The organism is Pseudomonas sp. NPDC088890 (assembly GCF_044900155.1).
Taxonomy (GTDB): Bacteria; Pseudomonadota; Gammaproteobacteria; order Pseudomonadales; family Pseudomonadaceae; genus Aquipseudomonas; species Aquipseudomonas urmiensis.
Genome location: NZ_JBJDNG010000001.1, coordinates 324,659 through 382,329 on the forward strand (window position 1 = coordinate 324,659; position 57,671 = coordinate 382,329).

At 63.1% G+C, this 57,671-nt stretch carries 47 protein-coding genes and 6 tRNA genes (1 of these 53 cut by a window edge); 42 read left to right on the plus strand and 11 right to left on the minus strand.

Features of this window, described 5'->3' with window-relative positions:
- Nucleotides 1-139: 139 nt before the first annotated feature.
- From ACI2JX_RS01495 to ACI2JX_RS01525, 7 genes are all read left to right on the plus strand, one after another.
- Nucleotides 140-215: transfer RNA gene (locus ACI2JX_RS01495), tRNA-Ala, on the plus strand.
- Between the two features lie 43 nt (nt 216-258).
- Nucleotides 259-334: transfer RNA gene (locus ACI2JX_RS01500), tRNA-Glu, on the plus strand.
- 168 nt (nt 335-502) lie between these two features.
- Complete coding sequence (locus tag ACI2JX_RS01505; RefSeq protein WP_264236968.1) at nt 503-1,042, plus strand: TetR/AcrR family transcriptional regulator; 540 nt, start codon at nt 503-505, stop codon at nt 1,040-1,042.
- Nucleotides 1,043-1,067: 25 nt separating this feature from the next.
- Nucleotides 1,068-1,901: an alpha/beta fold hydrolase gene (locus tag ACI2JX_RS01510; RefSeq protein ID WP_404689197.1), complete on the plus strand. Its 834-nt coding sequence runs from the start codon at nt 1,068-1,070 to the stop codon at nt 1,899-1,901.
- A gap of 43 nt (nt 1,902-1,944) precedes the next feature.
- Complete coding sequence (locus ACI2JX_RS01515; protein ID WP_186557673.1) at nt 1,945-2,379, plus strand: thioesterase family protein; 435 nt, start codon at nt 1,945-1,947, stop codon at nt 2,377-2,379.
- Between the two features lie 50 nt (nt 2,380-2,429).
- On the plus strand, nt 2,430-3,404 hold the full coding sequence (locus ACI2JX_RS01520; protein WP_264236970.1) for a tRNA-dihydrouridine synthase: 975 nt from the start codon (nt 2,430-2,432) through the stop codon (nt 3,402-3,404).
- A 179-nt stretch (nt 3,405-3,583) separates the two neighbouring features.
- Complete coding sequence (locus ACI2JX_RS01525) at nt 3,584-4,030, plus strand: Hsp20 family protein (RefSeq protein ID WP_264236972.1); 447 nt, start codon at nt 3,584-3,586, stop codon at nt 4,028-4,030.
- A gap of 172 nt (nt 4,031-4,202) precedes the next feature.
- Here the strand turns inward: ACI2JX_RS01525 and ACI2JX_RS01530 are convergent, their stop codons facing one another.
- A complete protein-coding gene (locus ACI2JX_RS01530) occupies nt 4,203-7,499 on the minus strand; it encodes a PAS domain S-box protein (RefSeq protein ID WP_368973052.1) in 3,297 nt (1,098 codons plus the stop codon).
- A gap of 61 nt (nt 7,500-7,560) precedes the next feature.
- Nucleotides 7,561-8,439 carry a LysR family transcriptional regulator gene (locus tag ACI2JX_RS01535; protein ID WP_264236974.1) on the minus strand — a complete coding sequence of 293 codons (879 nt, stop codon included), beginning with the start codon at nt 8,437-8,439 and terminating at the stop codon, nt 7,561-7,563.
- 130 nt (nt 8,440-8,569) lie between these two features.
- On the opposite strand from ACI2JX_RS01535, the gene leuC reads away from it, so the two are divergent.
- From leuC to ACI2JX_RS01640, 21 genes are all read left to right on the plus strand, one after another.
- Entirely contained in the window at nt 8,570-10,003 is a 1,434-nt protein-coding gene (gene leuC / locus ACI2JX_RS01540) for a 3-isopropylmalate dehydratase large subunit (RefSeq protein ID WP_264236975.1), read from the plus strand.
- A complete protein-coding gene (gene leuD / locus ACI2JX_RS01545) occupies nt 10,000-10,644 on the plus strand; it encodes a 3-isopropylmalate dehydratase small subunit (RefSeq protein WP_264236976.1) in 645 nt (214 codons plus the stop codon). The genes leuC and leuD overlap by 4 nt, the downstream gene beginning before the upstream one ends.
- 130 nt (nt 10,645-10,774) lie before the next feature.
- Nucleotides 10,775-11,539, plus strand: a complete 765-nt coding sequence (locus tag ACI2JX_RS01550) for a class I SAM-dependent methyltransferase (RefSeq protein WP_404689198.1) — start codon at nt 10,775-10,777, stop codon at nt 11,537-11,539.
- Nucleotides 11,540-11,592: 53 nt separating this feature from the next.
- Nucleotides 11,593-12,675 carry a 3-isopropylmalate dehydrogenase gene (gene leuB, locus ACI2JX_RS01555; protein ID WP_404689199.1) on the plus strand — a complete coding sequence of 361 codons (1,083 nt, stop codon included), beginning with the start codon at nt 11,593-11,595 and terminating at the stop codon, nt 12,673-12,675.
- A gap of 63 nt (nt 12,676-12,738) precedes the next feature.
- Nucleotides 12,739-13,851 (plus strand): aspartate-semialdehyde dehydrogenase, encoded by a 1,113-nt coding sequence (asd, locus tag ACI2JX_RS01560; protein ID WP_186557682.1) that lies wholly within the window; start codon nt 12,739-12,741, stop codon nt 13,849-13,851.
- Nucleotides 13,852-14,103: 252 nt separating this feature from the next.
- Entirely contained in the window at nt 14,104-15,108 is a 1,005-nt protein-coding gene (locus ACI2JX_RS01565; RefSeq protein ID WP_404689200.1) for an aspartate-semialdehyde dehydrogenase, read from the plus strand.
- Nucleotides 15,109-15,179: 71 nt separating this feature from the next.
- The gene (locus tag ACI2JX_RS01570) at nt 15,180-17,858 is read left to right on the plus strand and encodes a FimV/HubP family polar landmark protein (RefSeq protein WP_404689201.1); all 2,679 of its coding nucleotides are present in this window, start codon (nt 15,180-15,182) and stop codon (nt 17,856-17,858) included.
- 171 nt (nt 17,859-18,029) lie between these two features.
- The gene (truA, locus tag ACI2JX_RS01575; protein ID WP_372353341.1) at nt 18,030-18,920 is read left to right on the plus strand and encodes a tRNA pseudouridine(38-40) synthase TruA; all 891 of its coding nucleotides are present in this window, start codon (nt 18,030-18,032) and stop codon (nt 18,918-18,920) included.
- A 60-nt stretch (nt 18,921-18,980) separates the two neighbouring features.
- Nucleotides 18,981-19,601 (plus strand): phosphoribosylanthranilate isomerase, encoded by a 621-nt coding sequence (locus ACI2JX_RS01580; RefSeq protein ID WP_264236983.1) that lies wholly within the window; start codon nt 18,981-18,983, stop codon nt 19,599-19,601.
- 274 nt (nt 19,602-19,875) lie between these two features.
- The gene (gene accD, locus ACI2JX_RS01585; protein ID WP_264236984.1) at nt 19,876-20,769 is read left to right on the plus strand and encodes an acetyl-CoA carboxylase, carboxyltransferase subunit beta; all 894 of its coding nucleotides are present in this window, start codon (nt 19,876-19,878) and stop codon (nt 20,767-20,769) included.
- Entirely contained in the window at nt 20,769-22,076 is a 1,308-nt protein-coding gene (folC, locus tag ACI2JX_RS01590) for a bifunctional tetrahydrofolate synthase/dihydrofolate synthase (RefSeq protein ID WP_404689202.1), read from the plus strand. The genes accD and folC overlap by 1 nt, the downstream gene beginning before the upstream one ends.
- Entirely contained in the window at nt 22,060-22,743 is a 684-nt protein-coding gene (locus tag ACI2JX_RS01595) for an SPOR domain-containing protein (RefSeq protein ID WP_264236986.1), read from the plus strand. Before folC ends, ACI2JX_RS01595 begins: the two co-directional genes overlap by 17 nt.
- A 269-nt stretch (nt 22,744-23,012) precedes the next feature.
- The gene (locus ACI2JX_RS01600) at nt 23,013-23,567 is read left to right on the plus strand and encodes a CvpA family protein (protein ID WP_186557690.1); all 555 of its coding nucleotides are present in this window, start codon (nt 23,013-23,015) and stop codon (nt 23,565-23,567) included.
- A gap of 42 nt (nt 23,568-23,609) precedes the next feature.
- Entirely contained in the window at nt 23,610-25,115 is a 1,506-nt protein-coding gene (purF, locus tag ACI2JX_RS01605) for an amidophosphoribosyltransferase (RefSeq protein ID WP_186557691.1), read from the plus strand.
- A gap of 15 nt (nt 25,116-25,130) precedes the next feature.
- Nucleotides 25,131-26,342, plus strand: coding sequence for an O-succinylhomoserine sulfhydrylase (locus tag ACI2JX_RS01610; RefSeq protein WP_264236987.1), 1,212 nt, complete (start codon nt 25,131-25,133; stop codon nt 26,340-26,342).
- Nucleotides 26,339-27,112, plus strand: a complete 774-nt coding sequence (locus tag ACI2JX_RS01615) for an SDR family oxidoreductase (protein ID WP_264236988.1) — start codon at nt 26,339-26,341, stop codon at nt 27,110-27,112. The genes ACI2JX_RS01610 and ACI2JX_RS01615 overlap by 4 nt, the downstream gene beginning before the upstream one ends.
- 232 nt (nt 27,113-27,344) lie before the next feature.
- Nucleotides 27,345-27,420 (plus strand) — tRNA-Val (locus ACI2JX_RS01620).
- Nucleotides 27,421-27,499: 79 nt separating this feature from the next.
- Nucleotides 27,500-27,576, plus strand: a tRNA-Asp gene (locus tag ACI2JX_RS01625).
- Between the two features lie 97 nt (nt 27,577-27,673).
- A tRNA-Asp gene (locus ACI2JX_RS01630) sits at nt 27,674-27,750 on the plus strand.
- Between the two features lie 139 nt (nt 27,751-27,889).
- Nucleotides 27,890-27,966, plus strand: a tRNA-Asp gene (locus ACI2JX_RS01635).
- A 200-nt stretch (nt 27,967-28,166) separates the two neighbouring features.
- Entirely contained in the window at nt 28,167-29,057 is an 891-nt protein-coding gene (locus ACI2JX_RS01640) for a DUF2242 domain-containing protein (RefSeq protein WP_404689203.1), read from the plus strand.
- A gap of 356 nt (nt 29,058-29,413) precedes the next feature.
- On the opposite strand, the gene ACI2JX_RS01645 is transcribed toward ACI2JX_RS01640, so the two are convergent.
- The gene (locus ACI2JX_RS01645) at nt 29,414-30,454 is read right to left on the minus strand and encodes an AraC family transcriptional regulator (protein WP_404689204.1); all 1,041 of its coding nucleotides are present in this window, start codon (nt 30,452-30,454) and stop codon (nt 29,414-29,416) included.
- A gap of 3 nt (nt 30,455-30,457) precedes the next feature.
- Nucleotides 30,458-31,576, minus strand: a complete 1,119-nt coding sequence (locus ACI2JX_RS01650) for a carbon-nitrogen hydrolase family protein (RefSeq protein ID WP_404689205.1) — start codon at nt 31,574-31,576, stop codon at nt 30,458-30,460.
- A gap of 193 nt (nt 31,577-31,769) precedes the next feature.
- Here ACI2JX_RS01650 and ACI2JX_RS01655 point away from each other — a divergent pair, with 193 nt between their 5' ends.
- Nucleotides 31,770-33,806, plus strand: coding sequence for an FAD-dependent oxidoreductase (locus tag ACI2JX_RS01655; RefSeq protein WP_404689206.1), 2,037 nt, complete (start codon nt 31,770-31,772; stop codon nt 33,804-33,806).
- A 114-nt stretch (nt 33,807-33,920) separates the two neighbouring features.
- A complete protein-coding gene (locus tag ACI2JX_RS01660) occupies nt 33,921-34,820 on the plus strand; it encodes a 1-aminocyclopropane-1-carboxylate deaminase/D-cysteine desulfhydrase (RefSeq protein ID WP_404689207.1) in 900 nt (299 codons plus the stop codon).
- Here ACI2JX_RS01660 and ACI2JX_RS01665 read toward each other — a convergent pair.
- Nucleotides 34,811-35,356: a cytochrome b gene (locus tag ACI2JX_RS01665; protein ID WP_264236993.1), complete on the minus strand. Its 546-nt coding sequence runs from the start codon at nt 35,354-35,356 to the stop codon at nt 34,811-34,813. The two genes, ACI2JX_RS01660 and ACI2JX_RS01665, sit on opposite strands and share 10 nt — an antisense overlap.
- A 194-nt stretch (nt 35,357-35,550) precedes the next feature.
- Here ACI2JX_RS01665 and ACI2JX_RS01670 point away from each other — a divergent pair, with 194 nt between their 5' ends.
- Complete coding sequence (locus tag ACI2JX_RS01670; RefSeq protein WP_404689208.1) at nt 35,551-37,167, plus strand: WG repeat-containing protein; 1,617 nt, start codon at nt 35,551-35,553, stop codon at nt 37,165-37,167.
- An 89-nt stretch (nt 37,168-37,256) separates the two neighbouring features.
- Here the strand turns inward: ACI2JX_RS01670 and ACI2JX_RS01675 are convergent, their stop codons facing one another.
- Complete coding sequence (locus tag ACI2JX_RS01675) at nt 37,257-38,246, minus strand: DUF1853 family protein (RefSeq protein WP_404689209.1); 990 nt, start codon at nt 38,244-38,246, stop codon at nt 37,257-37,259.
- A gap of 44 nt (nt 38,247-38,290) precedes the next feature.
- Here ACI2JX_RS01675 and ACI2JX_RS01680 point away from each other — a divergent pair, with 44 nt between their 5' ends.
- The 11 genes from ACI2JX_RS01680 (at nt 38,291) to ACI2JX_RS01730 (ending at nt 50,240) form a co-directional block, all read left to right on the plus strand.
- The gene (locus tag ACI2JX_RS01680) at nt 38,291-39,181 is read left to right on the plus strand and encodes an NAD(+) kinase (RefSeq protein ID WP_119139528.1); all 891 of its coding nucleotides are present in this window, start codon (nt 38,291-38,293) and stop codon (nt 39,179-39,181) included.
- The gene (locus ACI2JX_RS01685) at nt 39,181-40,152 is read left to right on the plus strand and encodes a metallophosphoesterase (protein WP_264236996.1); all 972 of its coding nucleotides are present in this window, start codon (nt 39,181-39,183) and stop codon (nt 40,150-40,152) included. The genes ACI2JX_RS01680 and ACI2JX_RS01685 overlap by 1 nt, the downstream gene beginning before the upstream one ends.
- Complete coding sequence (locus ACI2JX_RS01690) at nt 40,149-41,021, plus strand: rhomboid family intramembrane serine protease (protein ID WP_264236997.1); 873 nt, start codon at nt 40,149-40,151, stop codon at nt 41,019-41,021. The genes ACI2JX_RS01685 and ACI2JX_RS01690 overlap by 4 nt, the downstream gene beginning before the upstream one ends.
- A 13-nt stretch (nt 41,022-41,034) precedes the next feature.
- The gene (locus ACI2JX_RS01695; RefSeq protein ID WP_186557290.1) at nt 41,035-41,295 is read left to right on the plus strand and encodes a YeaC family protein; all 261 of its coding nucleotides are present in this window, start codon (nt 41,035-41,037) and stop codon (nt 41,293-41,295) included.
- A complete protein-coding gene (locus tag ACI2JX_RS01700; RefSeq protein WP_368973705.1) occupies nt 41,292-42,122 on the plus strand; it encodes a DUF2797 domain-containing protein in 831 nt (276 codons plus the stop codon). The genes ACI2JX_RS01695 and ACI2JX_RS01700 overlap by 4 nt, the downstream gene beginning before the upstream one ends.
- 13 nt (nt 42,123-42,135) lie before the next feature.
- The gene (gene pepN / locus ACI2JX_RS01705; protein WP_404689210.1) at nt 42,136-44,793 is read left to right on the plus strand and encodes an aminopeptidase N; all 2,658 of its coding nucleotides are present in this window, start codon (nt 42,136-42,138) and stop codon (nt 44,791-44,793) included.
- A 222-nt stretch (nt 44,794-45,015) separates the two neighbouring features.
- On the plus strand, nt 45,016-46,047 hold the full coding sequence (locus ACI2JX_RS01710; protein ID WP_368971766.1) for a WD40/YVTN/BNR-like repeat-containing protein: 1,032 nt from the start codon (nt 45,016-45,018) through the stop codon (nt 46,045-46,047).
- Between the two features lie 20 nt (nt 46,048-46,067).
- Nucleotides 46,068-48,443, plus strand: coding sequence for an RND family transporter (locus ACI2JX_RS01715; protein ID WP_264233798.1), 2,376 nt, complete (start codon nt 46,068-46,070; stop codon nt 48,441-48,443).
- A 69-nt stretch (nt 48,444-48,512) separates the two neighbouring features.
- The gene (locus ACI2JX_RS01720; protein WP_404689211.1) at nt 48,513-48,815 is read left to right on the plus strand and encodes a DUF5629 family protein; all 303 of its coding nucleotides are present in this window, start codon (nt 48,513-48,515) and stop codon (nt 48,813-48,815) included.
- Entirely contained in the window at nt 48,781-49,911 is a 1,131-nt protein-coding gene (locus ACI2JX_RS01725) for a lactonase family protein (RefSeq protein ID WP_404689516.1), read from the plus strand. The genes ACI2JX_RS01720 and ACI2JX_RS01725 overlap by 35 nt, the downstream gene beginning before the upstream one ends.
- Before the next feature lie 149 nt (nt 49,912-50,060).
- A complete protein-coding gene (locus ACI2JX_RS01730; RefSeq protein WP_368971764.1) occupies nt 50,061-50,240 on the plus strand; it encodes a hypothetical protein in 180 nt (59 codons plus the stop codon).
- 117 nt (nt 50,241-50,357) lie between these two features.
- Here the strand turns inward: ACI2JX_RS01730 and ACI2JX_RS01735 are convergent, their stop codons facing one another.
- From ACI2JX_RS01735 to ACI2JX_RS01755, 5 genes are all read right to left on the minus strand, one after another.
- Nucleotides 50,358-50,951 carry a glutathione S-transferase gene (locus ACI2JX_RS01735; RefSeq protein WP_404689212.1) on the minus strand — a complete coding sequence of 198 codons (594 nt, stop codon included), beginning with the start codon at nt 50,949-50,951 and terminating at the stop codon, nt 50,358-50,360.
- The gene (locus tag ACI2JX_RS01740) at nt 50,948-54,592 is read right to left on the minus strand and encodes an AAA family ATPase (RefSeq protein ID WP_404689213.1); all 3,645 of its coding nucleotides are present in this window, start codon (nt 54,590-54,592) and stop codon (nt 50,948-50,950) included. The genes ACI2JX_RS01735 and ACI2JX_RS01740 overlap by 4 nt, the downstream gene beginning before the upstream one ends.
- Entirely contained in the window at nt 54,589-55,827 is a 1,239-nt protein-coding gene (locus tag ACI2JX_RS01745) for an exonuclease SbcCD subunit D C-terminal domain-containing protein (protein ID WP_264233789.1), read from the minus strand. The genes ACI2JX_RS01740 and ACI2JX_RS01745 overlap by 4 nt, the downstream gene beginning before the upstream one ends.
- A gap of 143 nt (nt 55,828-55,970) precedes the next feature.
- On the minus strand, nt 55,971-57,581 hold the full coding sequence (locus ACI2JX_RS01750; RefSeq protein WP_404689214.1) for a BatD family protein: 1,611 nt from the start codon (nt 57,579-57,581) through the stop codon (nt 55,971-55,973).
- Nucleotides 57,578-57,671, minus strand: partial view of a tetratricopeptide repeat protein gene (locus tag ACI2JX_RS01755; RefSeq protein WP_404689215.1) — the 3' end only. Its footprint extends 1,622 nt past the window's final position; the window shows 94 of its 1,716 coding nt (coding positions 1,623-1,716); its start codon lies off the right edge, out of view; its stop codon occupies nt 57,578-57,580. The genes ACI2JX_RS01750 and ACI2JX_RS01755 overlap by 4 nt, the downstream gene beginning before the upstream one ends.

Genomic DNA, 57,671 nt, shown 5'->3' on the forward strand with positions numbered 1-57,671 from the left:
GCCCCTTCGTCTAGTGGCCTAGGACACCGCCCTTTCACGGCGGTAACAGGGGTTCGAGTCCCCTAGGGGACGCCATTTTTACCCGCGTTTTGCGGGGCTTTAAAGGCTCATTCGCATATTGGATGGGCCTTTTGTTTTCGGGGCTATAGCTCAGCTGGGAGAGCGCCTGCATGGCATGCAGGAGGTCAGCGGTTCGATCCCGCTTAGCTCCACCATTTTGCCAGGATTCGTGAAAGCGGATCTCTACGAAGCTTACATGTCCCCTTCGTCTAGTGGCCTAGGACACCGCCCTTTCACGGCGGTAACAGGGGTTCGAGTCCCCTAGGGGACGCCATTTTTACCCGCGTTTTGCGGGACTTTAGAGGCTCATTCGATTATTGAATGGGCCTTTTGTTTGTCTGTAATTCCACTTTTCTTGAGCGCCGACCAGAGGTCGAAGATTTCGCTTGCCTAAAAATATTATAGGGATAATATTTCAACCATAATATTTGCGAGGCAGGCCATGAGCGACAAGAAGAGCAAGACCCGCGAGCGCATTCTCGACGCAGCCTGCAGTGCGCTGATCCAGCAAGGCCCGGCGGACCCCAGTGTGAGCCAGGTGATGAGTGCGGCTGGGTTGACGGTGGGTGGTTTCTACGCGCATTTCGACAGCAAGGACGAGCTTATGCTGGAGGCTTTTCGCCAATTGCTCGGCGAGCGCCGAGGCTTGCTCGCCCAGGTCGATCCAGCGCTGGATGGTGCCGGGCGTCGCGCCTTGGCCGCGGCTTTCTACCTTTCGCGCAAGCACCGTGACGCTCACCAGCACGCCTGCCCGCTACCTAACTCCCTGAGCGAAATGCAGCGCCTGCCTGAAGCGTTTCGCGAGGTGCTGGCCGAGCATGTCGAGTTGATGACGGCGCAGATGGTCGATTGCCCGGAAGACATCGATAAAGCTTTTGCCGACCTGGCCCTGATGGTCGGTGGTTTGGCCCTGGCTCGCGCCTTGAGCGGCACCGAGTTATCCGACCGTATCCTGCGCGCCGCCAAGTCGGCGGTGATCTGAGCAACCTCAACCCTGGAGCAAGACGATGACTACCCTGAGCTGGATTCGCGGCGTCAACGGAACTCTCGGTCGGCTGGCTCCCGAGCATGTTGCCGGCAAGATGCGACGGGCCTTCATGACGCCCCGCAACCTGCCACCCAGACCGTGGGAACTGCCGCTGCTGGCGCGTGCTGAGCGGATCACCTTGCGCTTCGGACTGTCGGCCCTGCGCTGGGGGAATGGCCCTACCGTGTTGATGATACATGGCTGGGAAGGGCGTCCGACGCAATTTGCGGCGCTGATCGAGGCATTGGTCGATGCGGGTCACACGGTGGTCTCCCTCGAGGGTCCAGCCCATGGCCGGTCGCCTGGTCAGCAAGCCAACGTGGTGCTGTTCGCCCGCGCGCTGCTCGAAGCCGCTGCAGAGTTACCACCATTGCGGGCGGTGATTGGCCATTCCATGGGCGGCGCCAGTGTCATGTTGGCCTTGCAATGGGGGTTGCGCACCGAGGCCGCAGTGAGTATCGCCGCGCCTGCGCAGTTAATCGGCGTGTTGCGCGGCTTTGCTCAGCGTTTAGGGCTACCTGCGCGGGCCAGGGCAGCGTTCATTCGCCAGATCGAACACGATGTCGGCATGCAGATCGCCCGCCTGGACGTCAGTGGCTACCAGCTGGAGCTACCGGGCCTGGTGGTGCACGCGGCTGACGATCAGTTAGTCCCGGTCGGCGAGGCGCAGCTTATCCACAAGGCCTGGTTCGACAGCCGCCTGATGCTGCTGGAAGAGGGCGGCCACCAGCGAGTGCTGGCCGATCCGCGCCTGAGCGAAGCGGTGCTGGATTTGCTCGCGCGCACTCAGGAACCTACCCGGCAAAGCGCTTGAGCTTGGGTTACACTCCGCCCGTTCACTGACTTTGGGAGCGGGCATGAGCTGGGATTTGGCATCGCCATTTATCATCGACCTTCGCGTCGGTGCCGACGACATCGATGGCCTCGGCCACGCCAACAACGCGGTCTACGTCACTTGGCTGGAACGCTGCGCATGGCGCCACTCGCAGCGCCTGGGGCTGGACCTGGCCGAATACCGCCGTCTGGACCGGGCCATGGCCGTGGTTCGCCACGAAATCGACTACCTGGCCGCCGCCTACGAAGACGACGAGCTGCAGCTGGCTACCTGGATCATCGACTGGGACCAGCGCCTGCGCATGACCCGGCGCTTTCAGCTTAAGCGCCCACGCGATGGTGCAATCTTGCTGCGGGCGCAGACCACCTTTGTCTGCATCGAACTGTCCACTGGCAAGCCTAAGCGCATGCCGACGGAATTTATCGAGGGTTACGGTCAGGCGCTGATCGGTGCCTGAACTGCTGTGATTGTTTGCTAGACTGCCGCCTTTTTCGCCGAGACCCCTTCATGCAAATTGCCCTGGCCCCGATGGAGGGGCTGGTCGACAACATTCTGCGCGACGTGCTTACCCGCGTCGGCGGCATCGACTGGTGCGTTACCGAGTTCATCCGCGTCTGCGACCGCCTGCTGCCGCCTTCGCAATTCGACAAGCTCGCCCCGGAGCTGCGCCTGGGCGCACGCACGGCGGCGGGCGTGCCGATGCGCCTGCAGCTGCTCGGCTCGGATCCGGTGTGCCTGGCGGAAAATGCCGTGCTGGCTTGCGAGCTTGGCGCGCCGGTGATCGACCTGAACTTCGGCTGCCCGGCCAAGACCGTGAACAAGTCGCGCGGTGGGGCGGTACTGCTCAAGGAGCCGGAGCTGTTGCATGCGATTGTCAGCCAGGTGCGGCGGGCGGTGCCGGCGCATATACCGGTGACGGCCAAGATGCGCCTGGGCTTCGACAGCCCTGACGGCGCACTGGACTGCGCCACGGCACTGGCCGAGGGTGGCGCTGCGCATCTGGTGGTGCATGCGCGCACCAAAGTTGAGGGCTACAAGCCGCCGGCACACTGGGAATGGGTGGCGCGCGTGCAGGATGTGGTCAAAGTGCCGGTGTTCGCCAACGGCGAAATCTGGACAGTGGATGACTGGCGGCGCTGCCGTGAGGTCAGCGGGGCAGAGGACATCATGCTCGGTCGCGGGCTGGTGTCGCGGCCAGATCTGGCCCTACAGATCGCTGCCGCGCGGGATGGGCGCGATTACCAGCCGTTGGATTGGCAAGCGTTGCTGCCGCTGCTGCGAGAGTTCTGGCGCCAGGCCCAGGCCAAGCTGTCGCCGCGCTATGCGCCGGGGCGCATGAAGCAGTGGATGGCGATGTTGACCCGCAGTTATCCCGAGGCAGTGGTGATGTTTGCAGAGCTGCGGCGGGTGGATGACTGTGAGCGGATCAGCCAGCTGCTGGGGGTGGATAGGCGTGAGGCGCGGTGCGAGGCGGTAGCCTGATAGAACCTGTTGTGTGAGTGCGGGCGTTATCGCGGGGCAAGCCCGCTCCCACAAAGAGCTAGAAAAAAATTTTGCGGTCTGCACTTGAAACCTTTTCCCTGGACCTTATCTCTTGAGTACGCGATGCCGAAGTCGGGTCGCGTAATGACTTACTTGCTGAATCTCAGGAGTTTATGACCATGACTACCGCTTTCTCTCTTGCACCACTGTTCCGCCATTCCGTTGGCTTCGACCGTTTCAATGACCTGTTCGAATCCGCGGCACGTAACGAGGCGGGTAGCAGCTACCCACCCTATAACGTGGAAAAACATGGCGATGACCACTATCGCATCGTGGTTGCCGCAGCTGGCTTCCAGGAAGACGATCTCGACCTGCAGGTTGAAAAAGGCGTGCTGACCGTAAGCGGAGGCAAGCGCGACGCAGGCAACGCCGCGGCAGTGACCTATCTGCATCAGGGCATTGCCCAGCGGGCCTTCAAGTTGTCGTTCCGCCTGGCCGATCACATCGAAGTGAAGTCGGCAGGTCTGGCCAACGGTCTGCTCAGCGTCGATCTGCTGCGCGTCGTCCCGGAAGAGGCCAAGGCCAAACGCATCCCGATCAACAGCGACAAACCTGCGCTGAACTAAGCTTGTCGGGATGTACCAAAGGGCACCTTCGGGTGCCCTTTCTACGTGTCATGGATGTACATGTTATGGATGTACATAGCGTGGGAGCGGACTTGCCCCGCGATTTGCCAAGGCACAAGTGGCGAAGCCGGCCTCGCAAACGAGAATCGCGTGGCAAGCCCACGTATTTCTTTCAGTAGTCAGCTGGCGCTTCCAGCAGCATCTGCCGGAACTCCTGCAGCGGCAGTGGCCGGCTGTGCAGGTAGCCCTGGTACAGGTGACAGCCCAGCCGCTCAAGAAACTCCAGCTGCTCGGTCAATTCCACACCCTCGGCAATGACCGCCAGCTCAAGACTGCGGGCCATGGCCACGATGGCGCGGACGATCTCGGCATCATTGGGGTCGATCGGCGCGTCGCGGACAAAGGTCTGGTCGATCTTCAGCGCATCCACCGGCAGCCGTTTGAGGTAGGTCAGCGATGAATAACCGGTACCAAAATCATCCATGGCAAAGCTTACGCCATAGCGCTTGAGCTCGCGCATCTTGGCAATGGTGTCCTCCAGGTTCTGGATGACGATGCCTTCGGTAATCTCCAGCTTGAGCATGTGCCGTGGCAGGCGATAGTCGTCGAGGCTGCGCAGCACTCGCTCGACGAAATCGTTCTGGCGGAACTGACGAGGGCTGATGTTCACGCACAGGCTGAAATCGTCGGCATCGATCAGGCCGTCCTGCAGCATATGGGCGCAGGCATCGCAGGCTTCGTCGAGGATCCAGCTGCCAACTTCCAGGATCAAGCCACTTTCTTCGAGTACCTGAATGAACTGGGCCGGTGGCTGCTGGCCCAGTTGCGGATGGTGCCAGCGCAGCAGCACTTCGGCGCCGACGATGCGGTTGTCGCGGGCATCCACCTGGGGCTGGAAGTGCAATGCCAGTTCACCCCGGGCCAAGGCCAGGCGCAGGTCGTTCTCCATGCGCAGGCGCTCGCTGGCGGCCTTCTGCATGGTGGTGTGGAACAGCTGGGTAGTGTTGCGCCCGGAGTCCTTGGCCCGGTACAGGGCGATATCGGCGCGCTTGAGTAGGTCGGCAGGGGTTGCGCCGTGGTCGGGGATCAACGCCACCCCAATGCTGGGGGTCACTTGCAGGCGCTGGCCATCGAGCGACATTGGCTCGGCGAGCAGCTCGCGCAGGGTGTCGGCCAGCTCACGCACTTGGGTTTCGACCGCCTCGCGGCTGCCTTCAAGGCCGGTCAATAGCACCACGAACTCATCGCCGCCCAGGCGCGCCACGGTATCCTCAAGGCGCACGCTGGCTTCCAGGCGCGCAGTGATGATCTTCAGCACCGTGTCGCCGACTGGATGGCCGAGCGAGTCGTTGATGTGCTTGAAATGGTCGAGATCGAGGAACAGCAACGCGCCGCGCAGATTGTGGCGCTTGAGCAGGGCGATCTGTTGGCTCAGGCGATCCATCAGCAAGGCGCGGTTGGGCAGGTTGGTCAGTGGGTCGTGGTAGGCCAGGTGGCGGATCTGCGCCTGGGCGTTTTTCAGTTGGCTGACGTCGCGCGCGGTCAGCAGCAGGCAATCGCTCTCGTTGAGGCTGATGGGTTCTACCGACACTTCGACGGTGAGAATATCGCCGCGCTTGTTGCGCCCGAGCATCTCCCGGTGATGCACCCGGCCGCGCTCCTTGAGCTCGTTGAGCAGGGCGCTGCGCTGTTTGTCATCGGCCCAGATGCCGATCTCATACACCGACTGCCCGACCACCTCGGCAGCGCTGTAGCCGGTCAGTCGGCAGAAGCCATCGTTGACCTCAAGGTAACGGCCGGTCCCACGCTCGGTGATGGTGATAGCGTCGGGGCTGGAGTGAAAGGCTTTGGCGAACTTCTCCTCGCTGGCCTTGAGCGCCGCTTCGGCGCGTTGCTGTTGGGTGATGTCGCGCAGCGAGGTGACGCTGCAGGGTTGGTTGTCGACCGTGATCAGGCGGCTGGAAATCACGCAGGTCAGGGCTGCGCCACTGCGGTGGTTGACCACCACCGCGACATTGCTCAAGTCCTGCTCGCGGATTACCCGCTCGATGCGGTGCGCGCGTTCGGCCGATTCGGCCCACAGGCCAATCTCCTCGGCGGTACGGCCAATCACTTGCTCGGCGTTCCAGCCGAAGGTCTGGGTGAATGCCGGATTGATCTCGATGAACTGGCCAGAATCCTGGCGGGTTACGCAGATCGGGTCGGGGCTGACCTGGAACAGGCTGGCGAACTTCTCTTCCGACGCGCTCAGGCGCAGTTCGCGCTCGACCTGGTCGGTGATGTCGAGCAAGGTGCCGGCCATGCGTAGCGGATTGCCTTGTTCGTCGCGGTAGAGCCGGGCGCGGCTTTCGATGTAGCGCGAGGCACCGTTTTCCAACTCCACCCGGTAGGTGATCTGGTAATTGCCCGCCGGGCCTTCGCGCAAACTGCGATAGGCCTGGCGCATGACATTGCGCTCCTGTTCCGGCACGCCTTCGAAAAAGGCATCGAACGACTCGTGAAAGGGTACTGGGTCGAGCCCGTGCAGCTGTGCGGCGCGGGCCGAGCCATACAGCATGCCACTGGGGATGTGCCAATCCCAGGTGCCCAGTTGTGCTGAGTCCAGGGCAAGGTCCAGGCGCTCCTGGCTGTCCTTGAGTGCCTGTTCGGCGCGCTTGCGTTCACTGGTGTCGACGAAGGTACTGAGCAGGAACGTGACGCCTTCAAGCTCAATGCCCTGGGTGCAGAGGATGCCGTCGTGGATCTTGCCGCTGCTGGCGCGAAACTGCACTTCCATGGTCACCGGGCCGCTGGTGATGCGGGTGGCTTCCAGCACCTGGTGGCGCTGATCGGGATTGACCCACAGGCCGAGCTCGATGCTGGTCTTGCCGACGATCTGCGCGCCGGGCCAGCCGAACATGTCTTCGAAGTGCTGGTTGACCTCGAACAGCATGCCGTCGTTACGGCGGGTCAGGAGAATCGCATTGGGGCTCAGGTGGAAGAGGGTGGCGAAGCGTTTTTCCGAGTTGATCAGGGCGGTTTCGCGTTCACGTTGGCGGGTGATCTCGCGGATCACTCCGATCATCTGCCGCCGGCCATGGCGGTCTTGGGTCAGGCTGCCGTTGATCTCCAGCCAGTGCAGGCTGCCATCTGGCCAACGGATGCGATGGCGCATGGCTTGTTCGATCGGTTCGCCGTTGACCACCGCCTGAAAGGCCTGGCGGGTGCGCGCGCGGTCCTCTTCAGGCAGCAGGTCGAGGTAGTCGATGTCGCTGGGCAGCGGCCGCTGCGGGTCGAAGCCGAATAATGCCTGGGTGCCGCGCGACCAGCTGACCCGACCGCTCTCGATGTCCCACAGCCAAGCGCCCAGGCGTGCGCCATTGAGGGCGGCCAATAGTTGTGGGGCATTCTGCCAAGCCTGTTCCGACGCCTGCGGGTCGGCCGCAGGAATGCGCGGCAGGCGCGCAAAGCGATTAACTGATTTGGGCATCGTTACCAGACCTTTGGCGAATGACGCGTCCCTGAGAGTGAAATGCCGTGCTGACGAACGGTCAGGCGGGCCCTGCGTGGCTGTCGAGCAGGGCCATGAACGCCCTGGCCGCGTTCGACAGCGTTCGCTCGGTGTGCAGAATGTAGCCTAGCTGTCGCGACAGCTTTACGCCGGGTAAAGCGATGGGTGCAACTTGCTCATCGAGCATGGTGCGCGGTAGCACGCTCCAGGCCAAGCCAATCGACACCATCATCTTGATGGTTTCCAGGTAGTTGGTGCTCATGGCGATGTTCGGGGTCAAGCCCTGGCTTTCGAACAGGCGTTGGACAATGTGCCGGGTAAAGGTGTTGCCGCCCGGGAACACGGCCGGGTGGCCGGCGACGTCGGCCAGGCTGACTGCGCCGTTGCTGGTCAATGGATGTTCCGGGGAGGCGACGAAATCCAGCGGGTCGTCCCACACCGATACCGCCCGCACCAAGTGGTGCGGCTCGGGAGCCAGCGTAATAACGGCAATTTCGGCGCGGCCATGGAGAATTTCATCGTAGGCCGCTTCCGAATCGAGGAACTGAATATCTAACGCTACTTTCGGGTGCTCGCGGGTGAAAGCCCGTAAAAGCGGGGGTAGACGGTGTAAACCAATATGGTGGCTTGTTGCCAGGGTCAGCCTACCGCTCACTTCGCCGGTCAAATTGGTCAGCGCACGTCGAGTATCATCCAACACGTTGAGGATTTGATAAGCCCGCGGCAGCAATGCTCGCCCGGCCTCGGTCAAGGTGACCTCCCGGCCCAAACGATCGAACAGGCGGACGTCCAGTTGCTGCTCAAGTCCAGCGATACGTTTGCTGATTGCCGGCTGGGTCAAATGCAGGCGTTCGCCGGCCCCGGAAAAACTGCCCGTCTCGGCAATGGCGATAAATGCGCTCAGATTGGCCAGGTCCACCTTTTGTATTCCTTAAGGTTATCCAAAGCATAAAAATTATGAATTTGAGTTATTCAATTTAACCCCATAGCATCGACCGTACAAGCCAAGGGGTTATTGGCATAGAAACACGCTGATGAGGAACAGTCTGATGGCTGGCAAAACGCTCTACGACAAACTCTGGGATGCGCATGAAGTCAAGCGACGCGACGATGGCTCGTCCTTGATCTACATCGATCGCCACATCATTCACGAAGTGACTTCGCCTCAGGCCTTCGAAGGCCTGCGCCTGGCTAACCGCCAGCCATGGCGCATCGACGCCAACATCGCCACGCCCGACCACAACGTGCCAACCACCCCTGAGCGCAAGGGCGGCATCGAGGCCATCGCCGACCAGGTGTCGCGCCTGCAGGTGCAGACCCTCGACGAGAACTGTGACGAATACGGCATCGTCGAATTCAAGATGAACGACGAGCGCCAAGGCATCGTTCACGTCATCAGCCCAGAGCAGGGCGCGACCTTGCCAGGCATGACCGTGGTGTGCGGCGACTCGCACACCTCGACCCACGGCGCCTTTGGCGCATTGGCCCACGGCATCGGTACCTCCGAGGTCGAGCACGTGCTCGCGACCCAGTGCCTGGTGGCCAAGAAAATGAAAAACATGCTGGTGCGCGTCGAAGGCAAATTGCCTGAGGGCGTCACCGCCAAGGACATCGTCCTCGCCGTGATCGGCAAGATCGGCACCGCCGGTGGCAATGGCCACGCCATGGAGTTCGCCGGTAGCGCCATCCGCGATCTGTCGATGGAAGGGCGCATGACCATCTGCAACATGTCCATCGAGGCCGGTGCCCGGGTCGGCTTGGTGGCAGTGGATGACACCACTATCGATTACGTTGAAGGGCGTCCCTACGCGCCGACGCCTGCTCAGTGGAGCCAGGCAGTGGCCGCCTGGAAGGGCCTGGTCTCCGACGAAGATGCGGTGTTCGACACCGTGGTCGAGCTGGACGCTACGCAAATCAAGCCGCAGGTCAGCTGGGGCACTTCGCCCGAGATGGTATTGGCGGTCGATCAGCGCGTACCGGACCCTGCTGCCGAGCCAGACTTGATCAAGCGCGGTTCGATCGAGCGGGCGCTCAAGTACATGGGCCTCAGTGCTAACCAAGCGATCACCGATATCCGTCTGGATCGGGTGTTCATCGGTTCGTGCACCAACTCGCGGATCGAAGACCTGCGCGCCGCTGCCGACATTGCCAAAGGCCGCAAGGTCGCGGCCACCGTCAAGCAGGCGCTGGTGGTACCGGGCTCGGGCCTGGTCAAGGCGCAAGCTGAACGTGAAGGGCTGGACAAGATCTTCATCGAAGCCGGTTTCGAATGGCGTGAACCCGGCTGCTCGATGTGCCTGGCGATGAACCCGGATCGCCTGGAAAGCGGCGAGCACTGCGCCTCGACCTCCAACCGTAACTTCGAAGGCCGCCAAGGCGCCGGTGGTCGTACCCACCTGGTGAGCCCGGCGATGGCCGCCGCCGCCGCGGTGACCGGTCACTTCATCGATGTCCGCGAGTTGATCCAAGGGAGCGCAGCATGAAAGCCTTCACCCAGCACACCGGCTTGGTCGCACCATTGGATCGCGCTAACGTCGATACCGACCAGATCATTCCCAAGCAGTTTCTCAAGTCGATCAAGCGCACCGGTTTCGGCCCGAACCTGTTCGACGAGTGGCGCTACCTGGATGTGGGGCAGCCTTATCAAGACAACAGCAAGCGCCCGCTGAACAAAGAGTTCGTGCTCAACCACGAGCGTTACCAGGGTGCCAGCGTGCTGCTCGCCCGCGAGAACTTCGGCTGCGGCTCCAGCCGTGAGCACGCGCCTTGGGCGTTGGACGAGTACGGCTTCCGTAGCGTGATCGCGCCAAGTTTTGCCGACATCTTCTTCAACAACAGCTTCAAGAACGGCTTGCTGCCGATCATCCTCAGCGATGAGGAAGTCGATGAACTGTTCAAGCAGGTTGAAGCCAACCCTGGCTATCAGTTGACCGTGGACTTGCAAGCCCAGGCGGTGACCCGTCCAGATGGCAAGGTGCTGCATTTCGAGATCGACGCCTTCCGCAAGCATTGCTTGCTCAACGGCCTGGACGACATTGGCCTGACCTTGCAGGACGCCGATGCGATCAAGGCGTTCGAGGGCAAGCATCGCCAGAGCCAGCCGTGGTTGTTCCGCGATGCCTGAAGTGTGTAAGTGACGGTACCGGCCTCATCGCGGGGCAAGTCCGCTCCTACAAGGGGCAGCGCTCATCGTGTAGGAGCGGGCTTGCCCCGCGATAGCGCCGGCACAGGCAAAACCCGATAAGGACCGATCCATGACCAGTAGCCAACACACCGACGTCGTTCAGCGCCAGTTCGGCGAGCAGGCCAATGCCTACCTGAGCAGCGCCGTGCATGCCCAAGGCAGCGAGTTTGCCCTGCTGCAGGCCGAGCTCGCCGGCCATGCCGACGCCCGGGTGCTGGACCTCGGCTGTGGTGCCGGTCATGTCAGTTTCCACGTCGCGCCATTGGTTGCCGAGGTCGTCGCCTATGACCTGTCGCACTCGATGCTCGACGTGGTCGCCCGCGCCGCGGCACAACGCGGCCTGGCCAATATCACTACCGAACGCGGTGCGGCGGAACGCTTGCCGTTCGCCGATGCCACGTTCGATTTCGTCTTCAGTCGCTACTCCGCGCATCATTGGAGCGACCTGGGCCTGGCCTTGCGCGAAGTGCGCCGGGTGCTCAAGCCGGGCGGGGTGGCGGCGTTCGTCGATGTCATGTCGCCGGGCAGCCCATTGCTCGATACCTACTTGCAGAGCGTCGAAGTGCTGCGCGACACCAGCCACGTGCGCGATTATTCGGCCGCCGAATGGCAGCGCCAGGTCAGCGAGGCAGGTTTGCATGTGCGCAGCCACAGCCGCCAGCGCCTGCGCCTTGAGTGGAACTCCTGGGTCGAGCGCATGCGCACCCCTGATGCGCTGCGCGTGGCCATTCGCCAATTGCAGCAAGCGATGGGCGAGGAAGTGCGGCAGTATTACCAGATCGAAGCCGATGGCTCGTTCAGCACCGACGTGCTGGTGTTGTGGGCTGAGCGCTAGTTTTTTCCGGCGAAGCCGCTACCGGCGCGCCGTTTGAATGGATAGAGGAAAGCATGAGCAAGCAGATTCTGATTCTCCCAGGTGATGGCATTGGTCCGGAAATCATGGCCGAAGCGGTCAAGGTGCTGGAGCTGGCCAATGACAAGTTCCAGCTTGGCTTCGCCCTGGAGCACGACGTGATCGGTGGCGCGGCCATCGACAAACATGGCGTACCGCTGGCTGATGAAACCCTGGAGCGTGCGCGCAAGGCCGATGCTGTACTGCTCGGCGCCGTTGGCGGGCCGAAGTGGGACAAGATCGAGCGCGACATCCGTCCGGAGCGCGGTCTGCTGAAAATCCGTGCGCAACTGGGCCTGTTCGCCAACCTGCGTCCGGCCATTCTCTATCCGCAACTGGCCGATGCCTCCTCGCTCAAGCCAGAAATCGTCGCCGGCCTGGACATCCTCATCGTCCGTGAGCTGACTGGCGGCATCTACTTTGGTGCCCCACGTGGCCAGCGCGAGCTGGAGAGCGGCGAGCGCCAGGCCTACGACACCCTGCCGTACAGCGAAAGCGAGATCCGCCGGATTGCCCGCGTCGGCTTCGACATGGCCCGCGTGCGTGGCAACAAGCTGTGCTCGGTAGACAAGGCCAACGTGCTGGCGTCCAGCCAGCTGTGGCGTGAAGTGGTCGAAGACGTGGCCAAGGACTACCCGGACGTCGAGCTGAGCCACATGTACGTCGATAACGCCGCCATGCAACTGGTGCGGGCGCCCAAGCAGTTCGACGTGGTGGTGACCGACAACATGTTCGGCGACATTCTGTCGGATGAAGCTTCCATGCTGACCGGTTCCATCGGCATGCTGCCTTCGGCGTCGCTGGATGCCAACAACAAGGGCATGTACGAGCCGTGCCACGGCTCGGCCCCGGACATCGCCGGGCAGGGCATTGCCAACCCGTTGGCGACCATCCTCTCGGTGTCGATGATGCTGCGTTACAGTTTCAACCAGCACGCCGCTGCCGAGGCGATCGAGCAGGCGGTCAGCCTGGTGCTGGACAAAGGGCTGCGCACTGGCGACATCTGGTCGGCCGGTTGCAGCAAAGTCGGTACGCAGGAAATGGGCGACGCAGTAGTCGCAGCGCTGCGGAATCTGTAATCTCTCTGGCCCGCCACCGTTCTGTCTCGGTGGCGGCCCACTTTTAGCAAAGGTGTAGTTGCGATGAAACGTGTAGGTCTGATCGGTTGGCGTGGAATGGTCGGTTCCGTGCTCATGCAGCGGATGCTCGAAGAGCAGGATTTCGACCTGATCGAGCCGGTGTTCTTCACCACCTCCAATGTGGGTGGCCAAGGTCCGAACGTGGGCAAGGATATTGCTCCGCTCAAGGACGCCTACAGCATTGAAGAGCTCAAGACCCTCGACGTCATTCTGACCTGCCAGGGCGGCGACTACACCAACGAAGTCTTCCCCAAGCTGCGCGAAGCCGGCTGGCAGGGTTACTGGATCGACGCCGCTTCCTCCCTGCGCATGCAGGATGACGCGGTGATCATCCTCGACCCGGTCAACCGCAAGGTGATCGACCAGCAGCTCGACGCCGGGACCAAGAACTACATCGGCGGCAACTGCACCGTCAGCCTGATGCTGATGGGCCTGGGTGGCCTGTTCGAAGCCGGTCTGGTCGAGTGGATGAGCGCCATGACCTACCAGGCCGCCTCCGGTGCTGGCGCCCAGAACATGCGCGAGCTGATCAAGCAGATGGGCGGCATCAATGCTGCGGTCACCGATGAGTTGGCCAACCCGGCCAGCGCCATCCTCGACATCGACCGCAAAGTGGCCGAGGCCATGCGCAGTGAAGCGTTCCCGACCGAGAACTTCGGCGTGCCGCTGGCCGGCAGCCTGATTCCGTGGATCGACAAGGAGCTGCCGAACGGCCAGAGCCGCGAAGAGTGGAAGGCCCAGGCTGAAACCAACAAGATCCTGGGCCGCTTCAAGAGCCCGATCCCGGTCGACGGTATCTGCGTGCGCATCGGCGCCATGCGTTGCCACAGCCAGGCGCTGACCATCAAGCTGAACAAAGACGTGCCGTTGGCCGATATCGAAGGCATGATCAGCCAGCACAACCCATGGGTGAAGCTGGTGCCGAATCAGCGTGAGATCAGCATGCAGGAGCTGAGCCCGACCAAGGTCACCGGTACCTTGAATGTACCGGTTGGCCGTCTGCGCAAGCTCAACATGGGTTCGCAGTACCTGGGTGCCTTCACCGTAGGCGACCAGTTGCTGTGGGGCGCTGCAGAGCCGCTGCGGCGGATGCTGCGGATCTTGCTCGAGCGTTGATTGCGCCTGGCTTGACCGAAAACCCGTGCTCTTGCTGAGCGCGGGTTTTTTGCTTTAGGGGGCTGTTAAGGCTCTATCGCGGGGCAAGCCCGCTCCCACGCAAGTTTCGCGGCCAAGGCCGGGCTGGCGTAGGAGCGGGCTTGCCCCGCGATAGCAATAGCGCATCCAAGGCTATTCAAATGCCCTGAAGGTACCCCAAGCCCGATAATCCAAGTAAAGTGCCGCTCCCGCCGAACCCGCAGAGGATTTCCCATGAGCCAACCCTTAGACATCGCCGTCATCGGCGCCACCGGTAGCGTCGGTGAAACCCTCGTGCAGATCCTCGAAGAACTCAGCTTCCCGGTCACAACCCTACACCTGCTCGCCAGCATGGAGTCTGCTGGCAGCAGCGTAATGTTCGCTGGCAAAAAAGTGCGTGTGCGTGAAGTTGACAGCTTCGACTTTAGCCAGGCCCAGCTGGCCTTCTTCGCCGCGGGCCCGGCCGTCAGCCGCAGTTTCGCAGCCAAAGCCCATGCCGCCGGCTGTACGGTCATCGACCTGTCAGGTGGCCTCGATCAGGCGCTGGCGCTGGTCCCGGAAGCCAATGGCGATCAGCTGGCCAAGCTGACCCTGCCTGCGCAGATCACCAGCCCAAGCGCTGCCGCCGTTGCGCTGGCGGTGGCCCTGGCGCCGCTCAAAGATCTGCTGGATATCGAGCGCGTTCAGGTCATGGCCAATCTGGCAGTGTCGGCCCAGGGCAAGGAAGCCGTCAGTGAGCTGGCGCGCCAGACCGCAGAGCTGCTCAATGCCCGTCCATTGGAGCCACGCGTCTTCGACCGGCAGATCGCCTTCAACCTGCTGGCCCGGGTCGGTGCCAGCGATGAGCAGGGCCACACCGCCGTAGAGCGGCGCCTTGTAAATGAGCTACGCGTGCTGCTGGACATGCCTGCGCTGAAGATTTCCGTGACCTGCGTTCAAGTCCCGGTGTTTTTCGGCGATAGCTTGAGTGTGGCCGTACAAAGCCGCCGCCCGGTGAATCTGGCGGCGGTCAATCAGGCCCTGGAAGCGGCCGAGAGTATCGAGCTGGTCGAAGCGGATGATTATCCTACGCCGGTGGGTGACGCAGTGGGCCAGGACGTGGTCTATGTTGGTCGTGTACGCCATGGCATTGATGAAGAGCATCAGCTCAACCTCTGGCTGACCACCGACAATGTGCGCAAAGGCGCTGCACTGAATGCCGTTCAAATCGCTCAATTGTTGATAAAAGACAGGCTCTAAAAGATACTTCTAAGCAATTTTGTCCTATATCACATTTAGATTTTGGGACGATTCATACAAGGGAAGAGGTCATGCTTCGAATTCGCAAACTGGTTTTGGCCATGGCGGCAGCATCTGCGCTGTCGTCCGGCATGGCGAATGCCCTGGGGTTGGGCGAGCTGACCCTCAAGTCGGCACAGAACCAGCCGCTGGACGCCGAGATCGAATTGCTCGACGTGCGCGACCTCTCCGCTGCCGAAGTGGCGCCGAGCCTGGCGTCGCCGGAAGAATTCGCCAAGGCCGGGGTGGCCTATCCACCCTATGTCGAGGACCTGACCTTCACCACGGTGCTCAATCCCAATGGCAAGAGCGTGCTGCGGGTTACCTCCAGCCGGCCATTGAGCGAGCCTGTGGTCAAGTTTTTGGTCCAGGTGATGTGGCCGCAGGGCCGTCTGTTGCGTGACTACAGCGTCCTGCTCGACCAGGCCAAGGCCCAGGGCGAGCAGCCTGCGGCGGCCAACATCAGCGCGCCGGTCAGCGGCGCTGGCAGCTACACCACCAAACGCCGTGACACCCTTTGGCAGATTGCCGCGCGCAACAGCCAGGGCGGCTCGGTGCAGCAGACCATGCTGGCGATCCAGGCACTGAATCCGGATGCCTTCATTGGCAACAACATCAATCAGCTGAAGATCGGCCAGGTCCTGCGCCTGCCGGATCAGCAGCAGATTCAGAGCATTGCCCAAGGCGAAGCGAACCGTGAGGTGGCCGAGCAGTACGCCGCCTGGCGCGAAGGCCGCCGTTTGGGGCCGCGCGCTCGCCAACTCGACGCGACCCGCCGAGGCGCAGCCGAGGCGGCGCCATCGCGCATCGCCCAGGGCGACAACCTGCGTCTGGTCAGCCCTGGCAATCAGGCCGGGGCGGCTGGAGCGAAGGAGCTCAACGACAAATTGGCGGTCGCCCAGGAGAGCCTGGACACCAGCCGACGCGACAACGAAGAACTCAAGAGCCGCATGACCGACCTGCAGAGCCAGCTGGACAAGCTGCAGCGTCTGATCCAACTGAAAAATGACCAGCTGGCTCGCCTCGAAGCCCAAGGCGCCGCCGGGCAGACGCCGCCAGTCGCTGCGTTGCCGGGTGAGCCTGCGCCGGCCCAACCAGCCGTCAACGCCCAACTGACGCCAGCCGAACCGGTCGTCGAGCCAGCCCCTGCTGCGGTCGATACCGCGCCGCAAGCCGCGCCGGGCGCTGAAGCCAAGACGGAGCAGAGTGCACTCGATGAACTACTCGGTAACCCCTTGCTGCTGGGCCTGATTGCCGGCTCGGCGTTCCTTGTGCTGCTGTTGTTGCTGCTGTTGTTGGCACGCAAGCGCAAGGCTCAGCAGGAAGCCGAGAAGCACCTGCGCATGGCTCGCGCCTTGTCGGAGGAGGGTGAGCGCAGCCCGGATCTGGACCTGCCGCCAAGCAGCTTCGATGGGCTGGATGTGTCGGCGCCGAGCGTGACGCTGTCGCCAGCGGTGGTGGCGGCTTCTGCTGCGGCCGCTACGGCGGCGGAGAAGCCTGCGGTCGTCGCCCCGCTGATGGCGCCTGCGCCAGAGCCGCAAGAAGATCCGCTCGACAAGCTGTTGGCCGAAGTCGAACTGAGCCTGCAGCGCGGTCGCCTCAATCACGCCGCCGATCTGCTGGAGACGGCTGTGGCCGCCGAGCCTGAGCGCAGCGACCTGCGCTTGAAACTGATGGAGGTCTACGCACGTCAAGGCGACCAGAACGCTTTTGCCGATCAGGAGCGCAAGCTGGCTGGCGATGAGCAGAACAAGGTTGAGGTCGAATCGCTCAAAGAACGCTTCCCGGCCATGGTCGCCGTGGCGGCTGCTGGCCTTGGTGCGGCGGCCCTGGCGGCAGAGCTGGACGAGCAATACGTTCAGGAGCTGCTGCAAGACGAACAGGATATCCCGGCTGCTGAACCAGGCGAGCCTGAGTCGCTGGTTGGGCCCGAGCCTGTCGTCGAGCCTGAGCCGCAAGAACTTGCCGATGTGACACCCGTCGAAGAGAGCGACCTGGACAGTGCCTTCGATCTGAGTCTGGACGATGACCTGGCGCTGGATGATCAGTTGCAGTCGCCGATCCTGGATGAGGTTGAGCCTGCTAGTGAGCCTGAGGCTCAGCTCGAGCAGCCCGAGGTGGTTGAACCGGCAGTTAGCCAAACGGATGCCGATGATGACTTCGAAGCGCTGCTGGCCCAGGCCCAGGCGGAGGCCGAGCCGCAAAGCGTCGACGACCTGGCCGACTTCGATCTGGATGTCGGTGATTCGCCAGTTGCGGCTCCGGCCGAGGAAGCCCCGGTGGATGTGGCCGCTGAGCTGGCAGCGTTCGACGAGATTCCCGAGTTCGATCCGATCTCCGAACTGGAGCTGCCAGACGATTTCGACCTGTCCCTGTCGCTGGAAGACGATTCGCCCGCAGCGAAGAACTTTGCCTCGGAGCTGGACGACGTCAACGCCGAACTGGACAAGCTCTCGCAGAACCTCGAAACGCCATCGCTGGAGGCGCAATTCACCGCTGCCGACGCCGCGCAGGAGCCAGAGCCGCTGGACGACCTGGACTTTGATTTCTTCTCCGGTGCCGACGAAGTGGCCACCAAGCTCGATCTGGCCCGTGCCTATATCGATATGGGTGATCACCAGGGCGCGCGCGACATCCTCGATGAAGTGGTCAAGGATGGTGATGACGGTCAGCGCAGTGAAGCCGAGGAGATGCTTTCCCGGTTGGTGTAAGGCTTCAGGTCGGTGGTGATCTTTTCGCGGGCAAGCCCGCTCCCACAGGTACCGCATTGATCTTGAGGGTCATGCGATCCCTGTAGGAGCGGGCTTGCCCGCGAAGAGGGCGACGTGGCCCCTGATGCAAGCCCCGCAACGGCAGCCCAGAAGGCTGCCGTAGTCGTTATAATGCCGCCCTTCGTTCCATCCACAGGTTTCAGTTACTTGGACATCATCGACAACGACGCGGCCGAATCGGCGGCCGAAGGCTACTCGCGCATCGCCCTGGGCGTGGAATACAAAGGCGCTCGCTACCGCGGCTGGCAACGCCAGGCCAGCGGTGTGGCCAGTGTCCAGCAGGCCCTTGAGCAGGCGTTGTCGAAGGTGGCCAATGCGCCGATCTCGGTGGTCTGCGCCGGGCGCACCGACGCCGGCGTGCATGCCTGCGGGCAGATCGTGCACTTCGATACCAATGCCGTGCGCGATGAGCGCGCCTGGACCATGGGCACCAACTTCAACCTGCCGCGGGACATCAGCGTGGCTTGGGCACAGCAGATGCCGGCGGATTTTCACGCGCGCTTCAAGGCCACCGCCCGGCGCTACCGCTACGTCATCTACAACGATCCGATCCGTCCGGCGCACCTGGCCGAGGAAGTCACCTGGAACCACCGCCCGCTGGACGTCGAGCGTATGGCCGAAGCGGCGCAGTTTTTGCTCGGTACACATGATTTCAGCGCTTTTCGTGCCAGCCAGTGCCAGGCCAAATCGCCGGTCAAGCACATGTACCACCTGCGGGTCACCCGCCATGGCCAGATGATCGTACTGGACATTCGCGCCACGGCGTTCCTGCATCACATGGTACGCAACATCGCCGGGGTGCTGATGAGCATTGGCAGTGGCGAGCGGCCGATCGAGTGGGCCCGCGAAGTGCTGCAAAGCCGCGATCGCCGCGAGGCCGGGGTGACCGCGCATCCGTATGGCCTGTACCTGGTGCAGGTGGAGTACCCTGAGCAGTTCGTCTTGCCCCAGCGTTACATTGGTCCACACTTTCTCACCGGTTTCGACGCCTTGGCAGACTGACGGGCGAAAAGTGATTTGCTAACATCCGGCCTTTCACCGATTACTCAAGGTTCGCCGTCCATGAGCAACGTTCGCAGCAAGATCTGCGGGATTACCCGCATCGAAGACGCCCTGGCCGCCGCCGAAGCCGGCGCCGATGCCATCGGCCTGGTCTTCTATGCCAAGAGCCCGCGTGCGGTGGACGTGCAGCAGGCGCGGGCGATCATCGCCGCGCTGCCGCCGTTCGTGTCCACCGTTGGCCTGTTCGTTAATGCCTCGCGCTGCGAACTCAACGAGATCCTCGAGGCGGTACCGCTGGACCTGCTACAGTTCCATGGCGACGAAACCCCGGCTGACTGCGACGGTTTTCACCGGCCCTGGATCAAGGCCTTGCGGGTGCGTCCTGGCGATGACCTTGAAGCTCAGTGCAAGCACTACGCCAATGCCAGCGGGATTCTCCTGGATACCTTCGTCGCCGGCGTCCCGGGGGGGACTGGCGAAGCTTTTGACTGGTCGCTGGTGCCGCAGCGTCTGAGTAAACCGATTATCCTCGCCGGTGGTCTGAACCCGGGCAACGTCGGCCAGGCGATTGCCCAGGTTGGCCCGTACGCGGTGGATGTCAGCGGTGGAGTCGAGCAGGCCAAGGGTATCAAGGACGCCGCCAAGATCGAGGCGTTCGTGCGTGCGGTGAAGCAGGCGTGAAGGCAGATGTGACGGCTGGCCGCGCGCCATCGTCCATAGCTATCGCAGCCTTGTGCTGCCAGGCGCGCGTGCTGTTGCAGGCGCAGCCAGGTGCAGAGTCGGTGTCGATGACGCTGGCATGACAGATTGAAGAGGGTTCGGTCGTTCGGGTGGCTTCGCACAGTAGCGGGCCCCGGAGCCGGTCCATCATCGTTTCATTGAAGAATATGAGCTCAAGGGTAGGGCATGGCCGGCCAGATCGGTCCCCGCCCGCCAAATACTGGAGAAAGAAAGCATGAGCAACTGGTTAGTCGACAAACTGATCCCATCGATCATGCGTTCCGAGGTGAAGAAGAGCTCGGTGCCGGAAGGCCTGTGGCACAAGTGCCCAGCCTGCGAGAACGTGCTGTATCGTCCGGAGCTGGAAAAGACACTGGATGTCTGCCCCAAGTGCAATCATCACATGCGTATCGGCGCCCGTGCGCGCATCGACATCTTCCTCGACGCCGACGGCCGTGCCGAGCTCGGTGCCGATCTGGAGCCGGTTGACCGCCTGAAATTCCGCGACGGCAAGAAGTACAAGGACCGCCTGGCTGGCGCGCAGAAGCAGACCGGCGAGAAAGACGCCCTGATCTCCATGAGCGGCACCCTGATGGGCATGCCGATTGTGGTCAGCGCCTTCGAGTTCTCCTTCATGGGGGGGTCGATGGGTGCCATCGTCGGTGAGCGTTTCGTCCGTGCCGCCAACTACGCGCTGGAAAACCGCTGCCCGATGATCTGCTTCTCCGCCTCGGGCGGTGCACGTATGCAGGAAGCGCTGATCTCGCTGATGCAGATGGCCAAGACCTCGGCAGTGCTGGCGCGCCTGCGCGAAGAAGGCATTCCGTTCATTTCCGTGCTGACCGACCCGGTCTACGGTGGCGTTTCCGCCAGCCTGGCGATGCTCGGCGATGTGATCGTGGGCGAGCCCAAGGCGCTGATCGGCTTTGCCGGCCCGCGTGTCATCGAGCAGACCGTTCGCGAGAAGCTGCCAGAAGGCTTCCAGCGCAGTGAGTTCCTGCTCGAGCACGGCGCCATCGACCTGATCATCTCGCGTCAGGACCTGCGTCCGCGCCTGGCTCGTCTGCTGGCACAGATGACTGGCCAGCCGACCCCGGCCGAAGCTCAGGAAGTGGCGGCCGTCGCGTAATGACTCAACGTACCCTCGGCGACTGGCTCGCCTATCTCGAGCAGTTGCACCCTTCGGCCATCGACATGGGCCTGGAGCGTTCGCAACAGGTTCTCCAGCGGCTCGAGCTGGGCAAGTTGGCACCTCGGGTAGTGACCGTTACCGGTACCAACGGCAAGGGTTCGACCTGTGCCTTCGTCGCCGCCTTGCTCCAGGCCCAGGGCCTCAAGGTCGGCGTCTACAGCTCGCCGCACCTGCTGCATTACAACGAGCGGGTGCGCATCGATGGCGTCGACGCCAGCGATGAGCAGTTGTGCCAAGCCTTCGCCGCCGTCGAGGCGGCGCGCGGCGAGATTTCCCTGACCTATTTCGAAATGGGCACCCTGGCGGCGTTCTGGCTGTTCCAGCAATCTGCGCTGGATGCCGTGGTGCTCGAAGTCGGCCTCGGTGGCCGGCTGGATGCGGTCAACCTGGTCGATGCCGACCTCGCACTGGTTACCAGTATTGGCGTCGATCATGTCGACTACCTGGGCGATAGCCGCGAGTCGGTGGCCTTCGAGAAGGCCGGCATCTTCCGCGCGGGCAAGCCGGCCCTGTGTGGCGATCTGCTGCCCCCGCAACCGCTGCTGGACAAGGCCCGCGAGTTGGCCTGCCCGCTGTTGCTGCGCGGGCGCGATTTCGATCTGGCCGAGACGGCCAATCATTGGCAGTGGCGTGGGCGCAAGCTCGATGGCGCGGCGGTCGAGTTGCACGACTTGCCGCTGCTCGACTTGCCAATGGAAAACGCTGCCCTGGCGTTGCAGGCCTACCTGCTGATGGGCTTGCCGTGGGAGGCCGGGCAAGTCCGCCAGGCCCTGCTCGATACTCGCATCACCGGTCGTCTGGACCGTCGTGCAGTGGTCTGGCAAGGCAAGCGCATTGAGCTGCTCTTGGATGTGGGGCACAACCCCCATGCTGCCGAATACCTAGCTCGTCGCCTCGCCGCACGGCCGCCGCTGGGCAAGCGCCTGGCGGTGTTCGGCCTGCTCGCCGACAAAGACCTGCAAGGCGTAGTAGCGCCGCTGCAGGGCCTGCTCGACAACTGGGCCGTGGCACCTTTGGCTACGCCGCGCACGCGCCCGGCGGCTGAGTTGGCAACGGCCTTGACGAACCTCGGCGCTACGGTGAAGTCTTATGCCAGCGTCGAGGCTGCTTTGGAAGGGCAGTGCGCGCAGGCGACGGCAGATGATCAGATCGTGCTGTTCGGTTCGTTTTTCTGTGTCGGTCAGGCCCTGGAATGGCTTGAGCGGCAGGCTCCTGAGGGTGGAGTAGATGGCAGTGCTGGATAAGGGAATGAAACAGCGCATGGTCGGTGCGCTGGTGTTGGTGGCGCTGGCGGTGATCTTCTTGCCGATGTTGTTCACCCGCGAGGACGAAATGCGTCAGGTCCAGGTCGATGCGCCGCAGGCGCCGGCAATGCCGAGCCTGCCGCAAGTGCAGGTCGAGACGATCCAGGTGCCTGAGCAGCAGCCGGTAACGGATATGTCCGAGCAGCCGCCAGTGGTCGTCGATGAGTCGACTGCGCCGGCGAGCACGCCGAGCCAGCCGATTGCGCCAGCGCCGTCTGCCGCGCCGCAGGCCCAGGCACCTGCTGTCAAGCCGGTAGCGCCGGCGCCAGCGGCCAAGGTCGAGACTCGCCCGGCGGCCACTCCAGCGCCGGCGCCAGCAGCCAGCGCCGCGAAGCCTGTAGCACCGTCGAAGATCGACGCCAATGGCCTGCCGGTGAGCTGGTCGATCCAGTTGGCCAGCCTGTCGAATCGTACCGGTGCCGATAATCTGCAGAAAACCCTGCGTAGCCAGGGCTACAACGCCTATATCCGTTCTGCCGATGGCATGAACCGGGTGTATGTCGGGCCATTGATCGAGCGCGCCGAGGCCGAGCGTCTGCGTGATGTGATCAATCGCCAGCACAAGCTCAAGGGCTTCGTGGTCAGGTTCCAGCCGGAGCGTAGCTGACCACGGGCGCCTTCGTGTTCAAGGTATTTGCTGCCTGGCCTGAGGCTATCGCGGGGCTAGCCCGCTCCCACGCGGTACTTGCCAGGCCAGAATTGTGGAGTCTACGCTTGCTACGTGGGAGCGGGCTTGCCCCGCGATAGCAGTAGCCGGGGTAAACAGTCCCTTGAGGCCATGCCGGTAATGCCAATGCCTCACCCCCCGACATTCCGCTTACCCCCGGCCCGCCGCTCTGGTAAAATGCGCCGCCTCAAACGTCTGCAGGCAGCACCGTGGCATTTACCTGGGTTGATTGGGCGATCATCGCGATCATCGCCGTTTCCACATTGATCAGTCTTACGCGCGGCTTCGTCAAGGAAGCCCTGTCGCTTATCATCTGGATAGTGGCGGGCGCTGTGGCCTGGATGTTCGGCGGTTCTTTGTCGCAGTACCTGGAAAGCTATATCCAGACGCCTTCGGCACGGGTCATCGCCGGCTGTACCATTCTTTTCATCGCCACCCTGATCGTTGGGGCGATGCTCAATTTCTTGATAGGCGAGCTGATCCGCGTAACCGGGCTGTCCGGTACCGATCGCTTCCTGGGCATGGCCTTTGGCGCCGCCCGGGGTGCCTTGCTGGTCGTCGTGGCGGTCGGGCTGCTGAGCCTGGGGCCGGTGCAACAGGATCCATGGTGGCAGGAATCACGCCTGATACCACAATTTCTATTGGTCGCTGACTGGTCAAAAAACCTTATCCTAGGGATGACCGGTCAGTGGATGTCCAGTGGGGTCAGCGTACCTGCTGATCTTCCGTTCAAGGAACAGTTGCTCGGGCCTGCCAGGCCTTGAGCGCTCTTCACTCAAGTTTCATCAAAGTAGGGGTTGCGTCGCATGTGTGGCATCACCGGTATTGTCGGTAAGTCGAACGTCAATCAGGCGCTGTATGACGCGCTAACGGTCCTTCAGCACCGCGGCCAGGATGCTGCCGGTATCGTGACCAGCCATGACGGCCGGTTGTTCCTGCGCAAGGACAATGGTCTGGTGCGCGACGTCTTCCAGCAGCGGCACATGCAGCGCCTGGTCGGCCACATGGGTATCGGCCATGTGCGCTACCCGACTGCGGGCAGCTCGACTTCGGCCGAAGCCCAGCCGTTCTACGTCAACTCGCCTTACGGCATCACCCTGGCGCACAACGGCAACTTGACCAACGTCGAGCAGCTGGCCAAGGAGATCTACGAGTCTGACCTGCGCCACGTCAACACCAACTCCGATTCGGAAGTGCTGCTCAACGTGTTCGCCCACGAGCTGGCCGTACGCGGCAAGTTGCAGCCGACCGAAGAAGATGTATTCGCTGCGGTTTCCCATGTGCACAGCCGCTGCGTCGGCGGCTACGCGGTGGTGGCGATGATCACCGGCTACGGCATCGTCGGCTTCCGTGACCCTAACGGTATCCGCCCAGTGGTATTCGGCCAGCGTCACACCGACGAAGGCGTCGAGTACATGATCGCCTCGGAAAGCGTGGCGCTGGACGTGCTCGGCTTCACCCTGATCCGCGACCTGGCGCCGGGCGAAGCGGTGTACATCACCGAAGAAGGCCAGCTGTACACCAAGCAGTGCGCGACCAACCCGCAGCTCAAGCCGTGCATCTTCGAACACGTCTACCTGGCCCGTCCTGACTCGATCATGGATGGCGTCTCGGTGTACAAGGCGCGTCTGCGCATGGGTGAGAAACTGGCCGAGAAAATCCGCCGCGAGCGCCCTGAACACGACATCGACGTGGTTATCCCGATCCCGGACACCAGCCGTACCGCCGCGCTGGAGCTGGCCAACCACCTGGGCGTCAAGTTCCGCGAAGGGTTCGTCAAGAACCGCTACATCGGCCGTACCTTCATCATGCCCGGCCAGGCCGCCCGCAAGAAATCGGTCCGCCAGAAACTCAACGCCATCGAACTGGAGTTCCGCGGCAAGAACGTGATGCTGGTCGACGACTCGATCGTGCGTGGCACCACGTGCAAGCAGATCATCCAGATGGCCCGCGAGGCCGGTGCGAAGAACGTCTACTTCTGCTCCGCCGCTCCGGCGGTGCGTTACCCCAACGTCTACGGCATCGACATGCCGAGTGTTCACGAACTGATCGCCCACAACCGTACCACCGACCAGGTGGCCGAGTTGATCGGCGCCGATTGGCTGGTCTACCAAGACCTGCCAGACCTGATCGAATCGGTCGGTGGCGGCAAGATCAAGATCGAGCATTTCGATTGCGCAGTGTTCGACGGTGAGTACGTCACCGGCGACATCGACGACGCCTACCTGGAACGCATCGAGCAGGCTCGCAACGATGCGGCCAAGGTCAAGACTCAGGCAGTCAGCGCGATCATCGACCTGTACAACAACTGATTTGGGAGCGACGGCATGACTGATCAATGGGATGCCGGGCGACTGGACAGCGACCTCGAGGGTGTCGGTTTCGACACCCTGGCGGTACGCGCCGGTCAGTACCGCACGCCGGAGGCTGAGCACAGCGACCCGCTGTTCTTCACCTCCAGCTATGTATTTCGCACGGCTGCCGATGCGGCTGCGCGCTTTGCCGGTGAAACACCGGGCAACGTCTATTCGCGCTACACCAACCCGACCGTGCGTGCCTTCGAAGAGCGCCTGGCGGCGTTGGAAGGCGCAGAACAGGCCGTGGGTACGTCCACTGGCATGTCGGCGATCCTGTCCACGGTGATGGCACTGTGCAGCGCCGGTGACCATGTGCTGGTGTCGCAGAGTGTGTTCGGCTCGACCATCAGCCTGTTTGAGAAGTATTTCAAGCGCTTTGGCGTGCAAGTGGACTACGTGCCGCTGGCTGACCTGAGCGGTTGGGAGCGGGGCATCAAGGCCAACACCAAGCTGCTGTTCGTCGAGTCGCCATCTAACCCCTTGGCAGAACTGGTGGATATCGCTGCGCTGGCCGAGATCGCCCATGCCCGTGGTGCAATGCTGGTGGTGGACAACTGCTTCAGCACCCCGGCGCTGCAGCAGCCGCTCAAGCTCGGGGCCGACATCGTCGTGCATTCGGCGACCAAGTTCATCGACGGCCAGGGCCGTTGCATGGGCGGCGCCGTGGCGGGGCGTAGCGAGCAGATGAAAGAAGTGGTGGGCTTCCTGCGCACTGCGGGGCCGACCTTGAGCCCATTCAACGCCTGGGTGTTCCTCAAAGGCCTGGAAACGCTCAAGCTGCGCATGCGTGCCCATTGCGAGGGCGCCAAGGCGCTGGCGCAGTGGCTGGAGCAGCAAGAGGGCGTGGAGAAAGTCCACTACGCCGGTCTTGCCAGCCATCCACAGCATGAGTTGGCCAAGCGCCAGATGAGCGATTTCGGCGCAGTGGTGAGCTTTGAGGTCAAGGGCGGCAAAGACGGCGCCTGGCGCTTCATCGATGCCACGCGTCTGCTCTCGATCACCGCTAACCTGGGTGATAGCAAGACCACCATCACCCACCCGGCCACCACCTCCCACGGCCGTCTGTCGCCGCAAGAGCGCGAGGCTGCCGGAATCCGCGACAGCCTGATCCGCATTGCAGTGGGCCTGGAAGATGTCGCTGACCTGCAAGCCGACCTGGCACGTGGGCTGGCTGCGCTGTGATCGACTGGAAGGGCGGCGAACCGGGCCATAACGGGCGAGTAGCCCTGGTTACCGGTGCCGCACGCGGCATCGGCCTGGGCATCGCTGCCTGGCTGATCTGCGAAGGTTGGCAGGTGGTACTCAGCGACCTTGACCGCCCGCGCGGCGCCAAGGTGGCCAAGGCACTTGGCGACAATGCCTGGTTCATCACCATGGATGTCGCCGACGAAGCCCAGGTCAGTGCCGGGGTCTCCGAGGTGCTTGGGCAGTTTGGTCGGTTGGACGCGTTGGTGTGCAACGCGGCCATTGCCAACCCGCACAACCACACCCTCGAGAGTTTGAGCCTGGCTCAATGGAATCGGGTGCTGGCGGTCAACCTCAATGGGCCGATGCTGTTGGCCAAGCACTGTGCACCTTATCTGCGCGCCCATGGCGGGGCGATCGTCAATCTGACCTCGACCCGTGCGCGCCAGTCCGAGCCCGATACCGAGGCTTATGCGGCGAGCAAGGGTGGCCTGCTGGCGCTGACCCACGCCCTGGCGATGAGCCTGGGTCCGGAGATCCGGGTCAATGCAGTCAGCCCGGGTTGGATCGATGCGCGTGATCCTGCCCAGCGCCGTGCCGAGCCATTGAGCGAAGCTGACCATGCCCAGCATCCTGCGGGCAGGGTAGGGACCGTGGAAGATGTCGCGGCGCTGGTGGCCTGGCTGTTGTCCAGGCAGGCGGGGTTTGTCACCGGCCAGGAGTTTGTGGTCGACGGCGGCATGAGCCGTAAGATGATCTACACCTGAGCGGTAAGCATAAAGAGACGAAGAGGCCATAGGGCCTCTTTTTCGTTTCTGCGCGAGGATGGCAGTGTTGCCAGGGCCAACCTCTTTACCGGCAAGCCCACTCTGCAGAAGACCTATGGTTTTCGCTCTTTTTGAAAAAAAATTCAATGGGGGTATTGACTTAGCATCGGTACCTGCGTAAATTTCGCGGCCTCAGCGAAGCAAACGTAACACGCAACACAAGCAGCACAATGGGTGATTAGCTCAGCCGGGAGAGCATCTGCCTTACAAGCAGAGGGTCGGCGGTTCGATCCCGTCATCACCCACCACTTCCTGAGATGTTCCTGAACTTGGAGCCTTCGCAAGAAGCTTCCTAATCGAGAGGAACAGGACGCAAGTCTACTATGCGCAGCGGTAGTTCAGTCGGTTAGAATACCGGCCTGTCACGCCGGGGGTCGCGGGTTCGAGTCCCGTCCGCTGCGCCACTTTTCTCCAGATGGGTGCTTGTCACCGGTCTGAGGTACTAAGGCCAAGCCTTGGTGCTAGATCCCAGTTTCAATCGGGCGCAAGCCTGAACGATACGCAGCGGTAGTTCAGTCGGTTAGAATACCGGCCTGTCACGCCGGGGGTCGCGGGTTCGAGTCCCGTCCGCTGCGCCATCTTCTGCTACGAGGCCCCTTGAACGCCTCGCAGCGAAACAAGAGAAGCGATCAAGATATCGCTTTTTTTGTGCCTGACTTCCAAGTGCGACTTGGAAAGCAGATCCCAGTTTCAATCGGGTGCAAGCCTGAATGATACGCAGCGGTAGTTCAGTCGGTTAGAATACCGGCCTGTCACGCCGGGGGTCGCGGGTTCGAGTCCCGTCCGCTGCGCCATCTTCGCCTCCAGGCCCCTTGAACGCCTGAGGCAACACAGAGAAAGCGACCTTCGGGTCGCTTTTTTTGTTTCTAAAGCCTAGTGTTTCTCCATGGCGCAAGATTTACACGAACCTGACAGTGTCTTCACCGATCAGCGGTTTCAGTACCGGGTGATGTGATGCACAATAGGCGCCATTCGTCTTTTTCCGGTATCTAAGATGTCCAGATCATCCGTCTTCGGTGCGCTCGGGCTGGCCCTTGTGCTGGCGGGCGTATCCGGTTGCTCCTCAAAAAAAACCGCAGTCTACGAGCACGAGAACTTCGATGACTCGGGCACCTTCTCGCGCAGCTTCCCGGTCAGTGAAGCCGGCTCCTGCGAGGCCGCCCGTCGTGCCTTGCTCAGCCAGGGCTACATCATCACCAGCAGCGGTGCCAATCAGATCGCTGGTAACAAAAGCTTTCAGCAGAACAGCGAAAACCACCTGCAGATCAGCTTCAACGTCACCTGCGCGCCTGACAGCAGCGACGAACAGCGCTCGACCATGTTCGCCAACGCCCTGCAGGATCGCTATGCGCTGAAAAAATCCAACACCTCTGCCAGCCTTGGCGTCGGTGTATTGGGCTCGGTGTCGATGCCCATTGGCTCTAGCGACGACTCCATGGTCAAGGTTGCCAGCGAGACGGTGACTGCGCCGCAGTTCTACGAGCGTTATTTCGCCTTGGTCGAAAGCTTCCTGCCCAAACCGAAGAAAACCAAGAAGGCCCAGCCCCAGGCTGAGGCGCCGAAAGCTGACAAACCAGCGCCGGCCTTGGGCTTGCCTGAGCAGGCACCTTCCGCCTTGGCGCCAGCACCGCAGGGCACGCCTGCGGTTGCCGCCAGCGAGCAGCCTGCGGCTACAGCACCGGTCGAGGCACCGGTTGCAGCGCCTGCGACTGAGCCCGTTGCGCCCCCTGCGCCTGCCGCGGTTGCGCCTGCCAGTGAAGTCCAGCCAGCGCCGGCGGTGGATGACAGTCAGGGCTCCCAGCCGATTGCGCCGCCTAGCGAGGCTACGCCCATTCAAGTGCAGCAACAGGCTCCCGCCACTGAGCCGGCTCCTGCGCCGCTTTAATTGATTACGGGGGCTGTGCCGGCCTCTTCGCGGGCAAGCCCGCTCCCACAGGCACCCCGTTGAGTTCGAAGCCAGCGCGGTACCTGTGGGAGCGGGCTTGCCCGCGAAGAGGCCGGCGCTGCTAGCGCATAAACTTCTGTTACAGCTTGCCCCTGATAACGTGTCGAACCCCTGCTACGTTTACCACTCATAAGACTGTCATCAATGGTTCATCCGGCCGGCTTAGCTTGGCCTGGACACCAAACAAGTCATGAGTGAAGAGGACGTAGGGCGATGGACGATTATCAAGAAGAACTGCTCGAATTCCAGGCCTACGAACTGGACATCCCGGAACCCGTCGACGACGCCACCGAGCTCTAGCCGGTGCGCCGCTGATGGCGGCGAAACTCTCCCGGTGTCAGGCCCGTCCAGCGCTTGAATGCGCGCTGGAAGGCCTCAGCCGAGGCAAACCCTAACAGATAGGCGATCTCGCCAAAGGCCAGTTCCGTGTCGCGTATATAGGTCTCGGCCAAGTCGCGCCGCGTGTCGTTGAGCAGGTTGCGAAACCGCGTGCCTTCTTCGGCCAGCTTGCGCCGCAAGGTCCAGGTCGGCAGCTGCAGGTGCTGCGCCACCTCTTCCAGGTCAGGTTCCCGACCGCCATTGAGCAATGGCCCGAGCAGATGGGTAATGCGCTCGCCAAGGCTACGCACACGGGTGCGCTGGGCGAGTTCTGCCTCGCACAGCTGTAACAGGTGCTGCCAAGTGCTGGGGCAGTGCTGGGGATTGGCCAGCGACAGCGTTTCTCGACTCAGGTGCAATTGATTGTGCGCCGCGCCGAACTGCACGCTGTTGCTGCACAGGCCTTGGTACTGGCTTGCATAGCACGGGGCGTCGAATTCGATGTCCATGCGCTCGGCCAACACCTGTACCCCTGCCAACTGGCCCAGCTGGGCCAGCCAGCCGGCCAGCAGCGAGTCGACCACGAAGCGGTTGTAGCCGTTGTAGGGGCTGATCGAGTAGAAGCGCAGCCAGGCGCCCTGAGCGTCCTCGATGAACAGCGAGCGGCCGCGATAGTTGGCCGCATACAGCGGCTCGTAGCGCAGCAAGGTGCGCGCAGCTTCACCTACGCTGGGTGCCTGGGCTGCCGTGACGCCAGCCAGGCCCGCTTGCGCAAGGCGGCTCAATTGCCCCATGCGCAGGCCCAGCGCCGGATCGCCACTGAGCTCGATGGCGGCATGCCCCAGGTGCATGTAGCGCGGAATCGACAGGCGTGCACAGGGCTCGGCAACACGCGCCGCATCCAGCCCATAGCGGTGCAGCAGCGGCAGCGGGTCGTGGCCTGCCTGGCGCAATGCCTCGGCCAGCGGCTGGACGAAACCTACCGAAAGGTCACCCAGGCGTACGCGGGGGCGCGGCATCGGTCACAACCACAGGTTGAGCAAGCGCGCACCAGGGTGCTGGCTGCCGGCCAGTTGCTCGCCAGCATGGTTGGCAAAACCTTGGCCATCGCCGCCCAGCTCCCAGAACTGGCCACGCAGAAACACGCTCATGCTGGTGATGCCGGCGTTGGCGGCCAAGGTCAGTTGTTGCCAGGCAGTCTGCTCGCTGACCTCGCCGCGCTGCACCGGCAGGTTGGCGGCAGCACCCTGATGGCGGTTACCGCGCCAAGGTGCACTCCAGCTGCCCTTGCCGCTGAGAAACACCGGATTGGCGATCAACTGCACCGATTGCCCAGCCAGCTGGCGGTAGTTTTCTGGGTACCAGCTGTCGCTGCCCACCAGCACGCCAAGCCGACCCGCGGGGGTCTGAATCACTTGCAGGGGGTGCTTGCGACCGTCATGAATGTAGCGGCGCACCTCGCTGTCGGGGAATTGCTGCAGTTGTGGCTGACCGAGCACGGCGCCATTGCTGCCGAAAACCAGGCTGCTGTTGAACAGCGGGCCGTTGCCCGCATACAGCACACCTTTTTCCACATAAGGGGCCGGCAACACGATCGAGCCCGCCACCAAGGTTACGCCGAACTCCTTGGCCAGGCCGCCAAACAGGGTTTGATAGTCGGCGGCCATTTGCCCGGCCTTCATCCGTAGGTGGGCGTCGGCGCGGCGATCATCGCCGGTGGCCCAGAGCATGGCCAAGCCATAGCGCAGCGGGTTGCTCAACTCCAGCCACTGCACCGCCTCGCGCTGCTGGGTGACCTGGTACAACTGGTTTTTTTCGCCACGCGCCCACAACCAGGTGCCGATGTGTTCAGGCAGCACGACCACTGTGCGCGAGTTGATCAAGCCTTGGCCGCGCGCTTGTTGCAGATAGGCCGACAGCTTGCGGTGCAGGCGTTGCAGGTTCTGGTAATCACTGGGGTTGAGCTGCGGCTCGACGCCCAGCAGGTTGCCGTGCTCGCCCGGCACCCCCTGGTTGAGCGCCAGTTCGATGCGCAAATCGGAGAGGTAGTGGCCTTCCGGACGCTGCAGGGTCCAGAAACCATAGCCACACAGGGCGGCGATCATCACCAGCGCCAGGGCGCTTGCCAGGAGTTTGCGCATGAAGCGGTCAGGCACCATCGGAACAAAGGTGTCCTAGGGTAGACCTGCTGTGCAGCAGGATCAATAAGTTGTCAGTTTCGATCATTGAGCCGGTTCAAACGGCTGTTTAATGTCGTCACCAGATAAACGACGGGGCCCGCGTGGTACGTGAGGCACCCGCATACCGTGATCACGCCACATGGGGAGTACATCCATGGCCGCCGACCGTTACCCGCACCTGCTCGCCCCGTTGGACCTGGGCTTCACCACGCTGCGCAACCGCACCCTGATGGGTTCGATGCACACCGGCCTCGAAGAGCGCCCAGGCGGCTTCGAGCGCATGGCGGCGTACTTTGCCGAGCGCGCCCGTGGCGGGGTTGGCCTGATGGTCACCGGCGGTATTGCGCCAAACGATGAAGGTGGGGTGTACTCGGGCGCGGCCAAGTTGAGCACCGAGGAAGAGGCCGACAAGCACCGCATCGTCACCGACGCCGTGCACGCGGCGGACGGCAAGATCTGTTTGCAGATCCTCCACGCTGGGCGCTATGCCTATAGTCCGCGGCAGGTGGCACCCAGCGCCATTCAAGCGCCAATCAATCCGTTCAAGCCCAAGGAGCTGGACGAGGAGGGCATCGAGAAACAGATCCACGACTTCGTCAACTGCGCAGCGCTCGCCCAACGTGCCGGTTACGACGGCGTCGAGATCATGGGTTCGGAAGGCTACTTCATCAACCAGTTCCTCGCCGCGCACACCAACCATCGCACCGACCGTTGGGGTGGCAGTTACGAGAACCGCATGCGTCTGGCGATCGAGATCGTCAGCCGCGTGCGTGCAGCGGTAGGGCCGAACTTCATCATCATTTTCCGCCTGTCGATGCTCGACCTGGTCGAGGGCGGCAGCAGCTGGGACGAGATCGTGCTGTTGGCCAAGGCCATCGAAAAGGCCGGCGCCACCCTGATCAACACCGGCATCGGCTGGCATGAGGCGCGCATTCCGACCATCGCCACCAAAGTACCGCGCGCGGCCTTCAGCAAGGTCACCGCCAAATTGCGCGGCGAGGTGCAGATTCCGCTGATCACCACCAACCGCATCAACACCCCGGAAGTGGCCGAAGCGGTGCTGGCCGAAGGCGATGCCGACATGGTGTCGATGGCCCGGCCGTTCCTGGCCGACCCAGACTTCGTCAACAAGGCCGCTGCTGGCCGTGCGGATCTGATCAATACCTGCATCGGCTGCAACCAGGCGTGCCTGGACCACACCTTTGGCGGCAAGTTGACCAGCTGCCTGGTCAACCCGCGCGCCTGCCACGAAACCGAGCTGAACTACCTGCCGGTTGCCCAGGCCAAGCGCATCGCGGTAGTTGGCGCCGGCCCGGCTGGGCTGGCCGCCGCCACCGTGGCCGCCGAGCGTGGTCACCAGGTGACCCTTTTCGATGCGGCGGGCGAAGTTGGCGGGCAGTTCAACGTGGCCAAGCGGGTGCCCGGCAAGGAAGAATTCTTCGAGACCCTGCGCTACTTTGCCAACAAAGTGAAATCCACTGGGGTCGAGTTGCGCCTCAATACCCGGGTGGGCGTCGATGAGCTGGTGTCCGCCGGCTTTGACGAGATCATCCTCGCCACCGGTATCTCCCCCCGTAACCCAGCCATCCCCGGCATCGACCACGCCAAGGTGCTCAACTACCTGGACGTGCTGCTCGAGCGCAAACCGGTGGGTAACCGCGTGGCAGTGATTGGCGCGGGCGGGATTGGTTTTGACGTTTCCGAGTACCTGGTACACAAGGGCGTGGCTACCAGCCAGGACCGTGAAGCGTTCTGGAAAGAGTGGGGTATCGATGCCCAACTGCAAGCCCGTGGCGGCGTTGCCGGGATCAAAGCCCAGCCACACGCGCCGGCGCGCCAGGTGTACCTGCTGCAACGCAAGAAAACCAAGGTCGGCGATGGCCTGGGCAAGACCACTGGCTGGATTCACCGCACGGGTTTGAAGAACAAACAGGTGCAGATGCTCAACAGTGTCGAATACCTCGGGATCGATGACGACGGCCTGCATGTGCGCATCGGCGAAGGCGAGCCGCAGGTGTTGGCGGTGGATAACGTGGTGATCTGCGCAGGCCAGGAGCCAATGCGCGAATTGCACCAAGGCTTGGTTGCGGCGGGGCAGTCGGTGCACCTGATCGGCGGCGCCGATGTGGCAGCAGAGTTGGATGCCAAACGGGCGATCAATCAAGGCTCGCGCTTGGCGGCTGAGCTGTAGGCATCTGGGCTGGCTAAGCGGAGCAAGCCCGCTCTTGCAGGGATCTTCACAACCTCTGTGGGAGCGGGCTTGCCCCGCGATGGCATCGGCCTAGGCAACTGATAGACTCGCCCCATGATTGCTGATTTCGACTGTCTCCCCATCGCCCCACTGCAACGGTTGCCAATCCCATGGCTCGACCACGCCCGCATCCAAGCTGCGGTCTTGCGCCTGGACCTGATCGACCCGCTGATCAGCGGCAACAAATGGTTCAAGCTGCGCGATCACCTGATCCAGGCTAAAAACGCCCAAGCCCCCGGCCTGATCAGCCTCGGCGGTAATCATTCCAACCATCTGAACGCCCTTGCCGCCGCCGGCAAGCGCTTTGGCTTCGCCACCGCCGGCCTGCTTCGCGGCCATCCCCAAGACACGCCAACCGTGCGCGATCTGCAAGCGCTGGGCATGCACCTACACTGGCTCGGCTATGGCGGCTACCGCGCGCGCCATGAACCGGGTTTCTGGGCGCCGTGGCAGGCGCGTTATCCAGGTTGGCAGTGCATCCCCGAAGGCGGAGGTGGCTTGGCAGGTGCGCAGGGTTGCCGGCTTATCGTCGAGCAGGCGCAGGTCCAGTTGGGTGCGCTAGGCTGGGATGATTACGATAGCTGGTGGCTCGCAGCAGGGACTGGCACGACCCTGGCCGGCCTGGTCCTGGCCGAGGCGGGCAGGCGCCCGGTACACGGGGCGCTGGCTGTGCCCGCTGATCACGGCGTTGCGCAGACGGTTGCAGGCCTGGTCGGCGAAAGCGGCTACCAGTTGCACGATGCTTGCCGTGGCGGCTTTGCCCGAATCGATGCCGAGCTGCTGGCCTTCATCGAGCGAACCGAGCGCGACAGCGGCCTGCCGCTCGAGGCCCTGTACACCGGCAAGGCCCTGCTGGCCCTGCGTGAGCAAGCCGAGGCAGGCTTGTTTGCCCCCGGCAGCCGCCTGATTTTCGTGCACACAGGCGGGCTGCAGGGCCGCCGCGGTTACTTGTAGGGCAGCATGCGCAGCAGGGTGTTGTCGCGCCGCACGTAGTGGTGATACAGCCCGGCCAGGGCATGCAGGCCAATCAGCCAATAGCCCCAACTGCCAATCCGCTCGTGCCAGCCCTTGATGAACTTGGCCTGATCCGGGTCGGCGCCAATCAGCGCGGGCAGCTCTAGTCCATAGAACGGAATCGGCTTGTCCGCCGCGCTGAGAATCAGCCAGCCGGCTAGCGGCAGGCCGATCATCATCAGGTACAGCAGCGCGTGAACCAGGTGGCCAAGGCCCGTCTGCCAGGCCGGGGGCTTGGGTACGATCGCCGGCGCCGGGCGCAGCATGCGCATGGCCAGGCGCAGCCAGACCAGCACGAACACCGTCAGGCCCAGCATGAAGTGCAGGTCTTTCATCAGATTGCGCTCGGCGCTGTCCTTGGGGAACAGGCCGCGTAGCTCGATGCAGGCGTACACGGCTGCCAGCAGCACCAGCATCAGCCAGTGCAGGGCGATCGACAGGCGTGCGTAGTGTGACGCGGGGGTGGATGACAGCATGGGCGGTCCTCTTGTTCAGGTCATCAGGTCGAAAACGGCGCTCTTGCTGGCACCTGGCTTAACTCTACCCGCTGGCTGGAATATTTCTTTGCTTCAGATCGGGTAAACAGTGCCGACATAGCAAACTGGATGATGGCACTGAGCTATTGACTCTGGCGTATCCGCTTCACCTATCGCACAAGGATTCTGTGTAAATGAAACACCTCCCGACTGCCGCCAAGGCAGCGCTGTACTCGACCTTCTCCACGCTACTGCTGGGCTGCCAGCAGACCCCCGAGGCGCTCAAGCCGATTAGCGCAATGACCATCCCGGTCTGCGTCAACGATCAATGCGCGGTGCTCGACCAGACCGGTGCGCTGCGCGTAGGGCCGGACAACGATTACCAGGCGATCTACGCCCAACCCATGACCGACAGCTTCATTTTTGGCCACGACGGTTACTGGAACCTGGCCAGTGGCGATGGCAAGCAGGTGCTCAAAGCCAACTTCACCGACGAGTTGTACAGCCTGACTCCGGGCTACTTCGGCTTCGTGCGCGAGGGCAAGGTCGGGGTCATGGATGAGCAGGGCAAGGAAGTCCAGCCAGCAGTTTTCGATGATGTCTTCGTCGGCGGCGACAACGATTTCATCGTCTACGAAGTCAACCAAAAGCGCGGCATCCTCAGCGCCACTGGCGAGAAGGTCAGCGAACCACTGTTCGACTCGATGGTGGTGCGTGACGATTTCACCCAGCGCGGCAATTGGGTGCTGGCTGAGCGCGATGGCCAAAGCTGGGGTTACAACCTGGCCAGCAAGGTGTTGCAGAAACTTGAGTTCGACAGCATCGAAAGCGCTGCCGATGGGCATCTGGTGGTCGCCAAGGAAGGCGTCACTGGCGTGGGGCTGGCCGATGCTGCGGGCAATCTGCTGATCCCGATCGGTCAGTACTCGCTGGGTACCCCTGGTGGCGGGCTGGTGGCGTTCAAGACCGCCTACGACAGCGCCTGCGGTTATCTCGACTACCAAGGCAAGGTGGTCATCCAGGCCACCTTCGAAACCTGTGAAACCTTCGGCAAGAGCGCTGGCATGGTGCAGCTGCGCCGCACCGAACAAGGTCGCGGCAAGGCTGGCATGATCGATCACAGCGGCAAATGGCTGATCGAGCCACAGTACGACTCGATCGGTGATGCAGGTCTGGGTGTGCTCGGCATGAGTGGGCATCGCCCAGGCTTCAATCACATCGGCAAGCTGCAGAGCGCATTTTTGGCCACCTACGGCACCGTCGACCTGGACCAGGGCACGGTAGTATTCCAGCCCAGCTACAGGCAGATCGGGGTGATCACGTCAGAGCGCTTCGCCTTCTCCGAGGCCCAGTCGCCAAGCAAATCGATCAAGGTCTTTGGCATGGACAGTCCGGTGCAGACCGTGGGTGTGATGGACGCCAAGGGCAAGGTGTTGATCAAGCCGGAGCAGTTCGTGGCGGTCAAGCTCACTGCCGACCAGCATCATCTGCTCGCTGCCGAAGGCAGCACGGACGACGCCAACCGCGCGTTGTACAACCTCGATGGCAAGTTGCTGGTGCCGGCCAAGTGGCAGGACGTGCGAGTCGATGAAGCGCGTGGGGCGATCTTTGCCTATCAGGTGCAGGGTAATGGCGACGATGCCGTGCACAGCTTGCGCGCGCTGTATCGCCTGGATGGCAGTGTGGTGTTCGACACCAATCGACTGCCGTGCGGGGCTGAGCAGGTGGTCGATGGCAAGGGCAAGGTGCTCTGGCCGGCCGATCCGCAGGCGCATTGCCCGCAGGCGGAGCCGGTGGCTGATGCATCCTGACAGCCAGTAGATGGGTGTCGAGTGGGCCGGCCGCTGAGTTCCTTGTAGGAGCGGGCTTGCCCCGCGATGAGGCCGGTCCACTCAACCCCTCAATCAGGCAGGTGCGGCCAACTGTCAGCCACCAGAAACACCCGCTCCACCTCCTGCCAAGCGCCATCCTCACCTTGCTCCAGCCTGACCAGCAACTGCGCCGGAGCAAAGCCATCGAGCTGGGCCAACCAGCTATCAAAACGCTCGGCTGTCCAGCACGCGGGCTGCTCGATGCGCGCCGGTGCCAGCCATTCATGCCGGGCCAAGGGCTGCCAACGGCCATCCGCCAGGCGCGAGCGATAAGCCAACCAATCCCGCCGATGCAGCCAGCGCCCGCGCAGATGCTGGGCATTGGCGCCTGCCGGTGGCTGCGCATGCCCAGGGCTTGGGTAGAACAGATACCCCCCCAGCCATAGATGCGCCTGCACCTCGCTCACCCCCAGCGTTGCCAGAATCGCGCGGCTTTGCGGGCGAGCCGAGATCGGCAATTGATGCCCGAGCAGATGCGCCAGCTTGAGGTCCAGGCGGTCGTGGCAACCGGGGCCAAGCCAGTGCGCCGGATCATGCCCATCGCCCCCAGGCGGGCCGAGGTAGAGCTTGATCGCCAATTCCAGATGGTGCACGCCTTGGCAGTCGCGCAGCAGGATGTCCAGCTCGCCAAGCGTGTGTCCGCCCTCGCGGATGGCCAGGTTGGCGGCCAGCAGCTCGACGCCTGGGGCGTGGCTCAGGGCAAATTGCCAAAGACTTTCGTAGTACAGGCCCAGGCGCCGGCTGGTGAGCCGCGCCAGCCAGTCGCGCAACGCGTGCTCGTCGCGATCCAGCGCCCGCAGCCAGTGGGCCAGGCGCTGTGGGTCCGCGGCCCAGGCACTGGCCGCCAGCGGGTGGCGCTGGGGGCAGGGCGGGTCGTCCAGCAGGGGGGGCGACAGTATCGCCCAGGCCAGATCGCGCACGTGGGGGCGCTGCAGTTGGCGGGGCAGGTCGCTGAGGTCGGTGAACGGCGTCATCCTGCGAGCATAGCCGGTTTGCCGCTGGCCGGTCGTTTCGCCCATAATCCTCGTTATCGTTACCCGCCGCAGAGCCTTGCAGGAGCACCATGGAGCAATTTCGCAATATCGGTATCATCGGCCGCCTTGGCAGCTCCCAGGTGCTCGACACCATTCGCCGACTGAAAAAATTCCTCCTCGACCGCCATCTGCACGTGATCCTCGAGGACACCATCGCCGAAGTGCTGCCCGGCCACGGCCTGCAGACCTCCACGCGCAAACTGCTCGGCGAGGTCTGCGACCTGGTCATCGTGGTCGGCGGCGATGGCAGTCTGCTGGGCGCCGCCCGCGCCTTGGCCCGGCACAACATCCCGGTACTGGGCATCAACCGTGGCAGCCTGGGCTTTCTCACCGACATCCGCCCAGATGAACTGGAGGTCAAGGTCGCCGAGGTGCTCGACGGCCATTACCTGGTGGAAAACCGCTTTTTGCTGCAAGCCGAAGTGCGTCGCCACGGCGAGGCCATCGGCCAGGGCGATGCGCTCAACGACGTGGTGCTGCACCCCGGCAAATCGACGCGGATGATCGAGTTCGAGATCTACATCGACGGCCAGTTCGTCTGCAGCCAGAAGGCCGACGGCCTGATCGTCGCCACCCCGACCGGCTCCACCGCCTACGCCCTGTCGGCAGGCGGGCCGATCATGCATCCCAAGCTCGACGCCATCGTCATCGTGCCGATGTATCCGCACACCTTGTCGGGCCGGCCGATCGTGGTCGATGGCAACAGCGAGCTGAAGATCGTCGTCTCGCAAGACCTGCAGATCTATCCGCAAGTGTCCTGTGATGGCCAGAACCACTTCACCTGCGCCCCAGGCGATACCATCACGGTGAGCAAAAAGCCGCAGAAACTGCGCCTGATCCATCCGCTCGACCACAATTACTACGAGGTCTGCCGCACCAAACTCGGCTGGGGCAGCCGCCTGGGAGGTGGAGGCGACTGATGCTCGATCCGGCGCGAAGTTTCGACATCATCGGCGACGTGCATGGCTGTGCACAGACCCTCGAACGCCTGCTCGACACCCTCGGCTACAAGCGCGTGGCGGGTGTCTGGCGGCATCCAAGGCGCCAGGCGCTGTTCCTCGGCGACATCGTCGACCGCGGCCCGCGCATCCGTGAGGCGCTGCATATCGTCCACGACATGGTCGAGGCCGGCCAGGCGTTCTGCATCATGGGCAACCATGAATACAACGCCCTGGCCTGGGTCACTCCGGCGCTGCCGGGCAGTGGCAAGACGTTCGTGCGCGAGCACACCCCGCGCCATGCGCGGCTGATCGATGAAACCCTGACCCAATTCGCCCAGCATCCGGCCGACTGGCATGATTTTCTTGCCTGGTTCTATGAGCTGCCGCTGTTTGTCGACGCCGGTCGGTTCCGCCTGGTGCACGCCTGCTGGGACCCACGCCTGATCGAGCCCCTGGCTCAGCAGTACCCCCGAGGTTGCATCGACGAGCATTTCGTCCAGGCCTCGGCTGTTTCCGGCAGCTTCGCCTCGACCGTGTGCAACCGCCTGTTGCGTGGTACCGACATGCGCCTGCCGGACGGCTTGACCCTGACCGGCGGCGACGGCCTGACCCGGGCCTTTTTCCGAACCAAGTTCTGGGAAGAAGACCCGCAAACCTACGGCGATATCGTCTTCCAGCCCGATGCCTTGCCTGAAGCTGTGGCCAGTACGCCGCTCAGCCACACCCAGAAGAATGCCCTGCTGCGCTACGACGAAGACGAGCCGCTGCTGTTCGTCGGCCATTACTGGCGCAGCGGCCGGCCCGCGCCGATCCGCCCCAACCTGGCCTGCCTGGATTACAGCGCCGTGCTGTACGGCAAGCTGGTGGCCTACCGGTTGGATGATGAAACCCGCATCGACCCACACAAGTTCGTCTGGGTCGACGTCGACCGCCCGCAGGCCAATCAATGAACGTGATCGAAGTGCTGCGCCTGCCGCTGGCGGTCGACCTCAGTGGTTTCGTCAGCCTGCTGCGCCGTCTGCAGGTGCCGCATCGGGTGGTCGAGGAGGGCCAGGAGCAAGTGCTGTGGGCACCGCCGAACCTTGCTGAAGATGTGCGCCAGCTGTACCAGCGCTACCCCGAGGGCAATGACCAGATCGAACTGCCGGCCGAGACCCAGGCCGATCTGCCGCAGCGTCCGTCACTGGCTGAACAGGCCCGGGCCTGCAAGGTCACGGCCGGGGTCCTGCTGCTGTGCGTGGTGGTCGCCGGGCTTACCGGCCTTGGCGACAACCTGTCGACTATCGGCTGGTTCACCTTCCTCGATTTCCGCGTGCAGGGTGAATACCTGTACTTCACCTCACTGGCCCAGGGCCTGGCCGAAGGCCAATGGTGGCGGCTGGTGTCGCCGATGCTGCTGCACTTCGGGGTGCTGCACCTGGCGATGAACGGCCTGTGGTACTGGGAGCTGGGCAAGCGCATCGAACTGCGCCAGGGGCCATGGGTGTTATTGTGCCTGACCCTGTTGTTCAGCCTGGTATCCAACCTGGCCCAGCACTATGTGAGCGGGCCGAGCCTGTTTGGTGGCTTGTCTGGTGTGTTGTATGGGCTGCTCGGCTATGTCTGGCTCTATCAGTGGCTGGCGCCCAACCCGCATTACAGCCTGCCCAAGGGCGTGCTGGTGATGATGCTCATCTGGCTGGTGGTGTGCCTGTCGGGCGTCATCAGCCAACTCGGCTTCGGCCAGATCGCCAACGCCGCGCATGTCGGCGGCCTGCTCATCGGATGCCTTGCTGGCCTCTTGGGCGGTGGCCTTGCCCGGCGTAAACTGTCGGCTTGATTCAGGAGACCCTATGTCCACCTTCGCGCAAATGATCGAAAACATCACCCCGGAAATCTACCAGAGCCTGAAAACGGCGGTGGAGCTGGGTAAATGGGCTGACGGGCGTAAGCTCACCGTCGAGCAGAAAGAGCTGTCGCTGCAGGCGGTGATCGCCTGGGAGATGCAAAACCTGCCCGAAGAACAGCGCACCGGCTACATGGGCCCGCAGGAGTGCGCATCGAAATCCGCGCCGATCGCTAACATTCTGTTCAAGTCGGACTCGGTACATTGATCGAACTCGCTCGTGGCTCTTTGAGCAAGATGGCGGTGCGTCTTGAAGCACCGGTCGTGCAGTACAGCTTTCGCCTGGGCGAACAGCACGTGCCAGTCAATCCGCTGATCGGCAAGTCGCTGCGCCTGGAATACCTCGGTGCCATTCATTGCAGCCATTGCGGCAAGCGCACCAAGACCAGCTTCAGTCAGGGCTACTGCTATCCATGCATGACCAAGCTGGCCCAGTGCGACATGTGCATCATGGCTCCCGAACGCTGCCACTACGACGCCGGCACCTGCCGCGAGCCGGCCTGGGGCGAGCAGTTCTGCATGACCGACCATGTGGTCTACCTGGCCAACTCGTCGGGGATCAAGGTCGGCATCACCCGCGCCACCCAACTGCCCACCCGCTGGCTCGACCAGGGCGCCAGCCAGGCCTTGCCGATCATGCGCGTGGCCACCCGCCAGCAGTCCGGTCTGGTCGAAGATGTGCTGCGCAGCCAGGTGCCCGACCGCACCAACTGGCGCACCCTGCTCAAGGGCGATGCCGAGGTGCTGGACCTGCCCGCCATCCGTGAACAGATCTTCGATGCCTGCGCCGATGGCATCCGCACCTTGCAGGAGCGCTTTGGCCTGCAAGCGATCCAGCCGCTGCCGCAAGCAGAGGTGGTAGAGATGCGTTATCCGGTCGAGGCTTATCCGAAAAAGATCGTCAGCTTCAACTTGGACAAGGACCCGATCGCCGAAGGCACCCTGCTCGGGATCAAGGGTCAGTACCTGATTTTCGACACCGGCGTGATCAATATTCGCAAATACACGGCCTACCAGCTGGCCGTGCATCAGTAAAAAGGACAGCCACATGCGCACCGAACAACCGCAAGTGATCTACCTCAAGGACTACCAGGCGCCCGAGTACCTGATCGACGAGACGCACCTGACCTTCGAGCTGTTCGAGGACCACAGCCTGGTCCATGCGCAACTGGTGATGCGCCGCAACCCCGCGCGTGGCGCTGGGCTGCCGCCGCTGGTGCTCGACGGCCAGCAGTTGCAGCTGCTCAGCGTGCAGCTGGATGACCAGCCGCTGTCCGCCGCCGACTACCAGCTCGACGACGACAGCCTGGCCCTGCAGCCCAACGCCGCTAGCTTCACTCTCGACACCACGGTGAAGATTCACCCGGAAAGCAACACTGCGCTGGAAGGCTTGTACAAGTCGGGCAAGATGTACTGCACCCAGTGCGAGGCCGAGGGCTTTCGCAAGATCACCTATTACCTCGACCGCCCGGATGTGATGAGCACGTTCACCACCACGGTGATTGCCGAGCAGCATCGCTATCCGGTGTTGTTGTCCAACGGTAACCCGGTCGGCAGCGGACCGAGTGAGAACGGCCGGCATTGGGCGACCTGGGAAGACCCGTTCAAGAAACCGGCCTACCTGTTCGCCCTGGTCGCTGGCGACTTGTGGTGCGTAGAGAACAGCTTCACCCGTCAGTCCGGCCGTGAGGTGACCTTGCGCATCTATGTCGAGGAAGAGAACCTCGACAAGTGCGAACACGCCATGACCAGCTTGAAGAAGTCCATGCGCTGGGATGAACAAGTCTATGGCCGTGAATACGACCTGGACATCTTCATGATCGTCGCGGTCAACGACTTCAACATGGGCGCCATGGAAAACAAGGGCCTGAACATCTTCAACTCCAGCTGTGTGCTGGCCCGTGCCGAAACCGCCACCGACGCCGCCCACCAGCGCGTCGAAGGGGTCGTGGCGCACGAGTACTTCCACAACTGGACCGGCAACCGCGTGACCTGCCGCGACTGGTTCCAGCTGTCGCTCAAGGAGGGCTTCACGGTGTTCCGCGACGCCGAGTTCAGCGCTGACATGAACTCGCGCACGGTCAAGCGCATCGAGGACGTCGCCTACCTGCGCACTCACCAGTTCGCCGAAGACGCCGGCCCCATGGCCCATCCGGTGCGCCCGGACAGCTTCATCGAAATCTCCAACTTCTACACCCTCACAGTGTACGAGAAGGGCGCTGAAGTGGTCGGCATGGTCCGCACCCTGCTCGGCGCCGAGGGCTTCCGCAAAGGCAGCGACTTGTACTTCGAGCGCCACGATGGCCAGGCAGTGACCTGCGATGACTTCATCAAGGCCATGGAGGACGCCAATGGCGTCGATTTGACCCAGTTCAAGCGCTGGTACAGCCAGGCCGGCACGCCGCGCCTGGAGGTCAGCGAGGCCTATGACGCCGCTGCTCAGCGCTACAGCCTGACCTTCCGCCAGAGCTGCCCGCAGACCCCGGACAAGGCAGAAAAACTGCCGTTCGTGATCCCCGTGGCCCTGGGCCTGCTGGATGCCCAAGGCAATGATCTGCCGCTGCGCCTGCAAGGCGAAGCCGCGGCCCAGGGCAGCAGTCGCGTGCTGTCGTTGACCGAGGCCGAGCAGACATTCACCTTCCAAGACGTTGCCGCCAAGCCGCTGCCCTCGCTGCTGCGTGGCTTCAGCGCGCCGGTCAAGTTGAGCTTCCCCTACGATCGCGATCAGCTGATGTTCCTCATGCAGCACGACAGCGACGGCTTCAACCGCTGGGAGGCCGGCCAGCAGTTGTCGGTGCAGGTGTTGCAGGAACTGATCGGCCAGCACCAGCGTGGCGAAGCGCTCACCCTCGACCCACGTCTGATTACCGCGCTGGGCACGGTGCTGGGCAATGAGTCGCTGGACCCGGCGATGGTCGCCGAAATGCTCTCGCTGCCAGGTGAGGCGTACCTGACCGAGATCAGCCAGGTGGCGGACGTCGACGCAATCCACGCCGCCCGTGAGTTCGCCCGCAAGCAGATCGCCGAGCAGCTGTTCGATGCCTTGTGGACGCGTTATCAGGCCAACCGCGAAGTCTCGCGCAAGACGGCTTATGTCGCTGCGGCCGAGCACTTCGCCCGTCGCAGCCTGCAGAACATCGCGCTGTCGTACCTGATGCTCAGCGGCAAGCCGCAGGTGCTGGAGGCGACCCGGGAGCAGTTCGAGCAGTGTGACAACATGACCGAGCGCCTGACCGCGTTGGCGGTGCTGGTCAACTCGCCGTTCGAAGCCGAGCGCGCCAAGGCGCTTGAAGCCTTCGCCGAGCACTTCAAGGACAACCCGCTGGTCATGGACCAGTGGTTCAGCGTCCAGGCGGCCAGCGCGCTGCCCGGTGGCCTGGCGCGGGTCAAGGCATTGATGCAGCACCCGGCGTTCACCCTGAAGAACCCGAACAAGGTGCGTGCCTTGATTGGCGCCTTTGCTGGGCAGAACCTGGTCAACTTCCATGCGGCCGATGGTTCTGGCTATCGCTTCCTGGCGGACCTGGTGATCGAGCTCAATGCGCTGAACCCGCAGATTGCCTCTCGCCAGCTGGCGCCGCTGACGCGCTGGCGCAAGTATGACGCGGCGCGTCAGGCGTTGATGAAGGCGGAGCTTGAGCGGATTCTGGCTTCTGGGGCGCTGTCCAATGATGTGTATGAAGTGGTGAGCAAGAGCCTGGCCTGAAACCGAGCTGAACCTATCGCGGGGCAAGCCCGCTCCCACGCGTGGGAGCGGGCTTGCCCCGCGATGCTTTTGGCTGCTTAACAAAACATAACGTCCCACTCGTTGTGTTCCCCAAGAAATCCCCGATAGGATGGCCCAAAGCTATTGCAGGGCTCTGGCACAGGGTTTTCGCAGTGCCTGCAATGAATTGACCCACTTACAAGAACACAACAGGGGACGGTCATGAGGGAGCGGGGAATGGCGCAAGCCAGGCGTGGTGCCTGGCCGCTGGCGACCGGCGCGATGCTGGTGCTGGCACTGGGGATATGGACAGGCAGCGTTGAAGCTGCTGCTGCCGATGAGTATTCGACCGAATCTGCCAAGGCCAGCGAAAGCCTGCTGATCGACGCTGCCCATGCCGGCAAGCGTCTGGTGGTGGTGGGTGATCGCGGCCATATCCTGTTCTCCGACGACCAGGGCAAGACCTGGACCCAGGCTCGGGTGCCCACCCGGCAACTGCTCACCGCAGTGTTCTTCCTCGACGACAAGCGCGGCTGGGCGGTCGGCCACGACGCACAGATCCTCGCCAGCACCGATGGCGGCGCCACCTGGAGCAAGCAGTTCGAAGACCTTTCCCGCGAAGCGCCGTTGCTCGACGTCAAATTCCTCGACGCCCAGCATGGCTTTGCCGTGGGCGCTTATGGTGCGCTGCTGGAAACCACCGATGGCGGCCAGCATTGGCAGGACGTCGCCGAGCGCCTGGACAACCCTGATCAGCTGCACCTCAATGGCATTGCCGCAATCAAGGACGCCGGCCTGTTCATCGTCGGTGAGCAGGGCAGCATGTTCCGCTCCAGCGATAACGGCCAGAGCTGGACCACCGTGCAAGGCCCCTACGAGGGCTCGCTGTTTGGCGTGATCGGCACCGCCCAGGCGCAGACCCTGTTGGCCTATGGCCTGCGCGGCAACCTGTACCGCTCGACTGATTTTGGCGACAGCTGGCAACAGATCGATCTCAAGGCCGCGCGTGGCCCGCTCGAATTCGGCCTGGCAAGCGCTACGCTTCTCGATGACGGCAGCCTGGTGCTGGTCGGCAATGGCGGCAGCGTGCTGCGCAGCCATGACGACGGCCAGACTTTCACGGTCTACAACCGTGCTGATCGGATTGCCTTGGCCGGGGTCAGTGGCCTGGCCGATGGCGGCCTGCTACTGGTCGGCCAAGGCGGGCTGCACCTGGCCAACGGCGAAGGCGCCGAAGAAGAGGTGCGGCCATGACTCGCCAGGAGAGCTTTGACATGCACCAGCACCATCAGGACAAGGCCACGCTGCTCGAACGGCTGATCTTCAACAACCGCCCGGTAGTGATCGGCCTGTGCTTGTTGGTGAGCATCTTCCTGTTCTGGCAGGCCACGCAGATCCGGCCATCGACCAGTTTCGAGAAGATGATCCCGCTCGAGCACCCCTTCATCGAACAGATGCTCGAGCACCGCAACGACCTGGCCAACCTCGGCAACACCGTGCGCATCTCGGTCGAAGCGGTCAATGGCGATATCTTCGACAAGGACTACATGGAGACCCTGCGTCAGATCCATGACGAGGTGTTCTACATCCCCGGTGTCGATCGGGCCGGGCTCAAGTCGCTGTGGAGCCCCAGCGTGCGCTGGACCGAGGTTACCGAGGAAGGCTTTGCCGGCGGCGAGGTGATCCCCAATACCTACAACGGCTCGGCCGACAGCCTCGACCAGTTGCGCGACAACGTGCTCAAGTCGGGCCAGGTCGGGCGCCTGGTGGCCAACAACTTCAAGTCGAGCATCGTCGATGTACCGCTATTGGAGAGCTACCCCGATCCGCAGGATCAGGGTAAGCAGATCAAGCTCGACTACCAGCAGTTCTCCCACCAGCTGGAAGAGAAGATCCGCGACAAGTTCCAGGCGCAGAACCCCAATGTGAAGATTCACATCGTCGGCTTCGCCAAGAAGGTCGGCGACCTGATCGATGGCCTGGTGATGGTGGCGCTGTTCTTTGGCGTGGCGCTGGTGATCACCTGGATCCTGCTGTACTGGTTCACCTGGTGCATCCGCAGCACCATCGCCGTGCTCATCACCACCTTGGTGGCGGTGGTCTGGCAGCTGGGGCTTATGCATGCAGTGGGCTTCGGCCTCGACCCGTACTCGATGCTGGTGCCGTTCCTGATCTTCGCTATCGGCATCTCCCACGGGGTGCAGAAGATCAACGGCATCGCCCTGCAATCGAGTGGCGCCGACAATGCCCTGACAGCTGCCCGACGCACTTTCCGCCAGCTGTTCCTGCCAGGAATGATCGCCATCCTCGCCGACGCCGTGGGCTTCATCACCCTGCTGATCATCGACATCGGCGTGATTCGCGAGCTGGCCATCGGCGCTTCGATTGGCGTGGCGGTCATCGTCTTCACCAACCTGATCCTGCTGCCGGTCGCCATCTCCTATGTGGGCATCAGCAAGAAGGCGATCGAGCGCAGTAAGAAGGATGCGACCCGCGAGCATCCGTTCTGGCGCCTGCTGGCCAATTTCGCCAGCGCCAAGGTCGCGCCGATCTCCATCGCCCTGGCCTTGGTCGCCTTCGCCGGTGGGCTGTGGTACAGCCAAAACCTGAAGATCGGCGACCTGGACCAAGGCGCGCCTGAGCTGCGCCCGGACTCGCGCTACAACCAGGACAACCACTTCATCATCAGCAACTACTCGACCAGTTCCGATGTCCTGGTGATCATGGTCAAGACCCCACCTGAAAGCTGCTCGATCCACTCGACCCTGGCGCCGATCGACGAGCTGATGTGGACCATGCAGAACACCCCGGGAGTGCAGTCGGCGATCTCCCTGGTGACGGTGTCCAAGCAGATGATCAAGGGCATGAACGAGGGCAACCTGAAATGGGAGACCTTGTCGCGTAACCCGGATGTGCTCAACAGCTCGATCGCCCGTGCCGATGGCCTGTACAACGCCGACTGCTCGCTGGCGCCGGTGCTGGTGTTCCTCAACGACCACAAGGCCGAGACCCTGGAGCGGGTGACCGCGGTGGCCAAGACGTTTGCCGACAGCCATAACAAAGAAGGCCTGCAGTTCCTTCTGGCGGCGGGTAATGCAGGTATCGAGGCGGCCACCAACGAGGTGATCAAGTCGGCCGAGCTGACCATCCTGATTCTGGTCTACCTGTGCGTAGCGGTGATGTGCATGATCACCTTCCGCTCGTTTGCCGCGACCTTGTGTATCGTTCTGCCACTGGTACTGACCTCGGTGCTGGGTAATGCGCTGATGGCCTTCATGGGCATTGGCGTGAAGGTCGCCACCTTGCCGGTGGTGGCCCTGGGGGTGGGGATTGGCGTGGACTACGGCATCTACATCTACAGCCGCCTGGAGAGCTTCCTGCGGGCTGGGTTGCCGTTGCAGGAAGCCTATTACCAGACCCTGCGCTCGACCGGTAAAGCAGTGCTGTTCACTGGTTTGTGCCTGGCGATTGGCGTGTGCACCTGGATCTTCTCGGCGATCAAGTTCCAGGCCGACATGGGCCTGATGCTGACCTTCATGTTGCTGTGGAACATGTTCGGTGCGCTGTGGCTGCTGCCGGCGCTGGCGCGGTTCTTGATCAAACCGCAGAAGTTGGCGGGCAAGGAGGGCGGCTCGATCTTCGCTCATTGATCGGTGTACGGGGCCGCAAAGCGGCCCCACAGGTATACTGCGGATCTTTGCACTTCAGGTACCCCTTCGATGACCACCCTCGCCACCGCCCTCGAATCCAGCGACATGCTCCTGATCGACGGCCTGCACGCCTTCGACTTCACCTTCGACGCCAACGGTCTGCTGATCGAGTGCATGGACGGCCGCGAACTCAAGCGCTGGACCTTCACCCCTGAGCAAGTCGCCGCGGCAATCGGCACGGGTGAAGAGTGGCGCCTCAACGATGATCAGGGCGAGCATCAACTAGTCTGTATGAGTGCCGTGTACGGCTCGGACGATGACGATGAATACGACGATGATGAACCGGACCTGGAAACGCCTGCTGGCCGCTAGTCTGATGAGCCTTGTTTTCCAGGCCCACGCCGCGACCCTGCTGGTGGGCAGCTACACCGACGGCGCCAGCAAGGGTATCTACCGCTACCATTTCGACACTGAACGCGGCCAGATCGATACCGAGCCGCTGCAAGTGGTCAACAGCGTCAGCCCGTCGTGGCTGGTGCTCTCTGCCGACCAGCGCCTCTTGTTTGCGGTCAATGAAACGCCCAAGGGCCAGGTCAGCAGTTTTGCCCTCAGCAGCAAGGGCGAGATCAAACCGTTGAACCAGGTCGCCAGCCAAGGCGATGAGCCGACCCACGCCAGCCTCAGCCACGATCAGCGCTACTTGTTCGTCGCCAACTACGCGGTCGCCGCCGACCCGGGCGGCAGCCTGGTGGTGATCCCGGTGGCCAAGGACGGCAAGCTCAAGCCGGTGGTGCAGCAGGCGCGGCATGCGCCGAGCAAGGTCAACCTCGAGCGCCAGGCCGGCGCCCATGTGCATTCGCTGGTGCCTTCGCCTGAAGGCCGCCACCTATATGCCAGCGACCTGGGCGCGGACAAAGTGTTCATCTACCGCTACGACGGCGCCAGCACCGAACAGCCGCTGAGCGCGGCGATTCCGGCCTCGGTCAGCCTGCCGCCAGGCAGCGGGCCGCGGCATTTGCTGTTCGATGCCAAGGGCCAGCACGCTTATCTCACCCTGGAGATGAGTGGCGAAGTGGTGGTGTTCGATGTTGAGGATGGCGCCCTGAGCGAGCGCCAGCGCCTGGCCTTGAGCGAAAGCCAAGACGCCGCTGCCAAGGCTTCGGGCGGCTTGCACTTGTCGGTCGATGGACGCTTTCTGTATGTCAGCAACCGCGGTACGGCAAATGAAATCGTGGTGTATGCAGTGGCCAAGGATAACGGCCAGCTAACCCTGCTGCAGCGCCGTTCGGTCGAGGGCGATCATCCGCGTGAGTTCGCCCTGGACCCCAGTGGCAACTACCTGCTGGTGGCCAACCAGAAGAGCAACCAGATCGTGGTCATGCGCCGCGACCCGCGTAGCGGCAAGCTCGGGGAGACGGTGCAGAAGCTGGCCCAGGATGCGCCCTCGGACCTCAAGTTCATCGAGTGACTATCAATAGGGGCTATCAACAGCGACTATCAACCGGGGTGATAATTGCTACTGCTGCAATGAATTTCAGTGGCAGAGCTTGGCGGCGTAAGTTTGACCCAAGGCCCACCCGGGCCACTGTCAAACCACCGATGTCGAGGTCAGCCCAGATGAACTTCAATCTCTTCCCGGTTATTGCCGCTTCCGCCATTTCCGCTTCTGTCGTGTTGCCTGCCCATGCGCACGCCGACACCAGCCGCAAGGCATCTGCCACCCACAGCTATACCGAGCAGTACCTGCGCCAGAGTGCCCATTTTCATGCGGCATTGAGTGGCAAGAACGCGGTGTGAGCACTGAACCTGTGGGAGCGGGCTTGCCCGCAAAGCATACACTGCGGCGTAGGGCCAGGGCTTTGCCCTGGTTCGCGGGCAAGCCCGCTCCCACAGGTTCCGCTCCCAGGCTAATAGCTATTTAGCCATAACGGCCTTGAACAGCTCTGAAGCCAGCCACCCCTGCAACCAGCTCCGCACGCGCGGATAAGCCGCCTCGGCGAACCACTGCGGTTCGACCCCGGCAAACTGGCGCATAAGGGGGAGCAGGGCAGCATCGGCCAGGCTTGGATGCCCGGCAAGTAGATAAGGCCGGCCTTCGAGCAGGCCTTCAAGCTCCGCCAGCCAGGGCTCGGCTTGCTGGCGGTAGTGCTCCCGCGAATGCTCGGGGTAGCGTTCGGCATACTTGTACAGGTTGACCTGGGTCTTGAACACGCTGTCGTTGCGTGCGATCAGGGCCTCAGCGTGCTGCGCCGCAGCCGGGTCTGCTTGCAGCCGCCAGTCCTGCGGATCGTTCAGCGCCAGTGCCCAGCGCATGATATCCAGGCTTTCTTCCAGTACGCCGTCGGCAGTCGCCAACACCGGCACCGTGCCCTTGGGCGACAGTGCCAGCAGTTCAGCCGGTTTGTTCTTCATTGCCACTTCACACACCTGTACGGCGCAGCCGGCATAGCGCAGGGCCAGGCGCGCGCGCATGGCCCAGGGGCAGCGGCGGAACGAGTAGAGGATCATCCGCACACTTCCACATCGCTCAAACCATTGCCCTGACGGCGCACCTGGATCTGCACCGGAATCCGCTCGTGCATCTCCTGCACGTGCGAGATCACCGCGACCTTGCGGCCTTGGGCCTGCAAGCCATCGAGGGCGTCCATGGCCAGTTGCAGCGACTCAGGATCAAGGCTGCCAAAACCTTCGTCGATGAACAGCGACTCGATGCGCAGGGTACTCGAGGCCATCGAGGCCAGGCCCAAGGCCAGGGCCAGCGAAACCAGGAAGGTCTCGCCGCCAGACAATGAGTGCACCGAGCGCAGCTCATCGCCCATCTCGGTGTCCAGCACCAGCAGGCCAAGGGCACTGCCGCCGCGTTTAAGGCGGTAGCGCTTGGCCAACTGGCGCAGCTGGCTGTTGGCGTGGTGCAGCAGCAAGTCGAGGTTGTAGCCCTGGGCGATCTTGCGGAACACATCGCCAGAGGCCGAACCGATCAGGGCATTCAAGCGCGCCCAGCGTTGCCACTGTTGATAGGCCTGCTCGATCTCTGCGGCCAGGGCCTGATGGGCTTGTTGGCGACGCTGGTCGTCGGCCTGTTGCGCGCGCAGTTCGGCGCACTGCTGTTCATGCACTGCCAGTTGTTGCTGCAGCTCGCTGAGGGTCTGCTCCAGTTCTTCAGTGGGCATTTCGCTGATGGCGTGCTGGTTGTGTTGTTGCAGGCGCTGCTGGCGCTCTTGCAGCAGCACGCGGCCTTGTTCGATGGCTTTGTCGGCAGCTTGCACGCGTTGGCGTAGCTCGGCCACTGCGCCATCGTCGATAGCCAGCAGCCGGTCCAGGCCTTGGTCGTCCAGCTCCGGATGATCGGCGCGCCATTGGCTGATTTGCTGTTGCAGCGCCTGGTGCTCCTGCTCCAGGGCCTCGCGGCGCTGTTGATTGGCCTTGAGTTCCGCAGCCACTTGCAGGCTTTGCGTGTTGGCATCCTGGAGCGCCTGGGCAGTAATGGCTTCGCTGCTGCGCGCCTGTTCTACCTGCTGCTCCAGATGCTGCTGCCAGGCTTCGGCATTGGCGTGCTCGGCCAACAGTTCGGCCAGGGTCGCGCGCGCTTGTTGCTGTTGCTCGGCAAGACTGGCCAGCTGCTGCTGCAGCTCGCCCTGACGTTGCAGGCGCGCTTGCTGCTGGTCGCGCAGGCGTTCCAGTTGTTGCTGGCGCTGCTGCTGTTGTTGCTGTTCGTCCTGTTGCTGCTCCAGCTGGAGCATGCGCTGGGCCACCTGTTGATCCAGAGCCAGGAAGGCATGCGCAGGTTCGTCGCGCAGGGCCTGGAGAATGTCAGCAGGCAATACCCCGGCAAAATCGGCCAATGCCTGCTCCAGGCGTTCCTGGTCGGCGTCGAGTGCCTGGTGCTGCTGGTCGAGACGCCGCTGCGCCTGCTGTTGCGCTTCGTTGGCGGCCTGCAATTGCTGGGTGAGGCGGGCAGCGTCCTTTTGCAGGGTCAGTAGCGCGCTCTGGCGTTGTTCGTCGCGGCTGATTTCGCCGTCCAGACGGCGCAATTGGCCCTCCAGCCAGTTGCTGCGGCTGCTGTCGTCCTGAGCACTGAGCGAAGGCCACAGGGCATGCGCCTGCAACTGCTGCTGCAGCGGTTGCAGCTGTTCGACCAATTGCCCCTGCTGGTGCTGGTACTCCTTGACCTGGCCATTGACCATACCGACCTGGGTGCGCAGGTCGATCAGGCGCGCATTGAGGCTTTCCACCTGAGCCAAGGCAGCGGCTTCTTCGGCCTGGTCATGTCGGCCAAGACTATTGAGCAGCGCCTCGGGCTGATGGAACGGGTGCTCGGCGCTGCCGCAGACTGGGCATGGCTCGCCATCGCGCAACTGGGCGCGCAGTTCTTCGACGCTGGTATTGCGTGCCAGGCGCTGGCGTTCGAGCAACTGGCGGGTCAGCGTCAGGGCTTGCTCGGCGGTTTCCAGCTCGGCCTTGGCCGACTGGCCTTCGGCGATCAATTGCTGGCGTTGGTGCAGGCCCTGTTGCTGACGTTCGCGCAGCGACTGGATGTTCTGTTGCAGCTCTTGCTCGCGGGCGTGCAGGCGTGACAGTTCTTCCACGGCGCGCTGCTGCTTGCGGTTCTCCTGCAGCATAGTGCCGAGCAGGTCGAGCTGTTCGGCCAGCGCCTGCGGCTCGGCGCCAGCTTCATGGAACAACACCTCGAAGGCGTCGCGCTGCTCCTGCAACTGGGCATTGGCCTGGCTGGCCTGGGCTTGCAGGCCGGGCAGTTCATCGCGGCCCTGGCGCAGGCGATTGCCGATTTGCAGCAGCTGCTGCAGTTGCCCGCGATAGGCCTGCCAAGCGCTGCCCAATGTGGCCAGCGGGGCGCTGTCGGCCAGGGCGGCATCGATTGCGGCCAGTTGCTGCTGGCTGCGCTGCTGCTGCTCGTCGAGTTGCTGCAACTGCTGCTGAGCGTCACTGACGGCCTGCTCGGCGTCTCGGGCGAGGTCGCCAAGCTTGGCTGACTCACTGTCCAGACGCGCCAGGTTGTCCTGGGCGGCGAAGGCTTGGCGCAGGCGCGGGGCGCTGTCGCTTTGCACGGTCTGGGCCTGGCTCAGCGCCTGGCGTGCCGCTTGCAGAGCGTGTTGCAGCTCCAGGGCGCGTGCTTGCAGGCTCTGTTGCTGGTCTTGCTGCGCCGCAAGCGCAGCAGCCAACGGCGTAAGCTGGCTGGCCACGGCTTGCTGGCGCTGGAACGGGTGGCGCTGCGGCGCCAGGCGTTCCAGGTGCTGCAGATCCAGGCGCTGTCCGGCCAGTTGTTGCCAGTCGTGCTCAGCGCTTTGCAAGGCTTGGCTGGCGGCGCTGTGCTGGGCTTGCAGTTGGTGCTGTTCACTGAGCCAGGCGCGGTGCTGTTGCAGTTGGCGCTCGCGCGCCTGCTCGGCCTTGAGCGCTTGTTGCGCCTGCTCCAGGCGCTGATCGAGCTCGGCGCGAGCCTCCACGGCCATAGGCAGCAGGTGGCTGGCGCGCTCCTTGAGGGCGTTGTGGGCATCGCCCGCTTCTCGCGATTTACTGAACGCACGCTGACCGAGGCGGGTATAGATCGCAGTATTGGTGAGCTTTTCCAGCAGTTCGCTGCGCTCTTTGTCGTCGGCCTTGAGGAAGGCGCTGAACTCGCTCTGGGCCAACATCACCGCGCGGGTGAACTGCTCGAAGTTCAGGCCCAGGCGCGCTTCGACCAATTGCTTGTATTCGTTCTTGCCGCTGCCCAGCAGCTGCTCGCTGTCCAGATCGTAGAGGCTCTGGCGACTGTGCTGCAACTTGCCGTTGGCCTTGTCGCGGGCGCGGTTGGCCTCCCAGCGGGCGCGGTAGCGGTGGCCGTCGATACCCACGAAGTCGACCTCGGCAAAGCCGCTGCCGGTGCCCCGGCGCAACAGGTTGCGCGGATCGTAAGTGGGGATGTCGCCGTCGGCGTCTGGCACCTTGGCCTCGCGGCCGATCGCATTGAGCCGCGGCACGGTGCCGAACAAGGCCAGGCACAGGGCATCGAGCAGGGTGCTCTTGCCCGCGCCGGTCGGGCCGGTAATGGCGAACAGACCAGCGCTGGCCAAGGGCTCGGCGGTAAAGTCGATGTCGATCGGGCCGGCCAGCGAGGCGAGGTTTTTCAGGCGAATGGCAAGGATCTTCATGGCTGCTCCTGCTCCAGCTGGACATCCTGCAGGAGCAGGGCGAAATCGCTCAGGGCCTGCTCGTCGACGGGATTGCCGTAGGCTTGCTCCCAGGCCCGGCTGAACAAGTCCTGCGGGGTCATCTGGCTCAGCTCGACGAACTCCAGCTCGTCCTCCTCCAGCGTCCCGCGCCCGGCATATTCGGCACTGATGCGCACCAGGCGCACGGCCTTGCCTTGCAGCGCCGTTTCAATCTGCTGGCGCAGGTCTGGCTGCGGCTCGTCCAGGCGTACCCGCACTTCCAGCCAGGGCTGGCGATTGGGGTCTTCGAGCAGGTCGATCACCGGCAGCTCGGCGAGCTGTTCGAGCAGCTCGGCCAGCGGCGCCGGGCCCATGCGTTGCAGGGCCACAGCGCGGGGCACCGGCCGCGGTTCGACGCTGACCAGCTCGGCACCGTCCAGCTCGACTTCCAGCACCTGGTGGGGGTAGTTGATTTCCGCGAACGACAGCGGGATCGGCGAGCCGCTGTAGCGGATGCGTTCTTCGCGATTGACCTTCTGCGGCTTGTGCAAGTGGCCCAGGGCGACGTAGCTGATGGCCTTGTCGAACAGCTTGGCTGGCAGCGCCTCGGCGTTGCCGATGATCAGGCTGCGTTCGGAGTCTTCGGAGATCGAGCCGCCTGCCATATGCGCGTGGCTGATGGCGATCAGCGCCTGGTCTTTCTTGCGTTTGGCCTGGCCGGCAGCGATCAGTTGCTGATGCACCTGGGTGATGCCTTGCAGGTAATCGTCGCCCAACTGCGGGCCGGTGACTTCGGCGGGACGCAGGAACGGCAGGGCCAGGCACCAGGCGCTGACCTTGCCACGGGCGTTGGTCAGGGGAATCAACAGGCGTTCGGCGTCCAGCTGGCCTTCGTCGAGCCAGTGCACCCGGCCCAGGGCGTGGGTGCGCAGGCGGCGCATCAGCGCGGCGGGCAGCTCGATACGCGAGCCGGAGTCGTGGTTGCCGGCGATCATCACGATGTCCAGCTTGGGCTGTTGCTCGTGGGCCTGGACGATGAATTCGTAGAGGCGTTCCTGGGCTTTGACCGGCGGGTTGACCGTGTCGAAGATATCGCCAGCGATCAGCAGCGCGTCAGGCTGGCGCAGTTTCAGCTGGCCGAGCAGCCAGTGCAGGAAACAGGCGTGTTCGAAATCGCGTTCCTGGCCATGCAGGCTTTGGCCCAGGTGCCAGTCGGAGGTGTGAAACAGACGCATGGGTGACCTGTAGGTGTTGAGTCGGGGTTGCTTGCGATGGAATTTTTGCGGGTGGGTATGGTAACCCAAGTTGCGATCCGCAATGTGCGGTGGATGTGCGGGCCTCATCGCGGCACGAGGCCCGTACCCACACCAGCGAAACGCTACTTGGGATAAAGCGGCGGCAAGCTGCCGCTATCCCCAGTCGGCGCGAGCAATTGCTCGGCTGGCGGGATGGCCCCAATCGCCCGCCACAGCTCATCGCCATGCCAATACTGGCCGCTCTCGCTATACAACGCGCCATTCAATCCATCCAGCGCATCCGACAACGGCACAAAGCGCGCCGCCATTTCGGCCAGGGTTTCGGGCTGCTGGCGTGCCCAGGCATCCAGCGCCTGTCGGGTAGCCTGCGGATCATTGGCCTGACAGGCGCGCTTGAGGTCATCGAGCAAGGTACGCGGGCTCGGGCCAGCCTGCGCCGCGCGCAACACCGCTGGCTGCGAGCGTGCGCGCCACCACAAGGCAAAGCCGAGCAGCGTGGTCAATGCCAACACCAGGGTCGCCAGCTGCCAAGGCCACAGCAGGGTGCTGGCAGAGCTGCTATCACCGACCGGGGTTTCGGCACTCAAGGCAGGGTTGTCCTGCACGTTGAGGCTGCGCGCCGGCAGGCTGCTGTGTTCCAGGTGATCCTCGCGGGTGTTCCACCAGGTCACGTCGACGGTCGGCAAGGTCAGCTCGCCGCTGTGGGTCGGTACCAGCGCTTCACGTTCTTCACGGTTGGCGGTCATGCCGCGCTCGTTGATCTCGTTACGCAGCAGTGGCTGGTCAGGGTAGCGGCGCAGGCCAAGGATTTCGGTGGCCGGTAGTGGCGGCAACTGAGTGCTGGACAGGCCATCGGCGCGCAGGGTGACGCTGCGGGTCATTGAATCGCCGATCTGCACCGTTTGGGTGCTGGGGTCGGGGTTCCAGCGTTCTTCCAGGGTCAAGCTGCGTGCTGGCAGCCACGGGGTGTCGGCAGGATAGTTGGCCGGGATCGGCCGCACGCTAAGACGCAGCGGCAGCGAGCTGACTTGTACCTGGCGACCGGCGCGCTGCTCGGCGCTGTCGGCGGCGGTGGCGGTGAAGGTCAGCGAGGGGATATCCAGGCTGCCGCTGTGCTGCGGATAAACCGCATAGCGGGTTTCGATGACGCCGTGGCGCACGCCGTCGATGTCTTTTTCATAGGTGCGCGACTCGCCCAGCGGCTCGACCTTGGCGTTGTCCAACTGCAGCGGGGTGAGGCTGCTGTCGTCGTACAGCGACACCGAATGGTAGATGCGCAGGGTCAGCACGGCCTGGGCCTGGACGTAGACCTCAGTGCTGTCCAGGGTCGCTTCGACGAACACCTTGGCGGCGCTGTCCGGGCGGTTGGCATCGGCTTGGAGCACTTGCAGGTCGATGGGCAGGCTGTGCGACTGGCCCAGTTGCAACGCGGGGATGCTCAAGCTGCCGCTGCGCCGCGGCAGCAGGGTGATGATCCAGCGGGTGCTGGCGCGGGTTTCGCCATCAAGGGTGTGCAGGCTGTTCAGCTGACGGGTGCCGCGCACTTCGAAGTCGGCATCCAGGGCACGCAGGTCGGGTTTGCCGAACTGGGTGACATCCTGGCTTTCGAGGATCAGCTCCAGGGTTTCACCGGCTAGCAGGCGGCTGCGATCGACGCTGGCTTGCAGGGTCGGTTGGGCTTGGACCTGGACGATCCAGAGCAGGGTGAGGAGCAAGACGCCGAAGCGACTCATCGTGGGTTTTCCTGATGCAATTGCTGTTCATACCAGAATTTGCGCCGCAACAGCTGCGCTGGGTTGTCCGGGATCTCGCGCAGCCACTGT

Coding starts and splice junctions, on each gene's coding strand:
- ACI2JX_RS01505 (WP_264236968.1), top strand. CDS start 503: ATGAGCGACAAGAAGAGCAAGACCCGCGAGCGCATTCTCGACGCAGCC.
- ACI2JX_RS01510 (WP_404689197.1), top strand. CDS start 1,068: ATGACTACCCTGAGCTGGATTCGCGGCGTCAACGGAACTCTCGGTCGG.
- ACI2JX_RS01515 (WP_186557673.1), top strand. CDS start 1,945: ATGAGCTGGGATTTGGCATCGCCATTTATCATCGACCTTCGCGTCGGT.
- ACI2JX_RS01520 (WP_264236970.1), top strand. CDS start 2,430: ATGCAAATTGCCCTGGCCCCGATGGAGGGGCTGGTCGACAACATTCTG.
- ACI2JX_RS01525 (WP_264236972.1), top strand. CDS start 3,584: ATGACTACCGCTTTCTCTCTTGCACCACTGTTCCGCCATTCCGTTGGC.
- ACI2JX_RS01530 (WP_368973052.1), bottom strand. CDS start 7,499: ATGCCCAAATCAGTTAATCGCTTTGCGCGCCTGCCGCGCATTCCTGCG.
- leuC (WP_264236975.1), top strand. CDS start 8,570: ATGGCTGGCAAAACGCTCTACGACAAACTCTGGGATGCGCATGAAGTC.
- leuD (WP_264236976.1), top strand. CDS start 10,000: ATGAAAGCCTTCACCCAGCACACCGGCTTGGTCGCACCATTGGATCGC.
- ACI2JX_RS01550 (WP_404689198.1), top strand. CDS start 10,775: ATGACCAGTAGCCAACACACCGACGTCGTTCAGCGCCAGTTCGGCGAG.
- leuB (WP_404689199.1), top strand. CDS start 11,593: ATGAGCAAGCAGATTCTGATTCTCCCAGGTGATGGCATTGGTCCGGAA.
- asd (WP_186557682.1), top strand. CDS start 12,739: ATGAAACGTGTAGGTCTGATCGGTTGGCGTGGAATGGTCGGTTCCGTG.
- ACI2JX_RS01565 (WP_404689200.1), top strand. CDS start 14,104: ATGAGCCAACCCTTAGACATCGCCGTCATCGGCGCCACCGGTAGCGTC.
- ACI2JX_RS01570 (WP_404689201.1), top strand. CDS start 15,180: ATGCTTCGAATTCGCAAACTGGTTTTGGCCATGGCGGCAGCATCTGCG.
- truA (WP_372353341.1), top strand. CDS start 18,030: ATGCCGCCCTTCGTTCCATCCACAGGTTTCAGTTACTTGGACATCATC.
- ACI2JX_RS01580 (WP_264236983.1), top strand. CDS start 18,981: ATGAGCAACGTTCGCAGCAAGATCTGCGGGATTACCCGCATCGAAGAC.
- accD (WP_264236984.1), top strand. CDS start 19,876: ATGAGCAACTGGTTAGTCGACAAACTGATCCCATCGATCATGCGTTCC.
- folC (WP_404689202.1), top strand. CDS start 20,769: ATGACTCAACGTACCCTCGGCGACTGGCTCGCCTATCTCGAGCAGTTG.
- ACI2JX_RS01595 (WP_264236986.1), top strand. CDS start 22,060: ATGGCAGTGCTGGATAAGGGAATGAAACAGCGCATGGTCGGTGCGCTG.
- purF (WP_186557691.1), top strand. CDS start 23,610: ATGTGTGGCATCACCGGTATTGTCGGTAAGTCGAACGTCAATCAGGCG.
- ACI2JX_RS01610 (WP_264236987.1), top strand. CDS start 25,131: ATGACTGATCAATGGGATGCCGGGCGACTGGACAGCGACCTCGAGGGT.
- ACI2JX_RS01640 (WP_404689203.1), top strand. CDS start 28,167: ATGTCCAGATCATCCGTCTTCGGTGCGCTCGGGCTGGCCCTTGTGCTG.
- ACI2JX_RS01645 (WP_404689204.1), bottom strand. CDS start 30,454: ATGCCGCGCCCCCGCGTACGCCTGGGTGACCTTTCGGTAGGTTTCGTC.
- ACI2JX_RS01650 (WP_404689205.1), bottom strand. CDS start 31,576: ATGCGCAAACTCCTGGCAAGCGCCCTGGCGCTGGTGATGATCGCCGCC.
- ACI2JX_RS01655 (WP_404689206.1), top strand. CDS start 31,770: ATGGCCGCCGACCGTTACCCGCACCTGCTCGCCCCGTTGGACCTGGGC.
- ACI2JX_RS01660 (WP_404689207.1), top strand. CDS start 33,921: ATGATTGCTGATTTCGACTGTCTCCCCATCGCCCCACTGCAACGGTTG.
- ACI2JX_RS01665 (WP_264236993.1), bottom strand. CDS start 35,356: ATGCTGTCATCCACCCCCGCGTCACACTACGCACGCCTGTCGATCGCC.
- ACI2JX_RS01670 (WP_404689208.1), top strand. CDS start 35,551: ATGAAACACCTCCCGACTGCCGCCAAGGCAGCGCTGTACTCGACCTTC.
- ACI2JX_RS01675 (WP_404689209.1), bottom strand. CDS start 38,246: ATGGGCGAAACGACCGGCCAGCGGCAAACCGGCTATGCTCGCAGGATG.
- ACI2JX_RS01680 (WP_119139528.1), top strand. CDS start 38,291: ATGGAGCAATTTCGCAATATCGGTATCATCGGCCGCCTTGGCAGCTCC.
- ACI2JX_RS01685 (WP_264236996.1), top strand. CDS start 39,181: ATGCTCGATCCGGCGCGAAGTTTCGACATCATCGGCGACGTGCATGGC.
- ACI2JX_RS01690 (WP_264236997.1), top strand. CDS start 40,149: ATGAACGTGATCGAAGTGCTGCGCCTGCCGCTGGCGGTCGACCTCAGT.
- ACI2JX_RS01695 (WP_186557290.1), top strand. CDS start 41,035: ATGTCCACCTTCGCGCAAATGATCGAAAACATCACCCCGGAAATCTAC.
- pepN (WP_404689210.1), top strand. CDS start 42,136: ATGCGCACCGAACAACCGCAAGTGATCTACCTCAAGGACTACCAGGCG.
- ACI2JX_RS01710 (WP_368971766.1), top strand. CDS start 45,016: ATGAGGGAGCGGGGAATGGCGCAAGCCAGGCGTGGTGCCTGGCCGCTG.
- ACI2JX_RS01715 (WP_264233798.1), top strand. CDS start 46,068: ATGCACCAGCACCATCAGGACAAGGCCACGCTGCTCGAACGGCTGATC.
- ACI2JX_RS01720 (WP_404689211.1), top strand. CDS start 48,513: ATGACCACCCTCGCCACCGCCCTCGAATCCAGCGACATGCTCCTGATC.
- ACI2JX_RS01725 (WP_404689516.1), top strand. CDS start 48,781: ATGAACCGGACCTGGAAACGCCTGCTGGCCGCTAGTCTGATGAGCCTT.
- ACI2JX_RS01730 (WP_368971764.1), top strand. CDS start 50,061: ATGAACTTCAATCTCTTCCCGGTTATTGCCGCTTCCGCCATTTCCGCT.
- ACI2JX_RS01735 (WP_404689212.1), bottom strand. CDS start 50,951: ATGATCCTCTACTCGTTCCGCCGCTGCCCCTGGGCCATGCGCGCGCGC.
- ACI2JX_RS01740 (WP_404689213.1), bottom strand. CDS start 54,592: ATGAAGATCCTTGCCATTCGCCTGAAAAACCTCGCCTCGCTGGCCGGC.
- ACI2JX_RS01745 (WP_264233789.1), bottom strand. CDS start 55,827: ATGCGTCTGTTTCACACCTCCGACTGGCACCTGGGCCAAAGCCTGCAT.
- ACI2JX_RS01750 (WP_404689214.1), bottom strand. CDS start 57,581: ATGAGTCGCTTCGGCGTCTTGCTCCTCACCCTGCTCTGGATCGTCCAG.